Origin of the sequence: Pandoraea sp. ISTKB (assembly GCF_001721285.1) — a bacterium.
Taxonomy (GTDB): Bacteria; Pseudomonadota; Gammaproteobacteria; order Burkholderiales; family Burkholderiaceae; genus Pandoraea; species Pandoraea capi.
Map to the genome: position 1 here is coordinate 57,672 of NZ_MAOS01000035.1, position 41,850 is coordinate 99,521.

Annotated in this window: 38 protein-coding genes and 1 pseudogene; 23 read left to right on the forward strand and 16 right to left on the reverse strand. The window is 64.8% G+C overall.

What is annotated here, in order from left to right; genetic code table 11:
- Positions 1-108: 108 nt before the first annotated feature.
- The 8 genes from recA (at position 109) to A9762_RS13415 (ending at position 8,809) form a co-directional block, all read left to right on the forward strand.
- Positions 109-1,173, forward strand: a complete 1,065-nt coding sequence (gene recA / locus A9762_RS13380; protein WP_069342508.1) for a recombinase RecA — start codon at positions 109-111, stop codon at positions 1,171-1,173.
- A gap of 259 nt (positions 1,174-1,432) precedes the next feature.
- Positions 1,433-1,978: a recombination regulator RecX gene (gene recX, locus A9762_RS13385; protein WP_069342509.1), complete on the forward strand. Its 546-nt coding sequence runs from the start codon at positions 1,433-1,435 to the stop codon at positions 1,976-1,978.
- Between the two features lie 309 nt (positions 1,979-2,287).
- Positions 2,288-2,974 carry a DUF2889 domain-containing protein gene (locus tag A9762_RS13390; protein WP_069342510.1) on the forward strand — a complete coding sequence of 229 codons (687 nt, stop codon included), beginning with the start codon at positions 2,288-2,290 and terminating at the stop codon, positions 2,972-2,974.
- On the forward strand, positions 2,971-4,137 hold the full coding sequence (sucC, locus tag A9762_RS13395; RefSeq protein WP_069342511.1) for an ADP-forming succinate--CoA ligase subunit beta: 1,167 nt from the start codon (positions 2,971-2,973) through the stop codon (positions 4,135-4,137). The genes A9762_RS13390 and sucC overlap by 4 nt, the downstream gene beginning before the upstream one ends.
- Positions 4,138-4,221: 84 nt before the next feature.
- Positions 4,222-5,103: a succinate--CoA ligase subunit alpha gene (sucD, locus tag A9762_RS13400; protein ID WP_069342512.1), complete on the forward strand. Its 882-nt coding sequence runs from the start codon at positions 4,222-4,224 to the stop codon at positions 5,101-5,103.
- A gap of 179 nt (positions 5,104-5,282) precedes the next feature.
- Entirely contained in the window at positions 5,283-6,011 is a 729-nt protein-coding gene (locus tag A9762_RS13405) for a TerC family protein (RefSeq protein WP_069342513.1), read from the forward strand.
- A gap of 271 nt (positions 6,012-6,282) precedes the next feature.
- Positions 6,283-6,804 (forward strand): pilin, encoded by a 522-nt coding sequence (locus A9762_RS13410; protein ID WP_069342514.1) that lies wholly within the window; start codon positions 6,283-6,285, stop codon positions 6,802-6,804.
- 208 nt (positions 6,805-7,012) lie between these two features.
- Complete coding sequence (locus tag A9762_RS13415) at positions 7,013-8,809, forward strand: PglL family O-oligosaccharyltransferase (RefSeq protein WP_170836234.1); 1,797 nt, start codon at positions 7,013-7,015, stop codon at positions 8,807-8,809.
- A 164-nt stretch (positions 8,810-8,973) separates the two neighbouring features.
- On the opposite strand, the gene A9762_RS13420 is transcribed toward A9762_RS13415, so the two are convergent.
- Positions 8,974-9,810 carry a hydroxymethylpyrimidine/phosphomethylpyrimidine kinase gene (locus A9762_RS13420; protein ID WP_069342515.1) on the reverse strand — a complete coding sequence of 279 codons (837 nt, stop codon included), beginning with the start codon at positions 9,808-9,810 and terminating at the stop codon, positions 8,974-8,976.
- A 213-nt stretch (positions 9,811-10,023) separates the two neighbouring features.
- On the opposite strand from A9762_RS13420, the gene A9762_RS13425 reads away from it, so the two are divergent.
- The 7 genes and pseudogenes from A9762_RS13425 (at position 10,024) to A9762_RS13455 (ending at position 15,935) form a co-directional block, all read left to right on the forward strand.
- On the forward strand, positions 10,024-10,194 hold the full coding sequence (locus A9762_RS13425) for a rubredoxin (protein WP_006400971.1): 171 nt from the start codon (positions 10,024-10,026) through the stop codon (positions 10,192-10,194).
- Positions 10,195-10,224: 30 nt separating this feature from the next.
- Positions 10,225-11,622, forward strand: coding sequence for a hypothetical protein (locus A9762_RS13430; RefSeq protein ID WP_139133211.1), 1,398 nt, complete (start codon positions 10,225-10,227; stop codon positions 11,620-11,622).
- 177 nt (positions 11,623-11,799) lie between these two features.
- Entirely contained in the window at positions 11,800-12,369 is a 570-nt protein-coding gene (locus tag A9762_RS13435) for a YqgE/AlgH family protein (protein WP_069342517.1), read from the forward strand.
- Positions 12,366-12,794, forward strand: coding sequence for a Holliday junction resolvase RuvX (ruvX, locus tag A9762_RS13440; protein WP_069342518.1), 429 nt, complete (start codon positions 12,366-12,368; stop codon positions 12,792-12,794). The genes A9762_RS13435 and ruvX overlap by 4 nt, the downstream gene beginning before the upstream one ends.
- A 68-nt stretch (positions 12,795-12,862) precedes the next feature.
- Positions 12,863-13,816 (forward strand): annotated as a pseudogene (locus A9762_RS13445) (aspartate carbamoyltransferase catalytic subunit); the annotation flags it as partial.
- A 7-nt stretch (positions 13,817-13,823) separates the two neighbouring features.
- The gene (locus tag A9762_RS13450) at positions 13,824-15,092 is read left to right on the forward strand and encodes a dihydroorotase (RefSeq protein ID WP_069342520.1); all 1,269 of its coding nucleotides are present in this window, start codon (positions 13,824-13,826) and stop codon (positions 15,090-15,092) included.
- A 12-nt stretch (positions 15,093-15,104) separates the two neighbouring features.
- Positions 15,105-15,935 carry a 1-acyl-sn-glycerol-3-phosphate acyltransferase gene (locus A9762_RS13455; RefSeq protein WP_069342521.1) on the forward strand — a complete coding sequence of 277 codons (831 nt, stop codon included), beginning with the start codon at positions 15,105-15,107 and terminating at the stop codon, positions 15,933-15,935.
- A gap of 21 nt (positions 15,936-15,956) precedes the next feature.
- On the opposite strand, the gene A9762_RS13460 is transcribed toward A9762_RS13455, so the two are convergent.
- The 6 genes from A9762_RS13460 to A9762_RS13485 form a co-directional block, all read right to left on the reverse strand.
- On the reverse strand, positions 15,957-16,967 hold the full coding sequence (locus A9762_RS13460) for a symmetrical bis(5'-nucleosyl)-tetraphosphatase (RefSeq protein WP_069342522.1): 1,011 nt from the start codon (positions 16,965-16,967) through the stop codon (positions 15,957-15,959).
- A 94-nt stretch (positions 16,968-17,061) separates the two neighbouring features.
- On the reverse strand, positions 17,062-18,153 hold the full coding sequence (locus A9762_RS13465) for a glycosyltransferase (RefSeq protein ID WP_069342523.1): 1,092 nt from the start codon (positions 18,151-18,153) through the stop codon (positions 17,062-17,064).
- Entirely contained in the window at positions 18,147-19,301 is a 1,155-nt protein-coding gene (locus A9762_RS13470) for a glycosyltransferase family 4 protein (protein WP_069342543.1), read from the reverse strand. The genes A9762_RS13465 and A9762_RS13470 overlap by 7 nt, the downstream gene beginning before the upstream one ends.
- Positions 19,302-19,320: 19 nt before the next feature.
- Positions 19,321-20,481 carry a glycosyltransferase gene (locus A9762_RS13475; RefSeq protein WP_069342524.1) on the reverse strand — a complete coding sequence of 387 codons (1,161 nt, stop codon included), beginning with the start codon at positions 20,479-20,481 and terminating at the stop codon, positions 19,321-19,323.
- Positions 20,478-21,617, reverse strand: coding sequence for a glycosyltransferase family 4 protein (locus tag A9762_RS13480; protein WP_069342525.1), 1,140 nt, complete (start codon positions 21,615-21,617; stop codon positions 20,478-20,480). Before A9762_RS13480 ends, A9762_RS13475 begins: the two co-directional genes overlap by 4 nt.
- A 4-nt stretch (positions 21,618-21,621) precedes the next feature.
- A complete protein-coding gene (locus A9762_RS13485) occupies positions 21,622-22,848 on the reverse strand; it encodes an oligosaccharide flippase family protein (protein WP_069342526.1) in 1,227 nt (408 codons plus the stop codon).
- 325 nt (positions 22,849-23,173) lie between these two features.
- Here A9762_RS13485 and A9762_RS13490 point away from each other — a divergent pair, with 325 nt between their 5' ends.
- From A9762_RS13490 to waaA, 4 genes are all read left to right on the forward strand, one after another.
- Positions 23,174-24,571: a phosphomannomutase/phosphoglucomutase gene (locus A9762_RS13490; RefSeq protein WP_069342527.1), complete on the forward strand. Its 1,398-nt coding sequence runs from the start codon at positions 23,174-23,176 to the stop codon at positions 24,569-24,571.
- A gap of 153 nt (positions 24,572-24,724) precedes the next feature.
- A complete protein-coding gene (waaC, locus tag A9762_RS13495; RefSeq protein WP_240493552.1) occupies positions 24,725-25,684 on the forward strand; it encodes a lipopolysaccharide heptosyltransferase I in 960 nt (319 codons plus the stop codon).
- Positions 25,685-25,689: 5 nt separating this feature from the next.
- The gene (locus A9762_RS13500; RefSeq protein WP_069342529.1) at positions 25,690-26,625 is read left to right on the forward strand and encodes a Kdo hydroxylase family protein; all 936 of its coding nucleotides are present in this window, start codon (positions 25,690-25,692) and stop codon (positions 26,623-26,625) included.
- A 3-nt stretch (positions 26,626-26,628) separates the two neighbouring features.
- The gene (gene waaA, locus A9762_RS13505; RefSeq protein ID WP_069342544.1) at positions 26,629-27,939 is read left to right on the forward strand and encodes a lipid IV(A) 3-deoxy-D-manno-octulosonic acid transferase; all 1,311 of its coding nucleotides are present in this window, start codon (positions 26,629-26,631) and stop codon (positions 27,937-27,939) included.
- A gap of 123 nt (positions 27,940-28,062) precedes the next feature.
- On the opposite strand, the gene A9762_RS13510 is transcribed toward waaA, so the two are convergent.
- The 4 genes from A9762_RS13510 to A9762_RS13525 all read right to left on the reverse strand — a co-directional run bounded on the left by A9762_RS13510 (position 28,063) and on the right by A9762_RS13525 (position 31,640).
- Complete coding sequence (locus A9762_RS13510) at positions 28,063-29,544, reverse strand: TolC family outer membrane protein (protein WP_069342545.1); 1,482 nt, start codon at positions 29,542-29,544, stop codon at positions 28,063-28,065.
- Positions 29,545-29,607: 63 nt separating this feature from the next.
- Positions 29,608-29,931: a rhodanese-like domain-containing protein gene (locus tag A9762_RS13515; protein ID WP_069342530.1), complete on the reverse strand. Its 324-nt coding sequence runs from the start codon at positions 29,929-29,931 to the stop codon at positions 29,608-29,610.
- 148 nt (positions 29,932-30,079) lie between these two features.
- Positions 30,080-30,748: a protein-L-isoaspartate O-methyltransferase gene (locus tag A9762_RS13520; protein WP_069342531.1), complete on the reverse strand. Its 669-nt coding sequence runs from the start codon at positions 30,746-30,748 to the stop codon at positions 30,080-30,082.
- 160 nt (positions 30,749-30,908) lie between these two features.
- Positions 30,909-31,640, reverse strand: a complete 732-nt coding sequence (locus tag A9762_RS13525) for a TetR/AcrR family transcriptional regulator (protein WP_069342532.1) — start codon at positions 31,638-31,640, stop codon at positions 30,909-30,911.
- Between the two features lie 97 nt (positions 31,641-31,737).
- On the opposite strand from A9762_RS13525, the gene A9762_RS13530 reads away from it, so the two are divergent.
- The 4 genes from A9762_RS13530 (at position 31,738) to A9762_RS13545 (ending at position 34,603) form a co-directional block, all read left to right on the forward strand.
- Positions 31,738-32,520, forward strand: coding sequence for an SDR family NAD(P)-dependent oxidoreductase (locus tag A9762_RS13530; protein WP_069342533.1), 783 nt, complete (start codon positions 31,738-31,740; stop codon positions 32,518-32,520).
- Between the two features lie 141 nt (positions 32,521-32,661).
- Positions 32,662-32,925 (forward strand): YkgJ family cysteine cluster protein, encoded by a 264-nt coding sequence (locus tag A9762_RS28545; RefSeq protein ID WP_069342546.1) that lies wholly within the window; start codon positions 32,662-32,664, stop codon positions 32,923-32,925.
- 234 nt (positions 32,926-33,159) lie between these two features.
- Entirely contained in the window at positions 33,160-33,690 is a 531-nt protein-coding gene (locus A9762_RS13540; RefSeq protein WP_069342547.1) for a DUF1439 domain-containing protein, read from the forward strand.
- A 70-nt stretch (positions 33,691-33,760) separates the two neighbouring features.
- Positions 33,761-34,603, forward strand: a complete 843-nt coding sequence (locus A9762_RS13545; protein WP_069342534.1) for an undecaprenyl-diphosphate phosphatase — start codon at positions 33,761-33,763, stop codon at positions 34,601-34,603.
- 87 nt (positions 34,604-34,690) lie between these two features.
- Here A9762_RS13545 and trmB read toward each other — a convergent pair whose 3' ends face one another.
- The 5 genes from trmB to A9762_RS13570 form a co-directional block, all read right to left on the reverse strand.
- The gene (gene trmB, locus A9762_RS13550; RefSeq protein ID WP_069342535.1) at positions 34,691-35,524 is read right to left on the reverse strand and encodes a tRNA (guanosine(46)-N7)-methyltransferase TrmB; all 834 of its coding nucleotides are present in this window, start codon (positions 35,522-35,524) and stop codon (positions 34,691-34,693) included.
- A 217-nt stretch (positions 35,525-35,741) separates the two neighbouring features.
- Positions 35,742-36,698, reverse strand: a complete 957-nt coding sequence (locus tag A9762_RS13555) for a DUF2894 domain-containing protein (protein WP_170836235.1) — start codon at positions 36,696-36,698, stop codon at positions 35,742-35,744.
- Position 36,699: 1 nt separating this feature from the next.
- Complete coding sequence (locus tag A9762_RS13560; protein ID WP_069342536.1) at positions 36,700-37,365, reverse strand: OmpA family protein; 666 nt, start codon at positions 37,363-37,365, stop codon at positions 36,700-36,702.
- Positions 37,362-40,598 carry a DUF802 domain-containing protein gene (locus A9762_RS13565; RefSeq protein ID WP_069342537.1) on the reverse strand — a complete coding sequence of 1,079 codons (3,237 nt, stop codon included), beginning with the start codon at positions 40,596-40,598 and terminating at the stop codon, positions 37,362-37,364. The genes A9762_RS13560 and A9762_RS13565 overlap by 4 nt, the downstream gene beginning before the upstream one ends.
- The gene (locus A9762_RS13570; RefSeq protein WP_069342538.1) at positions 40,579-41,385 is read right to left on the reverse strand and encodes a DUF3348 domain-containing protein; all 807 of its coding nucleotides are present in this window, start codon (positions 41,383-41,385) and stop codon (positions 40,579-40,581) included. The genes A9762_RS13565 and A9762_RS13570 overlap by 20 nt, the downstream gene beginning before the upstream one ends.
- Positions 41,386-41,850: the final 465 nt, after the last annotated feature.

Consider the following 41,850-nt stretch of genomic DNA (forward strand, 5'->3'; position numbering starts at 1 on the left):
TCGGCGCTTTCGGACAACAGGCACTTGCAAAGAGCACTGGTTTTTTATACAGTACCGGCAGTCACGCCTCACTCGAGCCGTCTCGCTCATCATATCAAAGGACGATTCATGGAAGAAAGCAAGAAAGGGTCTGCCAATCTGTCGGCCGAGAAAGGCAAGGCGCTCGCCGCCGCCCTCGCGCAGATCGAGAAGCAATTCGGCAAGGGCTCGATCATGCGTCTCGGCGACGGCGAGGTCGAAGCGGACATCCAGGTCGTCTCCACGGGCTCGCTGGGGCTGGACATCGCGCTTGGCGTCGGTGGCCTGCCGCGCGGTCGTGTGATCGAGATCTACGGTCCGGAATCGTCGGGTAAGACCACGCTCACGCTGCAAGTCGTGGCGGAGATGCAAAAGATCGGTGGCACCTGCGCGTTCATCGATGCAGAGCATGCCCTCGACGTCGGTTACGCCAACAAGCTGGGCGTCTCGGTGCCGGAACTGCTGATCTCGCAGCCGGACACGGGCGAACAGGCACTGGAAATTGCCGATGCGCTGGTGCGCTCCGGCTCGATCGACCTGATCATTATCGACTCGGTCGCGGCGCTGGTGCCGAAGGCTGAAATCGAAGGTGAGATGGGCGACTCGCTGCCGGGTCTTCAGGCACGTCTGATGTCGCAGGCGCTGCGTAAGCTGACCGGCACGATCAAGCGTACGAACTGCACGGTGATCTTCATCAACCAGATTCGTATGAAGATCGGTGTGATGTTCGGCAACCCGGAAACGACGACCGGCGGTAACGCGCTGAAGTTCTACTCGTCGGTGCGTCTGGACATCCGTCGTATCGGTTCGATCAAGAAGGGCGACGAGGTGGTCGGTAACGAAACCCGCGTCAAGGTCGTGAAGAACAAGGTGTCGCCGCCGTTCCGCGAAGCGATTTTCGACATCCTCTACGGTCAGGGCATTTCGCGTGAAGGCGAAATCATCGATCTGGGTGTTAATGCGAAGATCGTCGAGAAGGCCGGCGCCTGGTACAGCTACAACGGCGAGAAGATCGGTCAGGGCAAGGACAACGCGCGCGAATTCCTGCGTGAGAATCCGGACATCGCCCACGAGATCGAGAACAAGGTGCGTGCATCGCTGGGGGTTACGGCGATCAACGAAACCGGTGAGATTGAAGAAGAGGACGAGGCCTAAGCGCTTGTTGAGCGCCTGAGCTGTCGCAGCGGCAGCGCGAAGCCAGACGGCGTCGCGCTGCCGTTTTTGTTTTCTCACGGTAGTGCTACCTGTACCGGTTCTCGCGCGCCTTTCGTTTTCACTTGACGTCGTTTGACCGTGGCTTGCCTGTCATGCGCGTGTCCCACGTGTTGTCTGCTGGCTCCCCGACTTGCTTCCATGATCGCCCGTGGTGCCGGTGTCTCTCATGCACTGCCGCCGATGGCGTTACGATGACTCCATGATCCATCGCCGTCCTCCCCGAGATCCGAACGCGCCGCCGCCCCCGCCGGGGGACGAGGCCGTTGCGGCCAAGCCGTCGCGCAAGCCTGTGCTCAGTCTGAAAGGACGTGCGCTATCGTATCTCGCGCGTCGTGAGTACAGCCGGGCGGAGTTGCGTCGCAAGCTCATGCCGTACGCCGATGCCGAGGACCCCGAAGCACTCGATCGGCTGCTCGACAGCCTTGAGCAGGAGCGCTGGCTGTCGAATGAACGGTTTGCCGAGAGTGTGGTGAACCGGCGTGCGTCGCGCATGGGGACCACGCGGATCGTCGGTGAGCTCAAGCAGCATCAGGTCGACGCGGAGACCGTTGCCGCCATTTCGGAGCAATTGCGCGAAACCGAGATGACGCGAGCCCGTGCCGTCTGGCAGAAGAAGTTCGGGGAAGTCGCTACCACGCCGGAAGCGCGCGCCAAGCAAATGCGCTTTCTTGCGGCGCGCGGCTTTTCTCGTACCGTTATCAGCAAAATCGTAAGAGGCGCCGACGAGTTTCTGGACGATGTCTGAGGTGCGCCTCATCGCATTCGTCATGGATGAGGGCGCATTCATCGTCAGCAGATGAATGACACGCTGCATCGTGTCATCTGCTTCAACGCCGCCATGACACGTCGATGAATCTCATGTGACGCGTCATTACTCGGTTATCGCGTTATGGCGTCGCACCATGCGCGCGGCAATCGGGTGACATTGATTTCCCGACCGTTGGGTCGGGTTATTCCCCCTTATGCGGTGGGCTTCTGCTGCGCTGCGGCAGACGGCGCTGTCGCCTATGCTAGAATCAAGATCTTTCTGCGTTCATGCATTGCACACTTCCGCATGCCGCTCTCCGCGCCTGCCTCTCGTACCTTGCGTCACCGTCGCACGATCGCTGTTGAAGCGTTTTCGCGCGACGATGGCCTATGGGACATCGAAGCCCGTCTCACCGATCATAAGGATCGGGATTTTGCATTGGCGACGGGCCTTCGCAAGGAAGGCACGCCGATTCACGAGCTATGGCTGCGGTTGACGATCGATGAGTCCTTCAAGGTGCATGACGCCGAGGCCGTTTCCGATTGGGTGCCTTATCCGGGCATTTGCGATCAGATCGGCCCCGAATATCGTCAGTTGATCGGTCTTAATCTGCGACAGGGCTTCCGGCGCGGGGTTCGCGAGCGCCTTGGCGGCGCGGCGGGCTGTACCCATCTGACCGAACTTTGCAGTGTCCTGCCCACGGCAGCGATTCAGGCCTTTGCCGGGGTGGTGATCCACACGCCCGATACGGCACTCAAGGCCGCCAATGACGCCAACGATTCGGCGCCACCTTTCCAACTCGGACATTGTCACGCCTTGCGGTTCGATGGCGAGGCGGTGCGCCGGTTTTACCCGCGCTGGTTCAACGGCCGCGCAAACGATCGAGCGAACGAGCCCACGACGCCCGTCACATCAGAAGCGGTGCGCGATGAGGCCTCGACTCGCAAGCTCGAACCCAAACTTCCAACTCAGCAAGAAGGGAATCACGCATGAAGATTCATGAGTATCAAGGCAAGGAAATCCTCCGAAAATTCGGAGTCGCGGTGCCCCGCGGCATTCCGGCGTTTTCCGTGGACGAGGCCGTGAAGGCAGCCGAAGAACTCGGCGGTCCGGTTTGGGTGGTTAAGGCCCAGATTCACGCAGGCGGTCGCGGTAAGGGCGGCGGCGTGAAGGTTGCCAAGACGATCGAGCAAGTGCGCGAATACGCCAGCCAGATCCTCGGCATGCAACTGGTCACGCACCAGACCGGTCCGGAAGGTCAGAAGGTCAATCGCCTGCTGATCGAAGAAGGCGCCGACATCAACAACGAACTGTACGTCAGCCTGGTGGTTGACCGCGTCACGCAGAAGATCGTGATGATGGGTTCGAGCGAAGGCGGCATGGACATCGAAGAAGTCGCCGAAAAGCATCCGGAACTGATCCATCACGTCGTGATCGATCCGTCGGTTGGCCTGACCGACGCACAAGCCGATGACTTCGCCAAGAAGATCAGCGTGCCCGACGCTTCGGTGCCGCAAGCCCGCACGATCCTGCAAGGTCTGTACAAGGCCTTCTGGGAAACGGACGCTTCGCTGGCCGAAATCAACCCGCTGAACGTGAGCAAGAACGGCACGGTCACGGCGCTGGACGCCAAGTTCAACTTTGACTCGAACGCCCTGTACCGTCATCCGGAAATCGTGGCTTACCGCGATCTGGACGAAGAAGATCCGGCGGAAGTCGAAGCCTCGAAGTTCGATCTGGCTTACATCTCGCTCGACGGCAACATCGGCTGTCTGGTGAACGGTGCCGGTCTGGCCATGGCCACGATGGACACCATCAAGCTGTTCGGCGGCGAGCCGGCCAACTTCCTGGACGTGGGCGGTGGCGCCACGGCAGAGAAGGTGACCGAAGCGTTCAAGATCATGCTGAAGAACCCGAACCTGACGGCCATTCTGGTCAACATCTTCGGCGGCATCATGCGCTGCGACGTGATCGCAGAAGGCGTGATCACGGCATCGAAGGCCGTGTCGCTGAAGGTGCCGCTCGTCGTGCGCATGAAGGGCACGAACGAAGACCTGGGCAAGAAGATGCTCGCCGAGTCCGGCCTGCCGATCATTTCTGCTGACAGCATGGAAGAAGCTGCCCAGAAGGTTGTCGCGGCCGCCGCAGGCAAGTAACCAGAACAGTCGAAGCCGTCGCGGCGCGCCACTCCGAGAGGAGCAGTGCGCACCGCCAGGCAACAGGACGAAGGAAATCAAGCAATGTCGATTCTGATCAACAAAGACACCAAGGTCATCACCCAGGGTATCACTGGCAAGACCGGCCAGTTCCATACCCGCATGTGCCGCGAATACGCGAACGGCAAGAACGCGTTCGTCGCTGGCGTGAACCCGAAGAAGGCCGGCGAAGACTTCGAAGGCATTCCGATCTACGGTTCGGTGAAGGACGCCAAGGAACAAACCGGCGCTACCGTGTCGGTGATCTACGTGCCGCCCGCAGGCGCTGCTGCCGCAATCTGGGAAGCTGTCGAAGCCGACCTGGATCTGGCGATCTGTATCACGGAAGGTATTCCGGTCCGTGACATGATCGAAGTGAAGGACCGTATGCGTCGCGAAGGTCGCAAGACCCTGCTGCTCGGCCCGAACTGCCCGGGCGTGATCACGCCGGACGAACTGAAGATCGGCATCATGCCGGGTCACATCCACAAGAAGGGTCGCATCGGCGTGGTGTCGCGCTCGGGTACCCTGACGTACGAAGCCGTGGGTCAGCTGACCGCCCTGGGTCTGGGCCAGTCGAGCGCCGTCGGTATCGGTGGCGACCCGATCAACGGTCTGAAGCACATCGACGTCATGCAGATGTTCAACGACGATCCGGAAACGGACGCCGTGATCATGATCGGTGAAATCGGTGGTCCGGACGAAGCCGCTGCCGCCGAGTGGATCAAGGGCAACATGAAGAAGCCGGTCGTCGGCTTCATCGCAGGCGTGACGGCGCCTCCGGGCAAGCGCATGGGCCACGCCGGCGCGCTGATCTCGGGCGGCGCCGATACGGCCGAAGCCAAGCTGGCCATCATGGATGCCTGCGGCATCAAGGTGACCAAGAACCCGTCGGAAATGGGCCGCCTGCTCAAGTCGGTGCTGTAATTCCCGCCGGACGATCGTGTTATCGCCGCCGGAACCGGCGGCGGTGTCAGCGGTCATGAAAGAGGGAGCCCAGGGCATCGGGCTCCCTCTTTTGCTATTGCGTTTGCGCAATCCTTTGCTGTATTCGTCTTACCGGACGCCGTCGTTTCGTCTCCATCGTTCCCAAGGATATTTGCGCCATGCTTGCGTTTTTTGCCGAGCTGAACTGGGCCGCCGTGGCACAGATCATCATGATCGACATCCTGCTGGGTGGCGACAATGCCGTGGTGATCGCGCTCGCCTGCCGCAATTTGCCGGCCAAGCAACGCCTGCAGGGCATCGTCTGGGGGACGGCCGGGGCCATCGTGCTGCGCGTGATTCTGATCGCATTCGCCGTGACGCTGCTCGCCGTGCCGTATCTGAAGGCCGTGGGCGGGTTGCTGCTGCTCTGGATCGGTACCAAGCTGCTGGTGCCTGACCATGACGCGCACGACAGCGTAAAGCCGGCGGACAAACTCTGGACGGCGGTCAAGACCATCATCGTTGCCGATCTCGTGATGAGTATCGACAACGTGATTGCGATTGCCGGGGCAGCCGAAGGCGCCGCCGAGCATCATCAATTGCCGCTCGTGATTTTCGGTCTGCTGGTGAGCATTCCGCTGATCGTCTGGGGCTCGCAGCTCGTGCTCAAGGCGCTCGACCGGTTCCCGGTCATCGTGATGGCGGGCGCCGCGCTGCTCGGCTGGATTGCCGGCGGTCTGATCGTGTCGGATCCGGGCGTCGGCCATCTGCTGCACCTGCCGGGCGATGCTGCCCAATACACGCACTATGTGGCGTCCGCGATCGGCGCGCTGCTGGTCCTCGCCGTGGGACTGGTGTTCAAGCGTCGAAGCGAGGCACGTCAAACGCGTGCAACCTCTTCGAAATAATCGGGTCCATTGCGGGGCCGGACATCCCGGTGCGGGATGTTTTGCCCCGATATCCGCACGTCATGGCGGACCGGGACACATCGCGAGCGCTGCGATCGACCTTCTCAATCGATGATTCGTCCAGCTTTGGCTCGGACGATTCCGACGGCCCCATGCGGTGCCGCCCGATTTTGATCTGCGGCAGGGCATTCGTCGGGAGGGCTATGGCATACTCCGCCCACTTCCCCCCGATGTCCCTTTTGTTTTCATTGCTTTTGCAGGGAGTTACACAATGCGTCGTTTCGGCCACCGGACTACCGGTCTCGCCAAATCCCGGGGTTTCACCCTGATCGAGTTGATGATCGTGCTGGCGATCATCGGCGTGCTGGTCACGGCAGGGGTTCCGTATCTGCAGAATTATCTGGTGCGCGCACGTGTCGTCGAAGGGCTGGGCGCAGCAGCGTCCGCCAAGGCGCTTGTGAGCGAGAACGCCATGCACGGTGCCCCGTTCAATAGCGGTTGGCAGGCGCCGAGCGCAACCGACAACGTGAGCGGCGTGAGCATCGATTCCGTGAGCGGCAACGTGACCGTGGCCTACACGCAGCGCGCCGGCGACGGTGCAATGGTTCTGGTGCCGACGAGCACCGGCGTGACCGGCAAGCCCGAGGCGCTGACCGTCGGCAAGGCCCCCGAAGGCCAGATCGTCTGGACGTGCTACGCACAGGGCCGCGAAGGTGCACCGAACGGCGCCACGCTGCCCGGCAAGCTGGCACCGCCGGAATGCCGTGGCGAGACCGCGACCAAGGGCGCCTGAGTCCGATGAGCGGTTGGCCGGATGACCTGATGTTGCATCACGCGATACCACGTCCGGCCCCGACGTCACCGAGGATTTGCTGACCGGAAACGGGCTGGAATCCGCAGGCGTCGAGCTACGCGCGTCAGGCATGAAATGGCCGCCCCCGGGCGGCCGTTTTTCGTTATGCTTGCGCATCTTCCAACCGGTGCATTGCACGGCGGCGACCTTGTTTCCTCCTCTGCTTCTCTCGATGATCGGGCTCACGATGGCCCTGATCTGGGCCTTGCCCTACAACCTCGTCAAGCACACCTATCCGATTTCCACGTTTTACTCGGAAGCGCTGACGTTCTCGCTCTTTGCGCTGCTCGGCGTGCTCTCGATGATCGCCGTGTGGCAGCGCGACGCGCGCGTGCTGCGCATGCCGCGCGTGACCTGGATGCCGCTCGCCTTCGTTGCGGTCGTGCTCATCCAGCGCGCGACGATGCCGACCGAACTGCCGCAGTTGATGATGACCGCGCTGCTCTACGGCGTGGCGATGATCGTTGCCGTCAATGCGGGCTACTGGCTGGCGCAACTGGGCTGGCGTGGCGTGCTCATGCGCTGGAGTGCCGTCGCGCTGACGCTGGGCGGTTTGTATGCGGTGGGCGCGCAGATCGTGCAGGCGTTTCATCTCGAAGCGCACGTGCCGTGGCTCGTCGCGAAGTACACGGTGACCGTGGCGCGGCGTCTGTTCGGCAACATGTATCAGCCAAATCATCTGGCGACGTACCTGTCGCTCGCGAGCGCGGGTGCGTTCTACCTTTGGTATCAACGCAAGCTGCCCGCGTGGGCGTTTCTGATCGCGTGTGCGGCCTACGACATCGGCATCTGCCTGACGGGCTCGCGTACGCCGTGGTTGCAACTGGCGTTGCTCTCAGCGTTCGGGTTGTGGCTCGTCTGGATGGAGCGAAGCGAGGAGACGCGCAACATGCGTCGCTCGATGCGCTGGTTCGCGCCTGTCGCCCTCCTGCCATTGCTGGCGCTCGTGACGATGTTCGTCGGCTGGGCGAACGTGGCATGGGGGCTGCAACTCGACGGCAGCGCAGTGGCGCGCATGCAGCAGGCGGGTCAGGTGACGGGGCGCCTGAACCTTTGGGAATACGGGCTGGCGATTTTCCGCGAGCACTGGTTCTTTGGTGCCGGCTGGTCGAACTATATCGACGCGCAGTTTGCGCTGGTCGACAAGCTGGGGCCGGTCGAGATGGCGGACAACGCGCACAACGTGCTGCTGGACTTGCTGGCGAAGACCGGCATCGTCGGCACGCTGGTCGTGCTGCTGCCGCTGGCGTTCTGGTTCGTCAGGGCGGTGCGCGGCATCAAGACGGCGCCGATCGCGTTGGCCTTCGTGTTGCTCGGCATGATGGCCATTCATGCGTTGCTGGAGTATCCGCAGCACTACGCATTCTTCCTGCTGCCGGCGATGTTCCTGCTCGGATTTTGCGAGACGAAGCCGATCGAGAGCGTGTCGTCGACGGCGACCGGCGCCATCAACGGTGTGATCGTGCTGTTTGCGTGCGTCGCGATTCCCTGGCTGTACGGCGACTATCAGCGTGTCGAGGTGGCGTATCGCGCGGGCAAGATCGAAGCGTATCGCACCGATCCGGCGTTGTTCTTCGCGCCGTACGGCGATTACGCGGTGACAGGGGCGCTCTACCTCAACCGGGATCAGCTCGACGAGAAGCTCGCCGCGCATCGTGAAGCACTGGCGCTGGGCGCCGGGCCGACGATGATCAAACGCTACGTCGTGCTGCTCGCGCTGGCCGGACGCGACGATGAAGCGTTGCTCGACATTCAGCGTCTGAAAAACTACAACTCGCGGATCTTCGAAGGGCAATATGCCGCACTCGTGCGCATGTTGCGCGAGCAGGGCGATGACCTGAAGCCGTTCGTCAAGCGTGTCATCGAAACGTATGGACGGCCGACGGGCGAGACGGACACAGACGCGATGGCTGCGCCGCGAGGTAACGTGCGGCGGATGTCATAACGACGTGTAACGACGCCGCGGCACGGCGGCATAGCGGCACGAAGGCATCACGCCACGCCTATCCACCGCATCTGTCGCAGCCGACACATCCGCCAGAAACGAGATCGCCCGCGACATTCGCGGGCGATTTTCATTGCAGCGCCGATCGGCGAACCGGGGACGCGTCAGGCCTCCGGCGGGCTGCCGTCCTGCTCGGTGTCTTCGGTGCGTGCCCAGAAGAAGCGATCGGGGAAGTGACGTCCCATGCCCGGGCGGAAGGCGTTCTCCAGCACCTGCTGCAAATACTCCTGGGCCTCGCGAACGGCTTCCGGCACGGCCAGACCGTTGGCGAGCATGGCGGTAACGGCCGCAGCCAGTGTGTCCATGGCCCCGGCCACGTTGTGCGGCGGACGGTCCCAGGCGTCTTCACGGACCACGCCGCCGTCGCTGTACAGCGTGTGCGTGAACTGCGGCGCGTTGCCGTCGCTCACGAGCACGAACTCGCAGCCGTTTTCCAGCAGGATCGAGACGGCCTCGTCGAGCGAAAGGTTTTCGTTCTCCGTAATCGTCTGCGCGAGCGCGACGGCGCTGGCCGGGCTCACGACGAGCACGCTGGCCTGCGGCACCAGCAGGCTGGCCGTGGCTTCACGTAATTCGTCTGCCGAGAGCAGATGCTCGCCGGCCAGGCCGAAGTCAGGGGCGACGACGAGCGGTGTTTCGTCGTAATCGGCAACGATCTCGGCGATGGACGCGACGTTCTCGGCATTGACGGCGCTGCCCACCTTGAAGGCCGCGACCGGCATGTCTTCAAGCAGCATGCGCGCCTGATCGGCAACCCAGTCGGGGTCGATGGGCTGCACGTCGTCGCACGCGCGGGAGTCTTGCGAGGAGTAGCCGGTCAGCACCGACACGCCGTAGCCGCCCATGCTCGCAAAGGTGAGCAGGTCGGCCTGCACGCCGGTTGCCGAAGTGGGGTCGGAAAGCCCGAAGGTCAGGAGAATGGGTGGGGATTCAGTTTGCATGGAAGCAGGATAGACGGCGATCTGGTCAGGCTTTGGGTTCGTTGGTACCATCACGCCTTAAATGCCCGTTTCGGAGCGCTTGAAAGCGCCGTGGGCAGCGCCCGCCGGACAATGCACCGGCAGGGTTCCCACAAGACCGTTCGACATCTCTGCCGACGGGACCCGAAGCGGTTGACAAGCCATTGTAACGGAACGCTCGTCGCTGAAGAAAGCATGGAATACAAGAGCTGGATGTGCCTCATTTGCGGTTGGATCTACGACGAAGAGGCAGGATTGCCCGACGAGGGCATCGCGCCCGGTACGCGCTGGGAAGACGTGCCGATCAACTGGACCTGTCCGGAGTGCGGGGCCCGCAAGGAAGACTTCGAGATGGTGCAGATCTGAGGCCGAACGGCCAGGAGACGCCCTATGGTGATGTCTGAATCGTCTGGTGCGCCCAGCGTGCCCGGCGCATCTCAATCATCTCCCGACTCCCCCGACAACGTGACTGCCAACGCCACGCGCGACACGCGCGAGGCGCCGCTGTGGCGTTTGCCGGAGGTGGCCGAAGCGCTGACCGAGGCGTCCGACGCGTGGTCGAACGGCCCGGCGGCGGCGCTGGGTCCGCTGCGTCGTGCGAATCGTCTGCTTCAGACGAGCGGTCATGCCGACTGGGCGCTGCAGGGTGAGCGTCTGGTTCAGGCGATTGCCGAGGCGGCCTATGGCGAATCGGGCAGTCAGGACGCCCAGCGCAATGCGCTGCGCCAGTTCGAGCGCGATATCTGGCAGGCGGGCGTCGTGCCCGCATCGTCGGCGTCCTCGCCTACGATTGCCGATAACTGGGCCGGCGCGCCCACGCCGGGCGAGCTTCGCATGGCGGGATGGGTGATCGCACAGCCGCGTCTTCACGGACTACCTGCGGGCACTGCGCCGCTGCGCGCCGATGTCGAACGCGTGCTGCTGCGCTTGTTGCGCCCTGACGCCGACGCGACCGATACCACTGCCGCTTTGGGCCAATTGGCCGATCTGGCGGCAGACCTGCACCGTGCCGGGGCTACCGCGCCGCTGGATTACTGGCGTCTGGCTGCCGCTTGGCTGCGCTTCGCCCGGGCACCGCTGAGTCTGGCCGACAAGCGTCAGATCGGGCGGATGAACATGGCATTGCGCAAGCAACTCACCCGGCCGAGCAGCCCGGATGACGTCCGCAGTACCGCATCGGCCACGTCGTCTGGCGCCGCCAGAACGGCTGCCGAAGCAGTGCCGGGACACGACCTGCTCGAAGCGCTCGCTACGTGGCACGCCCAGGCGCCCGACATCTGGCTGGGAACGCTTTTGGCTGATTTCGGCGTATTGCGCCGTCCCGGCCATTTGCCCGAGCCGTTGGCGGACGCCGCCCAAGCGGGTCAGAAGCAGGGCGCAGGCACCAGCTCGCGCGACTGGCTGCGCATCGGCCCGTTGTCGGTGCGGCAGGACGTTTGCCAGACGTTCCTCAGCCTTGCGGATGAGGCGCTTCCGAATTTGAACGATCCGGCCGTGGCCGCACAGGTGGCGCAAAATGCGGCGGCCATCGGGCTGGCGCCAGTCGCACGGCTGGCGGCTGCGGTGGCGGCGACGGGCGAGCGTCTGGCGGCGTCGCCCCCGGCGGAGCCGGGCGGCCCTGCCGCGCTGGCGATGACGGTCAGGGCGTTGCGCGGCATGCTGCATCAGTTTGCGGCGGACACTTACCCCGAGGCGCGCCCTGACCTGATCGCCGAGATGGCCATGTGGCGCGAACGGGCGTTGGACGCCAGCGTGTTCGGGCAGCGGCTAGTCACCGGGCGCGACGTTCCGTGATACAGTCGGCCCAAAGGCTGCCACTGGTGGCCGATGGCCGTATCACGATGCGGAAAAAGTTCGTCCACCGACCGGCCGGCGGCAGGTGACGCGAGGCTCTCACGGGGTCTCGACGCCCGCTGCGGGACGAGGTCCGGCGGGCAGACCGTCAAACAGGTTCCGATAAACTCTGGCCCTATGCCGAACGACCGTATCAACCTTACGAATCAGTTCCTTATCGCCATGCCCGGCATGGCCGATCCCACCTTTTCCGGCACCGTCGTCTATCTGTGCGAGCACAGTGAAAAAGGCGCGATCGGGCTGGTCATCAATCGTCCGACCGACATCGACCTCGCGTCGCTCTTCGAGCGCCTCGATCTCAAGCTCGAAATCGACCCGCTGGCGCATCAACCGGTCTTCTTCGGCGGCCCGGTGCAGACCGAGCGCGGCTTCGTGCTGCATGAGGCGACAGGGACTGCGTACAGTTCGTCGCTGTCGGTGCCGGGTGGGTTGGAGATGACGACGTCCAAGGACGTGCTCGAAGCCGTCGCAAATGGGCAAGGCCCCAACCGTTTCCTGCTCACGCTCGGCCATTCGGGCTGGAGCGCAGGGCAACTGGAAGACGAAATCAGCCGCAACGGCTGGCTGACGGTCGCAGCCGACCCGGGCATCGTGTTCGATGTGCCACCGGCCGAACGCTTCGACGCCGCGCTGGCGCTGCTCGGCGTGACGTCGTCGATGCTCTCCGCCGACGCGGGTCACGCATGACGGCTGGCAGTCGCACGGTGCTCGCCTTCGATTACGGCGAGCGCCGCATCGGCGTCGCGATGGGCAATCTGATGCTGCGCGAGGCCCGCGCACTCACCGTCGTCGCCAACCTCAATCGTGAAGTGCGTTTTGCCGAGATGGGCAAGCTCATCGCCGAATGGCAGCCCGAGCTGATCGTCGTCGGTCTGCCGTGTCATCCCGATGGCACGCCGCATGAAATGACGCAGCAGGCCAAACGCTTCGGTAACCAACTCAACGGGCGGTTCAATGTGCCGGTCGTCTGGGTCGACGAGCGCTACTCGTCGGTCGCGGCGGCGGCGGCGCTGGCCGAGGCCGGCGTGAAGGTGTCGCAGAAGACATCGCTCGACGCCGAGGCCGCCCGCATCATCCTCCAGCAGTATTTCGACGAGCATGTGCCCGCCTGACTTCCCTCTGCACCACGTGACTTCGGTCCCCTCGGAGCCTCGGCATGGCTAACGGCATTCTCGGCCGTCGCGGTCACCCTCAACTCAATCGCAATGGTGAGCTCCGGCACTTGCTGACGGTAGAAGGTTTGCCGCGTGCCGTGCTCATGCACATTCTCGATACGGCCACTCAGTTCGTCAGCGTGAACGATGCCGATGTGAAGAAGGTGCCGCTGCTCAGTGGCAAGTCGGTCTTCAATCTGTTCTTCGAGAATTCGACGCGTACGCGAACGACTTTTGAGATTGCCGCCGCACGCTTGTCTGCCGATGTGCTCAATCTGAATATCAACGCGTCGTCGACGAGTAAGGGCGAGACGCTGCTCGACACCATCGGCAATCTCTCGGCGATGCACGCGGACCTGTTCGTCGTGCGGCATGCGCAGTCGGGGGCGCCGTATCTGATCGCCGAGCATTGTGCGCCGCACGTGCATGTCATCAATGCGGGCGACGGACGTCATGCGCACCCCACGCAGGGGCTGCTCGACATGTACACGATTCGCCATCACAAGGGCGAATTCCAGAATCTGACGGTCGCGATCGTCGGCGACATTCTGCACTCGCGCGTGGCGCGCTCCGACATTCACGCACTGACCACGCTCGGCGTGCCCGAAGTGCGCGCCATCGGTCCGCGTACGCTGTTGCCCACCGGGCTGGAACAGCTTGGCGTGCGCGTGTTTCACGACATGGACGAAGGGCTTCGCGACGTCGACGTGATCATCATGCTGCGCTTGCAGAACGAGCGGATGAACGGCGCATTGCTGCCTTCGGCGAGCGAATACTTTCAGTATTACGGCCTCACGCCGGAGCGGCTCGCGCTGGCCAAACCTGATGCCATCGTGATGCATCCCGGCCCGATGAATCGGGGCGTGGAGATCGATTCGGCCGTCGCCGACGGGCCGCAGTCGGTCATTCTCGAACAAGTCTCGTTCGGCATTGCCGTGCGGATGGCGGTGATGAGCATCGTCGCCGCGAACAACGGGTAAGCGCGCCATGAAATTGCATCTGAAGGGTGGCCGCGTCATCGATCCCGCCACGCGTACCGATCGCGTGCAGGACATCTTCATTGCCGACGGCAACATCGTTGCCCTGGACACAGCGCCCGCCGACTTCACTGCCGAGCGCACCTTCGACGCGAAGGGCATGTGGGTCGCCCCCGGACTGATCGATCTGTCGGCGCGCCGGGTGACGGCGGCCAGCGAAGCGACGGCGGCGCTCGCCGGTGGCGTCACACGGGTGGTCTGTCCGCCGGATACCGATCCGGTGCTCGACGAACCTGACCTCGTGGAGATGCTGCAACTGCGTGCGCGCGCGACGCACGCCGTGCAGGTCCATCCGCTCGGCGCGCTCACGGCCGGTCTTGCGGGACGCGAACTCACCGAGATGGCGCAACTCACGCGTGCGGGCTGCATTGGCTTGTCGCAGGCGAATGCCGCGATGGCGGACAACCGGACGCTGCTGCGCGCGTTGCAATATGCGGGCACCTTCGGGCTGACGGTGTGGCTGCGTGCGCAGGACGCCGCACTGGCTGCCGGAGGCGTTGCCGCGAGTGGTGCGGTCGCCTCGCGTCTCGGGCTGGCGGGTATTCCGGTGGCGGCCGAGACGATCGCGCTGCACACGATTCTCGAACTCGTGCGGGTGACCGGCACGCGCGTGCATCTGTGCCGCCTGTCGTCTGCCGCCGGTCTGGCGCTCGTGCGCGCGGCGAAAGCCGAAGGATTGCCGGTGACGTGCGACGTTGCCGCACATCACCTCCATCTCACCGACATGGATATCGGGTATTTTGACGCCCAGTACCGACTCGATCCGCCGCTGCGCTCCGGACGTGACCGCGAGGCCGTGCGCGACGCTGCGAGGGACGGTACGATTGACGCCATCTGCTCGGATCACACGCCGCTCGCCCCTGACGCCCGTCTCGTTCCCTTCGCGGAAGCGACACCGGGGGCCACAGGGCTTGAATTACTCCTGTCGCTGGTACTGAAGTGGGCCGAGGAGTCGCGCGTGCCGCTGGTCGATGCGTTGGCGCGGGTCACACATGGGCCGGGGCAGCGTCTTGCGGCAATCGCGCCGGGCGCGGGCCGCTTGTCGCCCGGGCAGCCCGCCGACGTATGCGTGTTTGCGCCGTCGACGCACTGGACCGTGTCCGCGCAGCAGTTGCGCAGCGCCGGTCACAACACCCCGTTTCTGGGATACGAATTACCGGGCCAGGTACGGCTCACGCTGGTCGGTGGCCGCGTGGCGTACGAAGCCCCCGCCGTCTAGGATGCGATTGCCGTGCTGTTGATCAAAAAACTTCGTCTGGGCCTGCACCTCGCGCGCGGTATGTTGACCGCGGCGATCCTGTTCCCGTTTCTGTCGCAAGCGCAGAAGGACCGTCGCATTCGCGCGTGGTCGCAGAAGCTGCTGAAGTTGTGCGGCATGCGTCTCGAAGTCGAGCAGCATGCCCCGGTGCCGGAAGGCGGCGTGATGCTGCTGTGCAATCACGTGTCGTGGATCGACATCTTCGCGCTCAATGCGTGGCAACCGGTGCGCTTCGTCGCGAAGGCCGAGATTCGTCACTGGCCGCTGGTCGGCTGGCTGTGCGTGCAGACGCGCACGATCTTCCTGCAACGCGAGCGTCGTGCGGATGCGCGCCGCATCATGCATTACCTGTCCGATTGCCTGCGTGACGGCGACATCATCACGGTCTTCCCCGAAGGCACGACGACGGACGGCCGCAGCCTGTTGCCGTTCCACGCGAATTTGCTGCAAGCCCCGGTGTCGACGGGCAAGCCGGTGCAGCCGATGTGCCTGTTCTATACCGACGCGGCGAGCGGACGTCATACGATGGCGCCGGCGTACATCGGCGAGACGAGCCTGATCGAGTCCATCGACATGATTCTGAAGGCGCCGCCGATGACGGTACGTCTGTCGATCGGCGCACCGCAGTATCCGCAGGAGGGACAGCATCGCCGCGAGTTCACGCTGGGTGCACAGCAGGCAGTCGGTGCGGCGTTACAGGGTTTCCTGCCCGAAGCGGTGCTGCCGGAGACGGGCGCTGTCGGGTCACGTACGTCGACGCTGGGCGACGAAGAAGACGACGCCGCGCGGGCGCTTCAGGTCTGAAATAAAGCCGCGCTCCGGCGATCACTCGCCTTTGCGTTTCGCGGCCTTATCCGTCTTGTCAGTCTTATCCGCTTTCGCCGCCTTCTCCAGCTTTTCCTGCTTGCGGGCGGCCTTGCCAAACTTGTCGAGCTTCTCGGCCTTGGCGGCTTTGAAGGCATCTTCGGCCTTGTCGGCCGTCTTCATCTTGCTGCGCTTCTTGTCGCTCAATGCGAGCGGATCGCGGATCTGCGGGCAGTCGATCTGAATTAACTCCCGATCCGCCGGGGATGCCGCGAGCTTCACGGCCGTGAGCTTGCCGCCCCACACGCACCCCGTATCGAGTCCGAGCACGTTGTCGCGCATCACCAGTCCGAGGGCCGACCAATGGCCGAAGACCATCGTGACGTTGGACGTGCGTCGGCCCGGCGCGTCGAACCACGGCTTCAGGGCGTCGGTGGCGGCGTCCGCGCCTTCCTTGATCTTGAAGTCGATGCGTCCGTCGGCACTGCAAAAGCGCATGCGCGTGAGCGCGTTGATCGTGAGACGCCGACGGTCTTCGTCACTGAGGTCCGCCTGCCATTGATCCGGCTGGTTGCCGAACATACGCGAGAGAAACGTCTTCCAGTCCGGGCCGCGCAATTGCGTTTGCACATCGCGCGCGAGCGAGACGACTTGCTCGGCATCCCATTGCGGCAGCACCCCGGCGTGCACCATCAGGTGCCCGTGTGCAAAGTGTGCCAACGGTTGCCGGCGAACCCAGTCGATGAGGGCGTCGCGGTCGGGGGCGTTGAGAATGTCGTCGAGGGTATCGCTGCCGTGCGCCTGACGCACCCCGGCGGCGACCGCCAGCAGATGCAGGTCGTGGTTGCCGAGCACGGCGGTGACACGATCGCCCAGCGCGATGACCTGACGCAGCGTGTCGAGCGAGCGCGGGCCGCGATTGATGAGATCGCCGGCGAGCCAGAGATCTGCCTCCTGCGGCAGGCGCGCAAGCAGTTGTTCAAACGACGTTTGGCAACCTTGCAGGTCGCCGATGGCATAAATGTTACGCATCGCGTTGGTGGCGCTGTCTTGTCTTGTTGTCCCGATCAGGGGGATACCGTGTGCCGCGGTCGCGCACCTTCGGTGCGTCGCCCCCCGTGGTCATTCATTTCTTGTAGATCAGCCAGCGCGGCGCTTTGAAGCGGACGATGCTCAGATACAGCCACACGTACGTCACCATGAAGGCGACGCAGCACAGTGCCAGCACCACGCTATGCCGCCAGAAAACCGTCGCCGGGATCACTGCCAGCAAGCATAGCAGCCAAAGATAGGGAGAGGTCAAGGAATTGCGCTGGGTCAGCGCGCTGGCCGTGCGGGCGCCCGCAGCCCAGCGCATCAACCGCTTGTAGACGAGCATATGCAGATGCACGCCGTCGGGAATGCCGGGCGAAATGCCCCGCACGAACCGCTTACGATAAATCGAGAAACAGACTTCGAACGCGGGATAGATCACCATCAGTGCGGGATACCACGGCGACACCTGCGGATTGCGCATGACCAGCAGAATGGCGATTTCCGCCAGCATGAAGCCGAGGAAATACGCGCCGCCGTCTCCCAGGAAGATCAGCCCGCCGGGGAAATTGAAGATGAAGAAGCCGAGGATGGCGCCGACCATGATCATCGACGTGGTGAGCACGATCGGGTCCTGCACCTGAAAGCCGACATAGCCGAGCGAGGCGAACATGATCATCGCTACCATCGCTGCGAGGCCGTTGAAGCCGTCGATGATGTTGACGGCATTGGCCATGCCGGCCACACACAGCACGGTGAGCGGCACGGAGATCGCGGCCATGACCAGCGCCCGGTCGGCCATGCCGATGTCGACGCGGGTGATGTGGATGTCGAGCACCAGCCACGCCAGCAGCGCGGCGAACATCGTGCAGACCAGTCGGACCGTCGGCGTGACCTTCTTGGTCAGGTCTTCGATGAAGCCGGACAGAAAGGCGGGCAGGCCGCACGCCACGAGCAGAAGGATGTCGCGCGACACCGTGGGGTACGACAGACCGAGCGCGGTGGCCGAGACGAGCAGACCGGCGAGAATGCCCACGCCGCCGATGCGCGGCACGGGACGCACGTGAAACTTCTGCACCCCGGCAACGTCGCTATCGCCGGAGAAGCGGGAGTGCACGTGCGCGTAGCGGACGATGAGCAGCGTCGCGACAAACGACACGACGAGGGCGATGGCGAGACTCAGCATGATGCGGGAAGGGATCCGAGAATCCGAAAATACTCTGCAATGACGACGTGTTCGTCGAATTCGCGCGCTACTTTAGCACGCCCGGCATCGCCCATTTGCTTGAGCGACGTCGAAGGCGTCAGCGCGGTGCGGCGCAGGCACGCGGTCAGCGCCGAGGCGTCGCGCGCCGGCACGAGATGACCGGTGACGCCGTCGTCGATGACGTCGCGACACCCCGGCACGTCGGTAGCGACCAGCGGGCGGCCCATGGCGGCCGCTTCCAGCAAGGTACGCGACAGACCTTCTCGGTACGACGGCAGCACCACGCAATGCGCATTCGCGATGAACGGGCGCACGTCGCCGGTCGTGCCGAGATACTCGATCACCCCCTCACGCTGCCACGCATCGACTTCGGCGCGGGAGATCGCCGTGGGGTTTTCGACGTCTGCCGCCCCGAGGATCTGGAACGTCAGGTGAGGCATCTCGGCACGCAGCGTGCGCGCGGCTTCGACATACTCCATCACCCCTTTGTCGCGCAGCAGACGCGCAATGAGCAGAAAGCGCATGGGGGACGGTGGCGCGTCGGGCGGGGTTTCTGACGCGGCTGCCGACGATGGCCAGGGCGCTCTGGCGAAGTGCGTCAGATCGACGCCTTCGCCCGGCAGCAGACGTGTCTTGGCGAGCGCGACGAGCCCGCCGTCGACGAACGCGCGATGATCCTCCACGTTCAGGAACCAGTTCTCGAGCGTATGCCGGAACGCCACGCGATAGAGCTGGCGTGCCAGACGCGTGGTCAGCGACTCGCGAATGAAGACATAGCCGAGGCCGGTCGTCATCGACACAGCGGGAATCCGGGCGAAGCGCGCCGCGATGGCGCCGTAAATATTCGGCTTGATCGTGTAGTGGAAGATGACCGCCGGACGCACTTGCCGATAGAGCCGGTAGAGGCGCCACATCAATCCGAGGTCCTGCAGCGGGTTTTGCCCCTTGGCCGACATCGGCACCCGATGCACGACGCACCCCATCTGCGCGAGTTTGAGCGCGAATTCGTCGTCGGGGGCTGCGACATGGACCGGATGACCGGCCGCGAGCATCGCCGCGATCGGTCCCCGCCGGAAGTTGTAGATCGACCAGAAGGTGTTGGAGCAGAGCAGAACCGGAGATGACATTGACGATGTGCCGGTGGAGTCAGACGCCTGCGCGACGTGCGTCACGCAGGCTCGTATACGTTTCAATCCATCGCGTGACGATGGCGTCGAGTGAGTAGCGCTCGTCGATGCGTTGTCGATTCGCGTCACCGGCCGCGAGACGCTCATCCGGCGCGGCGCGCAGGTGATGCAGCAGCGCGTCGCCGAGCGCACCGGCATCGCCGACAGGGACCAGGGTGTTGTGACGGGTCTCGCCGGTCAGCTCGCGCACGCCACCGCAGTCGGTCGACACGATCGGCAGGCCGCTGGCCATCGCCTCGCCGATGACGAGCGGCAGTCCTTCCCAGGCCGACGACATCACGTAGAGGTCAGCCGCGCACATCAGTTGCGCCACGTCGTTGCGACGACCGAGCAGCGTCGCGGCATCTGAGACGCCCCTCGCTTCCACGCGCGCTTGTATCTGCGTGCGCAGCGGCCCATCGCCTGCGATGAACAGTCGGGCGTCCGGCAGCGTGTTCAGCACGTGTGCGAAGGCGTCGATCAACGTCGGATAGTCCTTCGCTTCCACCATCCGGCCAGCGGCGAAGACGATGGGCGTTGCGGCGTTGGCGTTGGTGCTGGCATCGACATCGGCTTGTTTCTGTCCCAGCAGCATTTCGCGCCAATGCGAGCGCACTTGCGCGTCCGGACGGTAACGCCGCGTGTCGATGCCGTTGGGCATGCTCACGATGCGTTCGGCGGGAGCGGCGCCCTGGGCGACGAATGCGGCGACGGCGTCATCGCTGACGTTGGTCGTCAGGTCTGTCCACCGGTCGGTCAGCCGATAGGCCAGCATGCGGGCGCGACCGCCTTCGTTGCGGCTGTGCGCGCTGCTCACAAGGACCGGCATCCTGACGAACCATCGCGCCACGCGCGCCATCAGATTGGCGTGGACCATGTGCGCGTGCACGACATCGGGTTGCCATTCGCGCAGATAGGCCACGAACCGGAACATCGCGCCGAGCAGTGCGCCCGGCGATTTGCCCGCCTTAAGCTCGATGAGCGTGAAGCGCGGCGATTGCGGCAGCGCGATCGTGCACGGACCGGTCACGGAGATCAGCGTGACGTCGTGGCCGCGTGCGAGAAAGCCGCGCGCAAGATCGGCGACCTGCGTCTCCGCGCCGCCGAGTTGCAGACCGGTCACGAACAGAACGATTTTCATCGCGCCTCCGAGAGGGTTCGTCCGGCGTCTTGCCACAGGGCTTCCCAGCGTGCCGCGATGGCATCTGCGCGAAAGTCCTGCGCGTGCGCGTATCCCGCCAGTCCCAGTCGACGGCGCAGTGCTGCGTCGTCCGTCAACCGGCGCAGTGCGTCGGCCAGCGCGGGAATATCGCCGTCCTGCACGACGAGACTATCGGTCTCGTGATGCAGCAGGGCGCGCGGTCCGGCATCGGCGGCATAAGCCACGATGGGCAGTGCGTAGGCCTTCGCTTCGATCAGCACGAGGCCGAAGCTCTCGCGTCGCGACGGCAGGCAGTAGATCGATGCCTTCGCGTAGTGCTGGCCGATATCGGCCACGGCGGGCAACACCTGCACCGAGTCGGCAACGCCCACGTCGCGCGCCTGCGTGAGCAGTGCGTCGCGCAGCGGGCCGTCACCGACGATGCGCACTTGCCAGCCCGGCGCGTCGTGCGCGATACGCGCCCATGCGTCGATCAATCGGTCGAAGCCCTTCTCGGGCACGAGACGACCGACAGCCAGCACGCAGCGTTCGTCGCCATGTTCGGGGGCCGCCTCCGGCATCGGGATGCCGAGGGGATTCGGGAGCGTGACGAACTGCGCGCGGGCGCGGGGATGATGCGTTTGCCACGCATGACGGTCGGCGTCGGTGAGCACGACGACGGCGTCGTAACGACGCGCCGCGAGCGCACGCGCCCATCGACGGGCACGACGGCCGAGGTCGCTCGCGTACGTGCTGTGTTCCCAGGCGATGCGCCGGATCGGCAGGCCCAACGTGGCGGGCACGGTGTAGAGGGCGAGCATCGGATCGACGTCCACCATGACCTCGATGCCATGCTCGCGCACATAGCGCCTGACCTGACACACGATCGACAGGTAGTGATGTTTGAACGCGACGCGCTCGGCAAACATCGCGTGGTGCGAAACGCCGGGCGATAGCGGGAAGACGGGGGTATTGCCCCACAGCGACAGCACGTGCACGCGATGGCCGCGCGCGGCGAGGGCATTGGCGAGCGTAGCGGTCGCGCGTTCCGCGCCGGCAAAGGCTGCGAGCGTGCCGGTGAACAGGCAGACGGTGCGGGGGCCGTCCGGCGACTTGAGCGAATCGATGAGCGTCATCGCGTCAGTCCCGTCGCAAGAGCCATACGCCGAGCACCAGCGCAGCGGCATAGCCCGCGCCGTAGCCCAACGCACCGGCGAACGCGCCGAGCTGCGGCGCCAGACTGCGCACGACCACGAATGCGACCACGGCGGCGCACAGCCATTTCGCGATGACCCAGCGCCCGGCGCCACGCCGGATGAGCGTGAGGTTCAGCGCGGCGTCGGCGAACACGAGAATCCCCATCAACGCGGAGATGCGCAGGATCTGCGCCGATTCGGCGAAGCCTGCGCCATAGATCAGATGGACGATCCACGGCGCGAGCAAGGCGATCGGCACGGCCAGACTCGCCCCTGCGGCGACCATCAGCCATACGGCGCGCACGGTGTTACGGCGGGCCGTCGCGTTGTCCGTCGTCTGAAAGATGAGTTGCGGGGCGATCGAATTCGCGATGATCGGCGCCACGAGCACGAAGTTTTCCGTGATCTGCATGGCGGCGGCGTAAGCGCCGAGTTCCGCCAGCGGAATGATCGGTTTGAGCACGAGCTGATCGATGCGCTTGAACAGAATCATGAGCATCAGCCCGCCCCAGAACGTGGCGCCGCTGGTGAGCAGTCCGAGCAGCAGCGAGCGACGCCAGACGATCGGCGTCTTCGGCGAATGCTTGAGGTAATAGCGTACGAGCAGCGCAGCGGCGACGACGGCCTCGACGGCGTAGACGACGGCGAAGGCCGTCACGTCCGCGTGCGTGACGAACAGCACGCCGACGAGCGCGAGCTTCACGCCGAGGCCACAGAGGTTGGCCGTCACGCTGGGCCGGTTGAAGGTGCGCGCTTGCAGCCAGGCAATCACGATGCCCGAGGGTTCGCGGAACCAGAGGGCGACGCCGAGCCACAGCGTCACGGCCACCAGATTCGATTCGGCGAATCCGACGACGTAGATCGTGAGGATCGTATAAGCGACGGCCGCAGCCGCCAGACGCAGCACGAACGCATGCGCGATGACCGTGCGTTGTTCACCTTCGGGCTTGCCGACCAGACGCGGCACCACGACTTCGCTGCCGCACAGCAGGGTGAGCGAGGCCGCGAGGAAGACGAGCGATTGCGCGTACTGAAACAGGCCGAACTGTGCGGCGCCCAGACTGCGGGCGAGCAGGCCGGAGACCGCGATGCCGCCGGCGATCTGTGCGCCGCGCTCGGTCAGCATCCAGAGGATGTTGCGGAAGATGGTCCGGTACGTTCGGTAGGGCATGCGGCGCTCGCGCGTCTCACTCGTTCTCAAGATAAGCAAAACCGGCCTGGTGAGGCCGGTGCGGGTGATACGAAACTGGGCTGTCGGGGCTTGTGCCATTCGTCGGATGACGACGGTTCAGGCGAATGTAGGCGCAGGCTGACAAGGGTTTGGGGAAATGCCGCAGTGCGGCGAAGTCCCGTATAATTTTAGCGTAATGCAGCCGCTCCCGGCCGGGCTTCCCGCCGGGATTCGATGTTTGTGGCGTCCTTGCACGTCCTTGCATTTTTCGGGCTTTGCACTTTCAAGCCAAAATCTCCCCCTCGTTTCCGAGAGACGCTTTCCCATGACGCAAACCACGCAAGTTTCGCCTGCGATTTTCAAGGCATACGACATTCGCGGCATCGTCGGCAAGACGCTGGATGCCAACGTCGCGCATCTGATCGGACGCGCCTTCGGCACCGCACTGCGTCGCGAGGACGGCAATGCCGTCGTCGTCGGCCGCGACGGTCGCCTCTCCGGCCCCGAACTGGTCGGCGCATTGGCCGACGGCCTGCGCGCAGCGGGCGTCGATGTGGTCGATATCGGCGTCGTCGTCACGCCGATGGTGTATTTCGCGACGAACGTGACGCTGCACGGTCGCGTCGTCGACTCCGGCATCATGGTCACGGGCAGCCACAACCCGCCCGACTACAACGGTTTCAAGATGGTCCTGCGCGGGCGCGCGATCTATGGCGACGCGATTCAGGGCCTCGCCAAGCTGATCGAGGCACAGGACTTCGAGACCGGGCAGGGCACCTACACCGCTGACGAGATCGGCGAATCGTATCGTTCGCGTATCGCCAACGACGTGCATCTTGCGCGTCCGATGAAGATCGTCGTGGACTGCGGCAACGGTGTCGCAGGCGCCTACGCGCCGGCGCTGTTCCACGCGCTCGGCTGCGAAGTCATCGAACTGTTCTGCGACGTCGACGGCACCTTCCCGAATCACCATCCGGACCCGGCCCATCCGGAAAACCTTCAGGATCTGATCCGCACGCTGCAAACGACGGATGCGGAAATCGGTCTGGCGTTCGACGGCGACGGCGATCGTCTCGGCGTGGTCACCAAGGACGGCCAGATCATCTATCCGGATCGTCAGTTGATGCTCTTCGCCGCCGAGGTGCTGAGCCGCAATCCGGGCGAGAAAATCATCTACGACGTGAAGTGCACGCGTAATCTCGCGAGCTGGGTGCGTCAGCATGGCGGCGAGCCGCTCATGTGGAAGACGGGCCACTCGCTGGTCAAGGCCAAGCTCAAGGAAACGGGCGCACCGCTGGCGGGCGAAATGAGCGGCCACGTGTTCTTCAAGGACCGTTGGTACGGTTTCGACGACGGCCTCTACACGGGCGCACGTCTGCTCGAAATCCTGTCGAAGTCGGCCGATCCGAGCGCAGTGCTCAACGCCCTGCCGAACTCGATCTCGACGCCGGAGTTGCAGATTCCGCTGGCCGAGGGCGAGAACTTCGCGCTGATCGACAAGCTGCGCGAGACGGCCAAGTTCGAGGGGGCACAGGACATCGTCAAGATCGACGGCGTTCGTGTCGAATATCCGGACGGTTTCGGGCTGGCGCGTTCGTCGAACACCACGCCGGTCGTCGTGCTGCGTTTCGAGGCCGACAGCGATGCGGCGATCAAGCGCATTCAGGACGATTTCCGTCGCGCCATCCTGGCGGTCAAGCCGGACGCCAAGCTGCCGTTCTGAGACCGTCTGCCGGACGGCGAGGACAATCATGATCGGCGGGCCGGGTCGGGGTAAAATCGCGGTTTTGCTCACGAGGCCCGGCCGAACCGCCGGGGCGTTCGGTTGCAGGTTCTGATCGTCAAAGTCTCGTCGCTCGGCGACGTCGTCCATAACATGCCCGTGGTGCAGGACATCCTGCGCCAGTACCCCGATGCCCAGATCGACTGGGTCGTGGAAGAGGGATTCGTCGACCTCGTCAAACTCGTGCGCGGTGTGCGCCGGGTCATTCCCTTTGCCTTACGCCGCTGGCGCAAAAAGCCGTTCGCCGCGCGCACCTGGCAGGAAATCGGCACATTTCGCCGTGCCCTGCGCGAAATCCCTTACGACTACGTGATCGACACGCAAGGTCTGGTCAAGACCGGCTGGATCGCGCGCACTGCGCGCGGTGCGGTCTGGGGACTGGGTAATCGCACCGAAGGCGCCAGTTACGAATGGCCGGTGCGGTATCTGTACCAGCATATGGTGCACATCGAACCGCACACGCACGTGGTCACGCGCTCGCGTTTGCTCGTGGCGCAGGCGCTGGGCTTCAAGGTGCCGGGCGAGATCGACTTCGGCATTGCGACCGAGCGGGCGGACCACAGCCAGTGTCCCGATCGTCCGTATGCGGTGTTCGTGCACGCGACGTCGCGCGACGACAAGACCTGGCCGGAAGACGACTGGATTGCGCTGGGACGCGATCTGGCGTCGCAGGGCTTCCTGATCGTGCTGCCGTGGGGTAGTGCTGCCGAGCGTGACGTGTCGCTGCGACTGGCGGCGGCGCTGGGCGATGCGGCGTGGGTGCCGCCGAAGATGAACCTGTCGCAGGTCGTCGGCCTCATCGATCGCGGGGCGATCACCGTTGGTGTGGATACCGGTTTGGTACATATTGCCGCAGCGCTGAACCGTCCCACCATCGAGCTATACAATTTCAGCACCGCGTGGCGTACCGGGGGATTCTGGTCGCCGCGCATCGTCAATCTCGGCGACGCCGAACACAAGCCGACGCTCGCGCAAGTGCGCGATGCCGTGCGCGAGCTGGCGCCATCGCTTGCGCCGGTGACGGCTGGCGCCGCTGCGTCCGAGGAGGACTGACTCGCATGAATCCACACGTGAATACGGAAAACGAGGCTCGCCCGGCGGTTTCCACCGATGAGGACAGCCAGATCGTGACCGTGGCGTCCGGCGACTGGCAGGGCGGACAACTCCCCGTCTCGCGCGAGGCGCTGGTCGCCGATGTCGAAGCGGGCAAGGTGCTGTACTTTCCGCATCTGGCCTTCGCGCTCGACGCCGCCGAGCAACGTCTGCTCGATCCGGCCATTGCCGACCCGAAGCGCAAGAACATCAGCCTGGATCCGAAGACCGACGTGCTCGTGGGCGTGGCCGCCGACGACGCCACGCAGCGCGCTGTGCACGCACTGGTCAAGCGCTACTACACGCAGGCGTGCAGTCTGATCGACGGGTTGATGCCGGAGTATCGCGGCAAGCTGCGCGCGGCACCGACGAGTCTGCGGCTGCATCAGGTCGAGACGCGTCAGACGTCGTGGCGCAAGGACGACAGCCGTCTGCACGTCGATGCCTTCCCGTCGCGTCCGAATTACGGCGAGCGCATTCTGCGCGTGTTCACCAACATCAATCCGGCCGGGCAACCGCGCGTGTGGCGTGTGGGCGAGCCGTTCGAAGCGGTGGCGAAGCGCTTCCTGCCGAAAGTCCCGACGCAGTGGCCGGGCTCGGCGTGGCTGCAAAACGCCGTGGGCATCACCAAGCGTCCGCGCAGTGGCTACGACCACATCATGCTGCATCTGCACGATGGCATGAAGGCCGATATGGGGTATCAGCGCGACGCCGGTCAGCAGACCATGCCGTTCCCGCCGGGTAGCGTATGGATCTGCTTCTCGGATCAGACGTCGCACGCCGTGATGTCGGGGCAGTTCATGATGGAGCAGACCTTCTTCCTGCCGGCCGACGCGATGGTGCATCCTGAATGCTCGCCGCTGGCTGTCCTGCAACGTCTCACGCATCGGGCACTGATCTGAATGTTGCTGCGTCTCGTCTATCGCGCGCTCTGGTGGATCGTCGCACCGCTGGCGGTGATTCGTCTGTGGTGGCGCGGCCGCTTCGAACCGGGCTATCGCCGTCACATCGGGGAACGCTTCGGCTTTTACCGCACGCCGCCATACACCGGCCGTCCGCTCATCTGGGTGCACGCCGTCTCCGTCGGTGAGACGCGCGCCGCACAGCCGCTCATCGACGCACTGATCGAACGCTATCCCGCGCACGGCGTGCTGCTCACGCACATGACGCCGACGGGCCGCGCCACGGGCGAGGGCCTGTTCGGCGATCGCGTGTTGCGTTGCTATCTGCCCTACGACATGGTCGGCCCGATCCGGCGTTTCCTGAAGCACTGGCGGCCGAGTGTCGGTGTCGTGATGGAGACGGAAGTCTGGCCGAATCTCATCTTCACGTGTCAGGAAGACGGCGTACCGCTGGTGCTGACCAATGCCCGCATGTCGGCGCGTTCGTTCCGTCGCGCGGCGCGCTTCGGTGGTGCGGCGCGACCTGTCTTCGGCGGGTTCAGCCGCGTGCTGGCGCAAAGCGATGCCGATGCCGAACGCCTGCGCATGCTGGGGGCGAGCGACGTCGACGTGATGGGCAACCTCAAGTTCGACATGACGCCGCCGCCCGCGCTGCTCGCGTTGGGCGCGCGCTGGCGCGAACGCTTCGGCGAGCGCAAGGTGTGGCTCGCGGCCAGTACGCGTGACGGTGAGGAAGCACTCGTGCTACAGGCGCGCGCGATGCTCTCCGCAGCGTCCGACGTGGGTCGCCGTTCGTTGCTGGTGCTGGTGCCGCGTCACCCGCAGCGGTTCGACGAAGTGGCGGCGATGCTGGAGAAGGTGCGTCTGAACTATGTGCGACGCAGTGTCTGGCCGGACGACGACACGCCGTTGCCCGCGGATGTCGACGTCGTGCTTGGCGATTCGATGGGCGAGATGGCGGCGTACTTCTCGGCGGTCGACGTGGCGTTCATCGGCGGCAGTCTGCTGCCGTTGGGCGGTCAGAACCTGATCGAAGCCTGTGCGGCGGGCACCCCCGTCGTCTTCGGTCCGCACATGTTCAACTTCACGCAAGCCAGTGACAATGCGCTGGCGGCAGGGGCGGCACGCCGGGTGAGCGATGCCGGTGAGCTCGCGTCGACCATGGCCGAACTGCTGATCGACGACGACAAGCGGCTCGCGATGCGCACGGCGGCGTTGTTGTTCGCGAAGCAGCATCAGGGGGCGACGGCGCGTACCGTCACCGCACTCGGGCGCTGGCTCGATACGGGAAGCATTGTCGTGCCGCAGGAGTGATGTCCTGCCGACGTCGCATCGAACGTCGGAACCTCAAAAAAGCCTCGCATGCCGCAATGGCGATGCGAGGCTTTTTTGTTGGCGTGCGGATGACGGGTGAGCGTTGCCGGGCCGGTGTGACCGTCAGCGACGCAGCGGCGCTGTCGTCCCGGGGCGCACACCGCGTTCCGGCAATCCCGCACCGGCGTTGGCTGGTGTCGCCTCGCCACGCGCGCCTGCCATGGCGGCGGAGGCGTCCGGATTCTCCGTGAGCAGCGCATTGAGCAACTGCAAATCGGTATCCACGAGCGTGGCGGCGCTGGCCTTCAGTTGCAGGCTGGAGAGCAGCGTGCTGTAGCGTGCCTTGGCGAGATCGCGTCGGGTGGTGAACAGTTTGTCTTCGGCGTTGAGCACGTCGGCGTTAATACGAATGCCGACCTGATAGCCGAGCTTGTTCGACGCGACCGACGATTGCGCCGATTGCTCGGCCGCTTCCAGCGCCTTGACCTGCGCCAGTCCGCTCGACACGCCGAGATACGACGTGCGTGCACCGAGCACGGCGAGTCGTCGCGCATCGTCCAGATCGCTCTGCGCCTTGTCTTCCAGCGCGAGCGTCTGGCGCATCTTGCTCTGCACCGAGCCGCCCGAGAAGATCGGGATACTGATCTGAATGCCGATCTGCCCGGCAGAACTCGGCCCGGTTCCCTGACTCGACGGACTCGACATCGCGGAAGTAAGCAGGCTGTTGGCGTTACCGACGTTCGAGTGCGCGCCGGCCGCGACCAGATCGACCGACGGCATATAGCCCGACTTGGCTTTGGACGTCTCGCGTCGCGCAATCTCCAGCGTGAGCGCTTGCAACTGCACGCCGTAATTGGACTGCTCGGCCTGCGTGACCCAGTCGGCGACGTTGTTCGGTTCGGGCGACGGCAGCGTCGAGCCGGCGCGCAAAGTGGCGAGCGAGCCGACCTGATGTCCCACGATGCGTGCGAACGCGGCGCGGCGCACGTCGAGCGTATTCTGCGCGGCGATTTCCTGCGCGGTGGCCTGATCGAAGCTGGCTTGCGCTTCGTTGGCGTCGACGATGGTCGCGTTGCCGACTTCGAAGTTGCGCTTCGCGGACGCCAGTTGCTCGGCAATGGCCTGCTTGTGCGTGCCGGCGAGCGCGAGATCGTCCTGTGCGGCGAGCACGTCGAAGTAGGCAGTCGCCACACGCAGAATCAGATCCTGCTGCGCTTGTGCGAATGCCGCTTCGGCGCTCGCGACCGTCAGCTTTCCTTGCTGATACGACTGCCAGCTATCCCAGTGGAAGATGGGCTGCGTCAACGCCAGACTGTAGCCGCTGCTGCCAAACGTGTTCGAAATGTTGCCCGAGCCGTAGTGCGTATTGACGGACCCCCAGCGCGCGGTGACTTGCGGCAGCAGGGCGGCACGCGCTTGCGGCAACGCTTCGATGTTGGCGAGGTAGGCCGAGCGGGCGCTGGCAATCAGGGCGTCGCGATTTTGCGCTTCGCTGTAGAGCCGGAGCAGGTCGGTGGCGCCGGCGGGTGCCGCGTAACCCATGAAGGCAATGACGGCCGAGAACGCCATCGTGCAGACGACGGCGCTCGCAGAATGGGTGCGCATGGCAGGCGCACGGCTGGCCACGCGCTGTCGCGCGGCAAACCTCGGGGGGCGCACGGCCCTGGCTCAGTAGGTCGGCATCGACGGATCGACCTGGCGAGCCCAGGCATCGATACCGCCGTCCAGATTGAACAGCTGAGAAAAGCCTTGTTGTTCCAGAAACATTGCGGCGCGGGCGCTGCGCATGCCGTGATGGCAGATGCACACGATGGGCGCGTCGGCGTCCAGTTCGGTCAGACGGGCGGGCACGTCGCCGAGCGGCACGTTCTTGCTCTGGGCGATGTGGCAGGTCTGCACTTCCCAATCCTCACGCACGTCGAGGAGCGTGGGTTGGCCGCGTTCCCCATCCGCGAGCCACTGGGCCAATTGCGCCGGTGTAATGTTTTGCATGATGTTCTACGTGTGACGAATCGATGGCGTCCGGTTCTCGTTCGCTCGTACGTTCGTCCCCAAACGAAGGTACGCGGAACCGGTCCGCTCGCGGCATCCGGGGGCGTGCAGTCCGTGAATGAACCGCCCGCCGGCCCGGTCGCCGGGCTTAGAACTTGAAGCTCGACGGATGCGGCGCGACCAGATAGGTCACTTGCGTCTCGAACAGGTTGTCGGTGCGGTATTCGGTCTCGGACACGCGCGTGATCAGCAACGCTTCCATGACCGGGCTGCCGCCGATGAATGCGGCCAGACGGCCACCGACCTTCAACTGGTTCAGGAAGGCTTGCGGCAGTTCGGGCAGTGCGCCGGAGATGGCGATCACGTCGTACGGTGCGGCAGCGCTCCAGCCCTGCGCGCCGTCGGCGTTGACGACTTCCACGTTGGTCACGCCATTGGCGCGCAGCGTCTGCTGGGCGCTCTGCGCGAGGTTCGCGTCGAACTCGACGGTCGTGACGTGATGCGCGTTATACGCCAGCAGCGCGGCCATGTAGCCCGAGCCCGTGCCGATTTCGAGCACGTTCTCGTTCTTCTTCGGCGCAAGCGCTTGCATAATGCGCGCTTCCACGCGCGGGAACAACATATGCTGGCTTTCGTTGGGAATCGAGGCGCCCGGGAGCGGCAGTTCCACATCCGTGAACGCGATCTCGCGCAGTGCCGCCGGCACGAAATCTTCGCGCTTGACGACTTCCAGCAGCTTGAGCACTTCCTGGTCGAGCACGTCCCAGGGACGGATCTGCTGCTCGATCATGTTAAAGCGGGCCTGTTCGTAATTCATTTCGATTACTCGTGGGTAGTATGGCAAACGAGGCAAACACAACCCGGCATTTTACCAGTTCCGGGCGGCAGTCATGTTGATGCGTGAACTTTTGCCGCAATTCGGAACGATTGCGGGGGAATATGTCGGCCGACCAACGGCGATGACGTGACGATCCGACTCAGGCGGCAGGCTCGGGCAGGGGCGGTACTTCAAGTGCCACTGCCGGCGCCCCATCGGGCGCAACACCGCGTGAATCCTCGGCGGTACAGCGTGCGACGCACTGCAAATAAGCACCGCACATCGTCGCCATCTGGTCGGCGATCTGGCGGGAAAGCGTCTCATGGCAGGTGCCGGCCGGCGCACGATTTTCCAGAATCGCCTTGATCGGGCCGGTCATCGAGTTCAGAAAGACGAAGGCGACCGTCTCGGGATCGTCGAAACGCGCGTTATGCGCTGTCCGGAGCATGCCGACGACTGCCGCGTGCATACGCGCCGCCGCATGCGAAAACACCTCGCGTCCGTCCAGATCCTCGGAAAGCCGGTACAGCGCCTGCGCTTCCTCGATATCGCGCATCTTGGCGCCGACGTACGCCGTCGCCAGCTCGCGCGCCATCACGTCCAGCGCCTGGCCGTGCGCGCCCTGACACGTCTGCTCGACCGTCTCGACGATCCGGTCGATGTGGCGCTCCAGCACGGCGTACAGCAGCACCTGCTTGTTCTGGAAGTACTGATACAGGGTGCCCACGGACACGCCAGCACGCTCGGCAACGCGTGTCGTGGTCAGTTGACGCCCGCCATCGAGCAGCAAAACCTGAAGCGCGGCTTCGAAAATGGCGTCGATGGTGACGCGCGAACGCGCCTGCTGCGGTGATTTACGGGGCGTTGCGGGGGATCGGCCGGCCGGTTTCATATGCGAATAGAAAATCTGAAGGATTCTTCATAAACTCGATGCTAACAAATTTGCGTGCGGTCGGGCGCAGAACAAAGGGAATTCGACGGGAGCAGTGATGAAACGGGACGCTATCGAGAATGTGGTGCGCGAGGACGCCGAACGCCATGTGGGAAAAGTGGCGCTGGTGACCGGCGCGACCCGGGGAATCGGACAGGAAGTCGCGCGCGAGCTGGCCGAGGCGGGCATGACGGTGCTGGTGGGCGCACGCGAAGAGGCGAAGGGCGACGAAGTCGTCGCGCCGCTGCGCAAGGCGGGTTTTCAGGCGGAGGCGCTGGTGCTGGATCTGCTGCGTCCGGAGACGCTGCATGCGGCGGCGTATCGAATCGGCCGCTATCACGGGCGTCTGGACGTGCTGGTGAACAACGCCGGCGTGACCGATCCGCGCGACGACACGCCGGAGAAGGCGTCCATCGAAGCGGTGGAGCGGGTCTTCCAGACCAACTTCTTCGGCACGTTGCGCGTGACGCAGGCCATGCTGCCGTGGCTGTCGCGCTCGGAAGGCGCGCGTATCGTCAACGTGTCGAGCGGTCTCGGCTCGCTCGCACAAAACAACGATCCGGCGTGGGAGCACGCGGCATTCCGGCAAATCGGGTTCAACGCCTCGAAGGCGGCACTCAACATGCTGACGGTGCAGTTGTCGCAGACGTTGCGTGAGACGTCGATCACGGTGAACTCGGTCGATCCGGGCGCACCTGCCGATCTGACGACGGACGCGAGCGGCAAGCGCGCGCGTCAGGGGCTGGCAGACGGCGTGCGCAGCGTAGTGATCGTCGCGCTCGGAGAACGTGGCCCGGTCACGGGGGGCTTCTTCGATCTCAAGGGCGATCTGCCCTGGTAAGTCCTTGCATGACCATGTCGATAGCATTTGCCCCCTTCCGACGTCCAACGCGACACTCGCGGTAAAATGCGCGGCCCTGAGACGTCGTCCCGAGCGGACGGCGTCATTCGCCTCACCGGCCAGCATCCCCCTGTACTGTTCATGAACTGCCGACCCCATTGCGCGGCCTGCTGCATCGCGCCTTCGATTTCGACGCCCATTCCCGGCATGCCGAACGGCAAGCCGGCGAACACGCGTTGCGTGCAGCTCGATGACGACGACCGTTGCCGGATCTTCGGCAGCCCGCAGCGTCCGGCCGTTTGCGGTTCGTTGCAGCCGTCGCGGGAGATGTGTGGCGAGGATCGCGCGCAGGCCATTGCCTGGTTATCGGCACTGGAAGCGATGACCGCGCCGATGGCCGCCTGAGCGTATCTCTGGCGCACCGTTGACGGTTATCAGGATGACATCAGGCAGGCTTAGGTCGACGTGGAGCCGTGTCACAGGCGAGTGCTATAGTCGCGCGTGTCGGGCGCTGGACGCCCTGAAGCGGAACGCCTCATGCCGGGTAACACTCCTCAAACTCTTCAAGACTCGGACGATCGTCGGCAGTGCGATGGGACTGAGTCCCACACCGTCCACGCCCGCCGCCGCTGGTTGACGATGACCGGCGCTGCGGCGCTCGCCATGGGCCTCGCCGCGTGTGCGGGCCTGCCGTTCGGTAACGATTACACCTTCTCCGAGAGCCAGTTGCAGCGCGCGCTCGAACGCAAGTTCCCGTTCGACCGTCGTGTGCTGGCGGTGCTCGACGTCAACCTGTCGCATCCGCGCCTGACGCTGTTGCCCGAGCGCAACCGGCTGGCCGTGGCTGTCGATGCGACCGTCACGCATCCGCTCGGCGGCGCACCGCTCACGGGCACGCTCGCCATCGACAGTGCGCTCGCGTACGACCCGGCCACGCTGTCCGTCGTGTTGCAGGACCCGGAGGTCGAGACCTTCACCATCGACGGATTGCCGGAGCGCTGGGCACGTCAGCTGAACGCGGCGGGCGCACTGATCGCGACACAGTTGTTGCAAGGCGCCCCGATCTACACGTTCAAGCCCGAGCAGCTCAACATCGGCGGCGCGATGCGTCAGCCGGGGGCGATCACCGTGCTGTCGCATGGCGTGAACGTCAAGTTCGACACGCGCTGATACTTCGCTGTCTTTTCACCGTCCTCTCACGCAGATTTCCCTCTCTCATCACTCTTCAGGAACGCATTGCATGGACTTGTTGCTGGCGCTCAAAGCCGTCATTCTCGGTGTCGTCGAAGGCCTGACCGAATTTCTGCCGATCTCTTCGACCGGGCACCTGATTCTTGTGGGCAGCCTGCTGAACTTCAACGACGAGAAAGGCAAGATCTTCGACATCGTGATCCAGTTCGGCGCCATTCTCGCGGTGTGCTGGGAGTTTCGCGCGAAGATCGCGCAGGTGGTGTTCGGGCTGGGCAGCGACGCGAAGGCGCGGCGTTTCGCAGTGAACGTCATCATCGCGTGCATACCGGCCATCGTGCTGGGGTTGCTGTTCGGCAAGCACATCAAGGCGGTGCTGTTCAATCCGCTGGTGGTGGCGACGGCATTCATCGTCGGCGGCGTGATCATTCTGCTCGTGGAGCGTCACAACCGTCGTAACGTCGAGGCGGGCAAGCAGCCGCGTGTGCGTTCGATCGACGACCTGAGCGCCATCGACGCCCTGAAGGTCGGCTTCGCACAGTGCCTCGCGCTGGTGCCCGGCACGTCGCGATCGGGGGCGACGATCATCGGCGGCATGATGTTCGGGCTGGAGCGTCGCGTGGCGACCGAGTTCTCGTTCTTCCTCGCGATTCCGATCCTGTTCGGCGCGACGATCTACGAACTCTACAAGTCGCGCTCGATGCTCGAAGTCTCGGACTTCGGCCTGTTCGGCATCGGCTTCGTCTTCGCGTTCATCAGCGCCTTCATCTGCGTGCGCTGGCTGCTGCGTTACATCGCGTCGCACGACTTCACGGCGTTCGCCTGGTACCGGATCGTGTTCGGTCTGGTGGTGCTGGCGTCGGCGTACAGCGGGTTGGTGGTCTGGGCGGACTGAGTTTCCGGACGCTGAGCGTCGAAGGCATGAAAAAAGGGCACCGTGGGGTGCCCTTTTTCGTGGTGTGTGAGAGGTGTCCGGTCGCGTTCAGCCGCGCTTGCGGAAGACCAGATCCCACACGCCGTGACCGAGACGCAGGCCACGGTTTTCGAACTTCGTCACGGGACGATAGTCCGGGCGCGGTGCGTAACCGCTCGCGTCAGTGCTGGTGTTCTCCAGCGACGCTTCGCCGCCGAGCACTTCGAGCATCTGCTCGGCATACTCCTGCCAGTCCGTCGCGCAGTGCAGATAGCCGCCCGGCTTCAGACGCGACGCGAGCAGCGCCACGAACGGCGGTTGCAGCAGGCGGCGCTTGTGGTGGCGTTTCTTGTGCCACGGATCGGGGAAGAAGACGTGCACGCCGTCGAGCGAGCCTTCGGGGAGCATGTGCTGGACGACTTCCACCGCGTCGTGCTGGATGATGCGCACGTTGGACAGCGGGGTCGTACCGATGAGCTTGAGCAGCGCGCCCACGCCCGGTTCATGCACTTCCACACCGAGGAAATCGTCGTTCGGGCGCAGCTTCGCGATGTGTGCGGTACCGTCGCCCATGCCGAAACCGATCTCGAGGATGCGCGGGGCATCGGCGCGTTCGAATGCGGCCGGCCAGTCGAGTGTCTCGGGGGCATAGGGCAGCACGAACTTCGGGCCGAGTTCGTCGAAGGCGCGCTTCTGCGCTTCCGAGCTGCGTCCGGCGCGGCGCACGAAACTGCGGATGCGGCGCGGATGGGCCACGCCGTCCGGGCCAACGTAGTGCGAGTCGTGCTCGTCGTGCGCGTCGTCTTCCGAATCGGGAGAGGCGTGGGTCGACGAGGCGTCGAGATCGGCGTCGTCGTGGGCCGGGAGCGCGTCGTCAGCCGGCGGTTGTCCGTGGTTCGTCATGGAAACAAAAAGCCGTCAGGGACGACGGCTTGTCGAGGAGTGCTGCGTGCGGCGCGCGTGATGCGCAGCGTCCAACACGATGATTTTTCAAAGGATTTTCCCGCGCGGTTGGTCACTCTGCGGCGTCGGGAACGGGCTCGATTATCCACCGGAACCCCCTTGACTGGCAAGTTGGCGGCCAGCAGCGCCCCCGGCGCGCTGCAGCGCCTGTCGTGGCTTAGCGCGCCTTGGCCCGCGACGGCTTGGCGCTCGCTGCCACCCGTGCAGCACTCTTGTTGCCGAAAACGCCCGTGGTTTCCATGTCTTCGAGCCACGAGAGGGCGTCGGCGTGGCGCAGAAAGTGACGCAGATAGTCGGGGGAAACGTCGTGCATGAGCGACAGCGCACGATGCACGAGATGGCTGGAATTGAGCGGTCCGGCGTTTTCGGGCACCTGCGCGAGCGATTGACGCAGATTGCCGTCGGTACTCAGCTTCGACCACGTCTCGCGGAAGTATTCGAGCACGTCGAGGTCTTCGAACGCGTCGTCGGTCGCAATGACCGTGGGCGTGATCGCCACGGGCGCCGGCGCGGGCGGCGTGACGGGGCGCTTCGGGGATGCCGTTGCGTTCGCTTGCGCTTGAGCGGGTGCAGGCGTGTGCACAGCCGTGACGCCCGGCGCTGCGGGGCCACGCGGACGGGGGGCTGTTGACGGGGCAGGGCGCTCGCTCACGCCAATGCGTTGCGTGACTTCCGTCGTCAGCACGGCGAGCGGCGAGGCTGTGCCGGGTGCCTCACGGGTTGCAGACGACGCCTGCGTGTCGCCGAGCGACTTCGCGAGTTCCGCCGCGAGCATGCCCAGACGCGTTTCCAGCACGCGGCGCACCTCTCCGCGATAGGCCTGCAAGCGCTGCGAGAGTGCTTCGATACGATGGAACCGCGCCGGATCGCGCCTGTCGACACCGCCGTCGCGCCATGCGCCGAGTTGTGCGGCAATCGCGTCGGGGGCGAGGGGGACCAAGGGGACTAAGGGGACTAAGGGGGCAGCTTGATCGTCCGACATTGGCGCGTCCGCACGCGCCGGCGTCTCGACGTCCGACGTCAGCACATCGTCCGGACGATCGGGTGTCGCCGTGTTGTCGGCAGTCGTTGCGGCTTCGCGCATCGGAGGCTGTGCCTTGGCGGTATCGGGCATGTCAGGCCTTCGGCTTGCCTGCGCTACTGGCACTGCTGCGCGGCATCGGTGCGATTTCCACGCGACGGTTCTTCGCGCGCCCCGCTTCATCGGCGTTCGACGTCACCGGCTGTTCCGAGCCGAAAGCGGCGGAGAAGACGGACGCCGGCGGCACACCCGCGGCGATCAATTCGCGCGTGACGGTGAGTGCGCGCTGTGCCGAAAGCTCCCAGTTGTCCGCGAATCGACGGTTCGTCTCACGCACCTGCTGGTCGTCGGTGAAGCCGCTGACCATGAGAATCTCATCGCTCGCGCGCAAATAGGCGGTGAGCGGCGCGGCCAGACTGCGCAGCACTTCACGACCTTGCGGCTGCAACTGGTCCGAGTTCAGCGCAAACAGCACGTTCCCGCTGATGCCGATACGACCGTTCACCAGCGTGACGCGACCACCCGCAAGCGGCCCCGCAAGCGCCTTCTCCAGCGTCTCGCGTCGTTGCGTCTCGACCTGACGCTCCTTGACTTCGCGCTCCAGCTTGGCGGACAGCTCGATCTGCACGCCGATCACGCCCAGCATGATGAGCACGAACGCGCCGAGCATCACCGACATCAGATCGCCGAAGACGGCCCAGGTCGGCGCGGCGGCACCGACGTCGCCGTCCGCGATATCCGCGTCGAATTCGTCCCTCATGCTGCCACGCTACCCGGTTGTGCGTTCGCCTGCGACGCGGCTTGCGCCCGCGTTTGCGCCATGTCCTGAAGGTTCTCCAGGATTTGCTTCTGCGACATCACGCTCAGTTCCACGACTTCGCGAGCCTGCGCGACGTAGTAGCCGAGTTGTTCGTCGCTGCGCGCCATCGACTTGTCGAGCGCGGCCTCGATGCGTTGCAGATGGTCGAGCAACTGCGTGTTCGATTCGCCGAACGACTGTACGGCCGCCCCGAAGGCGTCGCCGAGGCTGGCGATCTCGATCACGCTGCCCGTGACCTGTGCCGATGCTTCCGTCAGCTTCTCCGTCTGCGCAGCGATGGCGTCGCCCAGATTCGCACCGGCGCGTTCCAGCAGTTGAGCGGACGTCGTCACCAGTTCGTCGACGGCAGCGCGTTGTTCGTTGCCCGCGTGCTTGACGGTGTCGAGCAGCGTGCCCAGCGTGTCGAGCAGACGCGAGCGTTCTTCCAGCATGGCGTTGTCGCGCACCATGCTGTCCGAGAGCTTCTGACGCAGTTCGCCGATGATCTCGGCGGCGGCCTTCGGGGCTTCCGAGGCGGTCTGCACCAGTCGCGAGATTTCCGCGATGGTGTCGCTCGCATTGGCGCGCGTTTGCTCCGACATTTCCAGTGCCGTGCGCGCGAGCGTGTCGCAGATGGCTTGTTGCTGACTTGCCGTCTGCGCACCGACCTGCTGCCATTCCGAGCGCAACGTGGCGAGCGTGCCTTCGAGCGTTTCGGTCCACGCGGACAGACGCTGCGTCTCGCGCTCGGCGGTGGCGTCGTGGTGCGCGGTGTTGGCGGCGCTGAGCGCTTGCAGCAGTGAGGCGCTGTGCTCGGTGAAGGCCTGCGTCGTTGCCGTCACGAGTTGTTGGTTGCCGTCGGCCAGACGCTCGTTCGTACGGGCGTGTTCCGCGACCGCGTCGCGCCACGTCTGTGCGACGTTGGCGGACGTCGAATCCATTTGCGACGAGACGCTTTGCAGCAGTTGCGACGCGCGCGATTCGAACGTCTCGGCAAAGCGGCCAAGGGCGTCGGCGAGATCGCGGGCGAGGGTGTCGTTGGCGGACTGCTGCGCGGTGATCGCCTGCTTCCATTCGCCGGATACGACAGCCGCCGTCTCCGACACGCTGTGCATCGCGCCTTCGGTGCGCTGGCTCACGCCGTCGATCAGATGGACGGCGCGCTGCTCGAAGGTGTCGGTGAAGCGGGTGAGCGCGGCAGAGAGTTCGGTGTTCAGCGCAGCGTTGGCCTGTTGCTGCAACGCGATCGACTGGTCCCATGCCTGCGCCACGCGCTCGTGCGCGCCGCTCAGGTTGCCGCTCGCAGCGTCGAGCTTGGTGGCCACATCCGCCAGCAGTGCACTTGAGCGGGCTTCGAACGTTTGAGCGAAACGCTCCAGTGCGGCGCCGAGCGATTGCGTGAACGTATCGTGCGACTGTTGCTGCTGGCCGAGCGCTTGTTGCCAGGCTTCGGCCACGGTGGTCTGTGCGGTGGCGATGCTGCCGGTAGCGTTGTCGAGTCGCGTGGTGATGTCGGCCAGCAGACCGGCGGAACGCGTCTGGAACGATTCGGTGAATTGCGCGAGCGTGGCGCTGAGTGCCTTGGCGAGGGCGTCGTTCGTCTGCTGTTGCGCGGTGAGCGATGTTTCCCACGTCTGCGCAATGCCCGCATGCGCGGTGCTGACTTGTCCCGTCGTGGTCTCCAGACGGGCGGCGATGTCGTCGACCAGCTTGGCCGAACGTGTCTCGAAGGTCTGCGCGAATTGTGTGAGGGCCGAGCCGAGGTTGTCGGTCAGCGAATCGTTGGCACGCTGCTGTGCGGCGAGCGACGTCTCCCAGGTCTGGGCGACGCCTGCGTGGGCCGCGTTGACCTGTCCCGTCGTGGTTTCCAGGCGGGTGGCGACGTCGTCGACCAGCTTGGCCGAGCGTGTCTCGAAGGTCTGTGCGAATTGCGTGAGGGCGCTGTCCAGCTTTTCAGCCAGCGCATCGTGGCTGCGCTGTTGCGTGACGAGCGATGCTTCCCACGTTTTGGCGACACCGGCATGGGCGTTGCCGACGTGTTCCGTGGCCGTTTCCAGACGCGTGGCGACATCGTCGACCAGTCGCGACGAACGGGTTTCGAACGTCTGCGTGAAGTCGCCGAGGGCGCTGCGCAGATCGGTTGCGAGCGATTCATTGGTGCGCAATTGAGCGTCGAGCGAATCTTTCCAGACGCTGGCCACACGCGTCGTCGTGGCTTCGAAGCGGTCCGACAGGCCGTCCATGCGGTCTTGCACGGCGGCGGAGACGGTCTGGTGCCACGTAGCGGTTTCACGTGCGAGGCTGGCCATCGTCGCTTCGACTTCCGGACGAATCGCCGCGCCGGCGGCACTTGCCGTGGTGGCGACGCTGTCCTTCAGGTACTGCTGCATGGCGCTGGTCAGTTGCGCATAGGAGGCATCCGTCTTGGCATGAAGCGCGTCCTGATTCGCGACCAGACGTTCGCCGAGCGCCTGACTCTGGCGCTCCATCGCGGCCATCATGTCTTGCAGACGGTCGACGAGCGCGGGCATGACCGTCGCTTGCTGCTGAAGCAGTTGTAGCGTGGTCTCGCGTTGATGTTGCTGCGAGAAGCCGCGCAATGTCGTGACGATGCGGGCGTCGAGCGACTGGACGACCTGCGCGCGTTCCTTGCGGGCGAGGGCGGCGAGCAGGCCGAGCATGGCAGACGTGGCGACACCGGCGACGGACGTCCCGAAGGCGAAGCCCAGGCCCTTGACCGGCGAGGCGAGCGAAGCGCGGATCGCTTGCAGATCGGTCGCGCCTTCGAGCGCGATACCCGTGCCGCGCAGCGTGGCGGCCATGCCGAGGAAAGTGCCGAGCATGCCGAGCAGCACGAGCAGGCCGACGAGGTACGGCGTGAGGGCCGGGCCCGGCAGGCCGACGCGTTCGCCTTCCACGCGCAAACGCACGGCGGTACGCAGTCCGGCCGGCAGCGTGTCGAGCCACGAGGGCAGCGAGGCGGGGGCGGCGTTCAGGCCGCCGACGGCACGGGCGAGCGCGTTCGTCGACTGATGGAAGCGTTTGAGTTCGAGCGCGCCGATCAGATAGACGGCGGCGATCAGCAGCGCGACGGCGAGTGCGAGGGTATTGGTGCCGGCATAGCCGATGGCGATCCAGCCGACGACGGCCAGACCTGCGACAAAGGCAACGAGATCAACGAGGTAACGGGTCATGTTGTCCGGGTTCACTAACGTTTTCGCCGGGAGTTACCGAGGCGAGGGCGGCGATCAGCCCTTCGATCGGTTCCAGGCGTATATCCAGTTCCGCGAGCAAAACGCTCTGCATATCCCGGTGGAAGGTGTCGAGCCACGTGCCGGCCGGCGGCAGCGCCGGGGCGCCGGGCACGCGCGGGGCGGCCATGGCCGCCTGTTCCGTGTCGCGTAGCCGCACGAAATGCCCTTCGAGCAAATTCGGCACGCTGGCAAGCAGTGTGCGCTCACGTGCGCCCATCACGCGCTCCATCACGGCGTCGACGCTGGCGAGTCGGGCGGCGTCCGGCGACTGCGTGGCCAATTGGGCCCGCAGGCGGGTGCGCAGGGCGCTGATCGCCGTATCCATCGTCTGCTGCGAGGTCGCGTAGCGCTGTCGATACGCCGGAAATTCGGCGAAGGACGCGGCGCGCTGACGTTCGGCGGCGCTCAGGGCACGGATCTGCCCGCCGGGGGCTGCGGCCAGCCCGCAATCGCGGGCGATGGCGGCGGCCAGCTCGGCGCGCACACGGGCGAGTGTGGCGAGCGCGCTCGCCGGGTCCTGCGCAGCCGAACGCGCGCCGGGCGTTGCCGCCGGCGGGTTGGCTTTCAGGGCCGACGAGAGCGCGATGGCGTCGGTCCAGCCCAGCCACTGGCTCATGCGGTCCGAGAGCGACGGCGCGGCCTCAGGGGGCGCGAACGAGCTCAGGCGGGCCAGCGAGCGTATGAGTGTTGGGGCGCTGATAACGGGACGCCGGGACACTTGCACCATTCCACTGGGGGGTCGAAAACCCAGCAGTTTACACTGCGCGCGCCTTCCGACGGCCGACTGCCCGGTATGGCGGGGCTTGACGGGCGTGAAGCGGAGCGTTTGGGCATCTTTTGGAAGACGTCGTGGCGGACTTTCATCGTTCGGCGGATCGACTGTGATTTATCTCAGTTTTCAGGTCCGGACCCGAGGTTTATCTTTGACACAACTCGCGGCAAACGCGAAACGACGAAACAAAGACCCAACAACGACGAAGCGAAACTGGAGGTGTGAAATGGCTCTGATTGGACCGATCTGCGACGGACTGGTGGTTGTCGGAACGTGGGCTAGCCGGGCAGCCCCGGTAGCAAAGTTCATCAACGACGTGATGGCGCTGTTCTGAAATCACCCGATACGAATTACCAACCAAACTGAATCGACTGGAGGTGTGACATGGGTGCAATTGGACCGATCTGCGACGCACTGGTG

Coding starts and splice junctions, on each gene's coding strand:
- A9762_RS13490 (WP_069342527.1), top strand. CDS start 23,174: ATGACGCAAACCACGCAAGTTTCGCCTGCGATTTTCAAGGCATACGAC.
- sucD (WP_069342512.1), top strand. CDS start 4,222: ATGTCGATTCTGATCAACAAAGACACCAAGGTCATCACCCAGGGTATC.
- A9762_RS13485 (WP_069342526.1), bottom strand. CDS start 22,848: ATGCCCTACCGAACGTACCGGACCATCTTCCGCAACATCCTCTGGATG.
- A9762_RS13405 (WP_069342513.1), top strand. CDS start 5,283: ATGCTTGCGTTTTTTGCCGAGCTGAACTGGGCCGCCGTGGCACAGATC.
- A9762_RS13570 (WP_069342538.1), bottom strand. CDS start 41,385: ATGGTGCAAGTGTCCCGGCGTCCCGTTATCAGCGCCCCAACACTCATA.
- ruvX (WP_069342518.1), top strand. CDS start 12,366: ATGACGGCTGGCAGTCGCACGGTGCTCGCCTTCGATTACGGCGAGCGC.
- A9762_RS13530 (WP_069342533.1), top strand. CDS start 31,738: ATGAAACGGGACGCTATCGAGAATGTGGTGCGCGAGGACGCCGAACGC.
- A9762_RS13545 (WP_069342534.1), top strand. CDS start 33,761: ATGGACTTGTTGCTGGCGCTCAAAGCCGTCATTCTCGGTGTCGTCGAA.
- A9762_RS13410 (WP_069342514.1), top strand. CDS start 6,283: ATGCGTCGTTTCGGCCACCGGACTACCGGTCTCGCCAAATCCCGGGGT.
- A9762_RS13510 (WP_069342545.1), bottom strand. CDS start 29,544: ATGCGCACCCATTCTGCGAGCGCCGTCGTCTGCACGATGGCGTTCTCG.
- A9762_RS13555 (WP_170836235.1), bottom strand. CDS start 36,698: ATGCCCGATACCGCCAAGGCACAGCCTCCGATGCGCGAAGCCGCAACG.
- A9762_RS13560 (WP_069342536.1), bottom strand. CDS start 37,365: ATGAGGGACGAATTCGACGCGGATATCGCGGACGGCGACGTCGGTGCC.
- A9762_RS13525 (WP_069342532.1), bottom strand. CDS start 31,640: ATGAAACCGGCCGGCCGATCCCCCGCAACGCCCCGTAAATCACCGCAG.
- A9762_RS28545 (WP_069342546.1), top strand. CDS start 32,662: ATGAACTGCCGACCCCATTGCGCGGCCTGCTGCATCGCGCCTTCGATT.
- A9762_RS13465 (WP_069342523.1), bottom strand. CDS start 18,153: ATGCTGAGTCTCGCCATCGCCCTCGTCGTGTCGTTTGTCGCGACGCTG.
- A9762_RS13500 (WP_069342529.1), top strand. CDS start 25,690: ATGAATCCACACGTGAATACGGAAAACGAGGCTCGCCCGGCGGTTTCC.
- A9762_RS13430 (WP_139133211.1), top strand. CDS start 10,225: ATGTCTGAATCGTCTGGTGCGCCCAGCGTGCCCGGCGCATCTCAATCA.
- A9762_RS13390 (WP_069342510.1), top strand. CDS start 2,288: ATGCCGCTCTCCGCGCCTGCCTCTCGTACCTTGCGTCACCGTCGCACG.
- A9762_RS13475 (WP_069342524.1), bottom strand. CDS start 20,481: ATGAAAATCGTTCTGTTCGTGACCGGTCTGCAACTCGGCGGCGCGGAG.
- A9762_RS13420 (WP_069342515.1), bottom strand. CDS start 9,810: ATGCAAACTGAATCCCCACCCATTCTCCTGACCTTCGGGCTTTCCGAC.
- A9762_RS13470 (WP_069342543.1), bottom strand. CDS start 19,301: ATGTCATCTCCGGTTCTGCTCTGCTCCAACACCTTCTGGTCGATCTAC.
- A9762_RS13460 (WP_069342522.1), bottom strand. CDS start 16,967: ATGCGTAACATTTATGCCATCGGCGACCTGCAAGGTTGCCAAACGTCG.
- sucC (WP_069342511.1), top strand. CDS start 2,971: ATGAAGATTCATGAGTATCAAGGCAAGGAAATCCTCCGAAAATTCGGA.
- A9762_RS13565 (WP_069342537.1), bottom strand. CDS start 40,598: ATGACCCGTTACCTCGTTGATCTCGTTGCCTTTGTCGCAGGTCTGGCC.
- waaC (WP_240493552.1), top strand. CDS start 24,725: ATGCCCGTGGTGCAGGACATCCTGCGCCAGTACCCCGATGCCCAGATC.
- recX (WP_069342509.1), top strand. CDS start 1,433: ATGATCCATCGCCGTCCTCCCCGAGATCCGAACGCGCCGCCGCCCCCG.
- A9762_RS13435 (WP_069342517.1), top strand. CDS start 11,800: ATGCCGAACGACCGTATCAACCTTACGAATCAGTTCCTTATCGCCATG.
- A9762_RS13540 (WP_069342547.1), top strand. CDS start 33,160: ATGACCGGCGCTGCGGCGCTCGCCATGGGCCTCGCCGCGTGTGCGGGC.
- trmB (WP_069342535.1), bottom strand. CDS start 35,524: ATGACGAACCACGGACAACCGCCGGCTGACGACGCGCTCCCGGCCCAC.
- A9762_RS13515 (WP_069342530.1), bottom strand. CDS start 29,931: ATGCAAAACATTACACCGGCGCAATTGGCCCAGTGGCTCGCGGATGGG.
- recA (WP_069342508.1), top strand. CDS start 109: ATGGAAGAAAGCAAGAAAGGGTCTGCCAATCTGTCGGCCGAGAAAGGC.
- A9762_RS13520 (WP_069342531.1), bottom strand. CDS start 30,748: ATGAATTACGAACAGGCCCGCTTTAACATGATCGAGCAGCAGATCCGT.
- A9762_RS13450 (WP_069342520.1), top strand. CDS start 13,824: ATGAAATTGCATCTGAAGGGTGGCCGCGTCATCGATCCCGCCACGCGT.
- A9762_RS13480 (WP_069342525.1), bottom strand. CDS start 21,617: ATGACGCTCATCGATTCGCTCAAGTCGCCGGACGGCCCCCGCACCGTC.
- A9762_RS13425 (WP_006400971.1), top strand. CDS start 10,024: ATGGAATACAAGAGCTGGATGTGCCTCATTTGCGGTTGGATCTACGAC.